At 30.6% G+C, this 57671-nt stretch carries 59 protein-coding genes (2 of these 59 only partly in view); 5 read left to right on the top strand and 54 right to left on the bottom strand.

Going from position 1 to position 57671, the window contains the following annotated elements:
* Together dnaG and BR66_RS0122285 are read right to left on the bottom strand one after the other, a co-directional pair.
* Positions 1–294: the start of a DNA primase gene (gene dnaG / locus BR66_RS0122290; protein ID WP_026884902.1), read on the bottom strand. 1479 nt of this gene lie to the left of the window's left edge; 294 of the gene's 1773 nt are visible here — the first part of the coding sequence; it begins with the start codon at positions 292–294; its stop codon lies beyond the left edge, outside the window.
* Positions 295–456: 162 nt separating this feature from the next.
* Positions 457–1485 carry a deoxyguanosinetriphosphate triphosphohydrolase gene (locus BR66_RS0122285; protein ID WP_026884901.1) on the bottom strand — a complete coding sequence of 343 codons (1029 nt, stop codon included), beginning with the start codon at positions 1483–1485 and terminating at the stop codon, positions 457–459.
* Between the two features lie 165 nt (positions 1486–1650).
* Between BR66_RS0122285 and BR66_RS0122280 the strand changes: the two genes are divergently transcribed.
* Positions 1651–2706 (top strand): CotS family spore coat protein, encoded by a 1056-nt coding sequence (locus BR66_RS0122280; RefSeq protein ID WP_026884900.1) that lies wholly within the window; start codon positions 1651–1653, stop codon positions 2704–2706.
* 300 nt (positions 2707–3006) lie between these two features.
* Entirely contained in the window at positions 3007–3255 is a 249-nt protein-coding gene (locus tag BR66_RS0122275) for a hypothetical protein (protein ID WP_026884899.1), read from the top strand.
* A 68-nt stretch (positions 3256–3323) separates the two neighbouring features.
* Here BR66_RS0122275 and BR66_RS0122270 read toward each other — a convergent pair whose 3' ends face one another.
* From BR66_RS0122270 to gpr, 27 genes are all read right to left on the bottom strand, one after another.
* The gene (locus BR66_RS0122270; RefSeq protein ID WP_026884898.1) at positions 3324–3851 is read right to left on the bottom strand and encodes a VanZ family protein; all 528 of its coding nucleotides are present in this window, start codon (positions 3849–3851) and stop codon (positions 3324–3326) included.
* A 332-nt stretch (positions 3852–4183) separates the two neighbouring features.
* On the bottom strand, positions 4184–6817 hold the full coding sequence (gene ppdK, locus BR66_RS0122265; protein WP_026884897.1) for a pyruvate, phosphate dikinase: 2634 nt from the start codon (positions 6815–6817) through the stop codon (positions 4184–4186).
* Between the two features lie 113 nt (positions 6818–6930).
* Complete coding sequence (ccpN, locus tag BR66_RS0122260) at positions 6931–7569, bottom strand: transcriptional regulator CcpN (RefSeq protein WP_035796874.1); 639 nt, start codon at positions 7567–7569, stop codon at positions 6931–6933.
* 194 nt (positions 7570–7763) lie between these two features.
* On the bottom strand, positions 7764–8378 hold the full coding sequence (locus BR66_RS0122255) for a DUF4342 domain-containing protein (protein WP_026884895.1): 615 nt from the start codon (positions 8376–8378) through the stop codon (positions 7764–7766).
* Position 8379: 1 nt separating this feature from the next.
* The gene (recO, locus tag BR66_RS0122250) at positions 8380–9126 is read right to left on the bottom strand and encodes a DNA repair protein RecO (RefSeq protein WP_026884894.1); all 747 of its coding nucleotides are present in this window, start codon (positions 9124–9126) and stop codon (positions 8380–8382) included.
* A gap of 54 nt (positions 9127–9180) precedes the next feature.
* The gene (gene era, locus BR66_RS0122245; RefSeq protein ID WP_026884893.1) at positions 9181–10065 is read right to left on the bottom strand and encodes a GTPase Era; all 885 of its coding nucleotides are present in this window, start codon (positions 10063–10065) and stop codon (positions 9181–9183) included.
* Between the two features lie 52 nt (positions 10066–10117).
* Positions 10118–10531: a cytidine deaminase gene (locus BR66_RS0122240; RefSeq protein WP_026884892.1), complete on the bottom strand. Its 414-nt coding sequence runs from the start codon at positions 10529–10531 to the stop codon at positions 10118–10120.
* 76 nt (positions 10532–10607) lie between these two features.
* Positions 10608–11315, bottom strand: coding sequence for a diacylglycerol kinase (locus BR66_RS0122235; protein ID WP_026884891.1), 708 nt, complete (start codon positions 11313–11315; stop codon positions 10608–10610).
* A 25-nt stretch (positions 11316–11340) separates the two neighbouring features.
* Positions 11341–11841 (bottom strand): rRNA maturation RNase YbeY, encoded by a 501-nt coding sequence (ybeY, locus tag BR66_RS0122230; protein WP_026884890.1) that lies wholly within the window; start codon positions 11839–11841, stop codon positions 11341–11343.
* Position 11842: 1 nt separating this feature from the next.
* Entirely contained in the window at positions 11843–13915 is a 2073-nt protein-coding gene (locus BR66_RS0122225; RefSeq protein WP_035796869.1) for an HD family phosphohydrolase, read from the bottom strand.
* Between the two features lie 26 nt (positions 13916–13941).
* Positions 13942–15087: a sporulation protein YqfD gene (yqfD, locus tag BR66_RS0122220; protein ID WP_026884888.1), complete on the bottom strand. Its 1146-nt coding sequence runs from the start codon at positions 15085–15087 to the stop codon at positions 13942–13944.
* Complete coding sequence (yqfC, locus tag BR66_RS0122215) at positions 15074–15367, bottom strand: sporulation protein YqfC (RefSeq protein ID WP_026884887.1); 294 nt, start codon at positions 15365–15367, stop codon at positions 15074–15076. The genes yqfD and yqfC overlap by 14 nt, the downstream gene beginning before the upstream one ends.
* Positions 15368–15487: 120 nt before the next feature.
* Positions 15488–15934 carry a GatB/YqeY domain-containing protein gene (locus BR66_RS0122210; RefSeq protein WP_026884886.1) on the bottom strand — a complete coding sequence of 149 codons (447 nt, stop codon included), beginning with the start codon at positions 15932–15934 and terminating at the stop codon, positions 15488–15490.
* A 23-nt stretch (positions 15935–15957) separates the two neighbouring features.
* Complete coding sequence (rpsU, locus tag BR66_RS0122205) at positions 15958–16134, bottom strand: 30S ribosomal protein S21 (protein ID WP_026884885.1); 177 nt, start codon at positions 16132–16134, stop codon at positions 15958–15960.
* A 165-nt stretch (positions 16135–16299) separates the two neighbouring features.
* Positions 16300–16644: a histidine triad nucleotide-binding protein gene (locus BR66_RS0122200; RefSeq protein WP_026884884.1), complete on the bottom strand. Its 345-nt coding sequence runs from the start codon at positions 16642–16644 to the stop codon at positions 16300–16302.
* 131 nt (positions 16645–16775) lie between these two features.
* Positions 16776–18077 (bottom strand): tRNA (N(6)-L-threonylcarbamoyladenosine(37)-C(2))-methylthiotransferase MtaB, encoded by a 1302-nt coding sequence (gene mtaB / locus BR66_RS0122195; protein ID WP_026884883.1) that lies wholly within the window; start codon positions 18075–18077, stop codon positions 16776–16778.
* Positions 18077–18829, bottom strand: a complete 753-nt coding sequence (locus BR66_RS0122190) for a 16S rRNA (uracil(1498)-N(3))-methyltransferase (protein WP_026884882.1) — start codon at positions 18827–18829, stop codon at positions 18077–18079. The genes mtaB and BR66_RS0122190 overlap by 1 nt, the downstream gene beginning before the upstream one ends.
* A 90-nt stretch (positions 18830–18919) precedes the next feature.
* The gene (gene prmA, locus BR66_RS0122185; protein WP_026884881.1) at positions 18920–19855 is read right to left on the bottom strand and encodes a 50S ribosomal protein L11 methyltransferase; all 936 of its coding nucleotides are present in this window, start codon (positions 19853–19855) and stop codon (positions 18920–18922) included.
* Between the two features lie 51 nt (positions 19856–19906).
* Complete coding sequence (locus BR66_RS26185) at positions 19907–20083, bottom strand: hypothetical protein (RefSeq protein ID WP_169738178.1); 177 nt, start codon at positions 20081–20083, stop codon at positions 19907–19909.
* A 92-nt stretch (positions 20084–20175) separates the two neighbouring features.
* Positions 20176–21312 (bottom strand): molecular chaperone DnaJ, encoded by a 1137-nt coding sequence (gene dnaJ / locus BR66_RS0122175; RefSeq protein ID WP_026884880.1) that lies wholly within the window; start codon positions 21310–21312, stop codon positions 20176–20178.
* 137 nt (positions 21313–21449) lie between these two features.
* Positions 21450–23315, bottom strand: a complete 1866-nt coding sequence (dnaK, locus tag BR66_RS0122170; RefSeq protein ID WP_026884879.1) for a molecular chaperone DnaK — start codon at positions 23313–23315, stop codon at positions 21450–21452.
* Between the two features lie 56 nt (positions 23316–23371).
* Positions 23372–24022 carry a nucleotide exchange factor GrpE gene (grpE, locus tag BR66_RS0122165; RefSeq protein ID WP_026884878.1) on the bottom strand — a complete coding sequence of 217 codons (651 nt, stop codon included), beginning with the start codon at positions 24020–24022 and terminating at the stop codon, positions 23372–23374.
* A 12-nt stretch (positions 24023–24034) separates the two neighbouring features.
* Complete coding sequence (gene hrcA / locus BR66_RS0122160; protein WP_026884877.1) at positions 24035–25072, bottom strand: heat-inducible transcriptional repressor HrcA; 1038 nt, start codon at positions 25070–25072, stop codon at positions 24035–24037.
* A gap of 178 nt (positions 25073–25250) precedes the next feature.
* Positions 25251–26375, bottom strand: coding sequence for a radical SAM family heme chaperone HemW (gene hemW, locus BR66_RS0122155; RefSeq protein WP_026884876.1), 1125 nt, complete (start codon positions 26373–26375; stop codon positions 25251–25253).
* An 89-nt stretch (positions 26376–26464) separates the two neighbouring features.
* Positions 26465–28270 carry a translation elongation factor 4 gene (lepA, locus tag BR66_RS0122150; RefSeq protein WP_026884875.1) on the bottom strand — a complete coding sequence of 602 codons (1806 nt, stop codon included), beginning with the start codon at positions 28268–28270 and terminating at the stop codon, positions 26465–26467.
* 91 nt (positions 28271–28361) lie between these two features.
* Positions 28362–28868 carry a hypothetical protein gene (locus BR66_RS0122145; RefSeq protein WP_035796866.1) on the bottom strand — a complete coding sequence of 169 codons (507 nt, stop codon included), beginning with the start codon at positions 28866–28868 and terminating at the stop codon, positions 28362–28364.
* Positions 28869–29006: 138 nt separating this feature from the next.
* Entirely contained in the window at positions 29007–29978 is a 972-nt protein-coding gene (gene gpr / locus BR66_RS0122140; protein ID WP_026884873.1) for a GPR endopeptidase, read from the bottom strand.
* A 183-nt stretch (positions 29979–30161) separates the two neighbouring features.
* Between gpr and rpsT the strand changes: the two genes are divergently transcribed.
* Positions 30162–30428 (top strand): 30S ribosomal protein S20, encoded by a 267-nt coding sequence (rpsT, locus tag BR66_RS0122135; RefSeq protein ID WP_026884872.1) that lies wholly within the window; start codon positions 30162–30164, stop codon positions 30426–30428.
* A gap of 56 nt (positions 30429–30484) precedes the next feature.
* Here rpsT and holA read toward each other — a convergent pair whose 3' ends face one another.
* The 3 genes from holA to BR66_RS0122120 form a co-directional block, all read right to left on the bottom strand.
* Positions 30485–31516, bottom strand: a complete 1032-nt coding sequence (gene holA / locus BR66_RS0122130; RefSeq protein WP_026884871.1) for a DNA polymerase III subunit delta — start codon at positions 31514–31516, stop codon at positions 30485–30487.
* 11 nt (positions 31517–31527) lie between these two features.
* Positions 31528–33303 (bottom strand): ComEC/Rec2 family competence protein, encoded by a 1776-nt coding sequence (locus tag BR66_RS0122125; RefSeq protein WP_026884870.1) that lies wholly within the window; start codon positions 33301–33303, stop codon positions 31528–31530.
* Positions 33304–33369: 66 nt separating this feature from the next.
* A complete protein-coding gene (locus BR66_RS0122120) occupies positions 33370–35955 on the bottom strand; it encodes a P-type ATPase actuator domain-containing protein (protein ID WP_026884869.1) in 2586 nt (861 codons plus the stop codon).
* A 368-nt stretch (positions 35956–36323) separates the two neighbouring features.
* Between BR66_RS0122120 and BR66_RS0122115 the strand changes: the two genes are divergently transcribed.
* Positions 36324–36833 (top strand): hypothetical protein, encoded by a 510-nt coding sequence (locus BR66_RS0122115; RefSeq protein WP_026884868.1) that lies wholly within the window; start codon positions 36324–36326, stop codon positions 36831–36833.
* 145 nt (positions 36834–36978) lie between these two features.
* Here BR66_RS0122115 and BR66_RS0122110 read toward each other — a convergent pair whose 3' ends face one another.
* A complete protein-coding gene (locus BR66_RS0122110) occupies positions 36979–37638 on the bottom strand; it encodes a ComEA family DNA-binding protein (protein ID WP_026884867.1) in 660 nt (219 codons plus the stop codon).
* Positions 37639–37800: 162 nt separating this feature from the next.
* Here BR66_RS0122110 and BR66_RS0122105 point away from each other — a divergent pair, with 162 nt between their 5' ends.
* Positions 37801–39078, top strand: coding sequence for a D-alanyl-D-alanine carboxypeptidase family protein (locus BR66_RS0122105; protein WP_026884866.1), 1278 nt, complete (start codon positions 37801–37803; stop codon positions 39076–39078).
* Positions 39079–39095: 17 nt separating this feature from the next.
* On the opposite strand, the gene BR66_RS0122100 is transcribed toward BR66_RS0122105, so the two are convergent.
* The 21 genes from BR66_RS0122100 to minD all read right to left on the bottom strand — a co-directional run.
* The gene (locus BR66_RS0122100; protein ID WP_026884865.1) at positions 39096–39995 is read right to left on the bottom strand and encodes an RluA family pseudouridine synthase; all 900 of its coding nucleotides are present in this window, start codon (positions 39993–39995) and stop codon (positions 39096–39098) included.
* Between the two features lie 17 nt (positions 39996–40012).
* The gene (locus BR66_RS0122095; protein ID WP_026884864.1) at positions 40013–40393 is read right to left on the bottom strand and encodes a RidA family protein; all 381 of its coding nucleotides are present in this window, start codon (positions 40391–40393) and stop codon (positions 40013–40015) included.
* Between the two features lie 17 nt (positions 40394–40410).
* The gene (locus BR66_RS0122090) at positions 40411–41673 is read right to left on the bottom strand and encodes an LCP family protein (protein WP_026884863.1); all 1263 of its coding nucleotides are present in this window, start codon (positions 41671–41673) and stop codon (positions 40411–40413) included.
* A 39-nt stretch (positions 41674–41712) separates the two neighbouring features.
* The gene (yqeK, locus tag BR66_RS0122085; protein WP_026884862.1) at positions 41713–42303 is read right to left on the bottom strand and encodes a bis(5'-nucleosyl)-tetraphosphatase (symmetrical) YqeK; all 591 of its coding nucleotides are present in this window, start codon (positions 42301–42303) and stop codon (positions 41713–41715) included.
* Positions 42304–42313: 10 nt separating this feature from the next.
* Positions 42314–42916, bottom strand: a complete 603-nt coding sequence (gene nadD / locus BR66_RS0122080) for a nicotinate-nucleotide adenylyltransferase (RefSeq protein ID WP_026884861.1) — start codon at positions 42914–42916, stop codon at positions 42314–42316.
* Positions 42917–43084: 168 nt separating this feature from the next.
* Positions 43085–43375 carry a YhbY family RNA-binding protein gene (locus tag BR66_RS0122075; RefSeq protein ID WP_026884860.1) on the bottom strand — a complete coding sequence of 97 codons (291 nt, stop codon included), beginning with the start codon at positions 43373–43375 and terminating at the stop codon, positions 43085–43087.
* A 10-nt stretch (positions 43376–43385) separates the two neighbouring features.
* Positions 43386–44660 (bottom strand): GTPase ObgE, encoded by a 1275-nt coding sequence (gene obgE / locus BR66_RS0122070; RefSeq protein ID WP_026884859.1) that lies wholly within the window; start codon positions 44658–44660, stop codon positions 43386–43388.
* Positions 44661–44729: 69 nt separating this feature from the next.
* Positions 44730–45032, bottom strand: coding sequence for a 50S ribosomal protein L27 (rpmA, locus tag BR66_RS0122065; RefSeq protein ID WP_026884858.1), 303 nt, complete (start codon positions 45030–45032; stop codon positions 44730–44732).
* Position 45033: 1 nt separating this feature from the next.
* Positions 45034–45363, bottom strand: coding sequence for a ribosomal-processing cysteine protease Prp (locus BR66_RS0122060; protein ID WP_026884857.1), 330 nt, complete (start codon positions 45361–45363; stop codon positions 45034–45036).
* A 2-nt stretch (positions 45364–45365) separates the two neighbouring features.
* Positions 45366–45677, bottom strand: coding sequence for a 50S ribosomal protein L21 (gene rplU, locus BR66_RS0122055; protein WP_026884856.1), 312 nt, complete (start codon positions 45675–45677; stop codon positions 45366–45368).
* A 131-nt stretch (positions 45678–45808) separates the two neighbouring features.
* Positions 45809–47260: a ribonuclease E/G gene (locus tag BR66_RS0122050; protein WP_341350088.1), complete on the bottom strand. Its 1452-nt coding sequence runs from the start codon at positions 47258–47260 to the stop codon at positions 45809–45811.
* Positions 47261–47282: 22 nt separating this feature from the next.
* Positions 47283–48005 carry a TIGR03936 family radical SAM-associated protein gene (locus tag BR66_RS0122045; protein ID WP_242841206.1) on the bottom strand — a complete coding sequence of 241 codons (723 nt, stop codon included), beginning with the start codon at positions 48003–48005 and terminating at the stop codon, positions 47283–47285.
* Entirely contained in the window at positions 47983–49836 is a 1854-nt protein-coding gene (locus BR66_RS0122040) for a TIGR03960 family B12-binding radical SAM protein (protein ID WP_026884853.1), read from the bottom strand. Before BR66_RS0122040 ends, BR66_RS0122045 begins: the two co-directional genes overlap by 23 nt.
* Positions 49837–49970: 134 nt before the next feature.
* On the bottom strand, positions 49971–51392 hold the full coding sequence (locus BR66_RS0122035) for a glycoside hydrolase family 28 protein (RefSeq protein WP_242841205.1): 1422 nt from the start codon (positions 51390–51392) through the stop codon (positions 49971–49973).
* A gap of 15 nt (positions 51393–51407) precedes the next feature.
* The gene (locus BR66_RS0122030; protein ID WP_026884851.1) at positions 51408–52049 is read right to left on the bottom strand and encodes a lactate utilization protein; all 642 of its coding nucleotides are present in this window, start codon (positions 52047–52049) and stop codon (positions 51408–51410) included.
* A gap of 4 nt (positions 52050–52053) precedes the next feature.
* Positions 52054–53592, bottom strand: coding sequence for an MFS transporter (locus tag BR66_RS0122025; RefSeq protein ID WP_026884850.1), 1539 nt, complete (start codon positions 53590–53592; stop codon positions 52054–52056).
* A 52-nt stretch (positions 53593–53644) separates the two neighbouring features.
* A complete protein-coding gene (locus BR66_RS0122020) occupies positions 53645–54733 on the bottom strand; it encodes a glycoside hydrolase family 88/105 protein (RefSeq protein ID WP_026884849.1) in 1089 nt (362 codons plus the stop codon).
* Positions 54734–55012: 279 nt separating this feature from the next.
* Positions 55013–55864 (bottom strand): site-2 protease family protein, encoded by an 852-nt coding sequence (locus BR66_RS0122015; RefSeq protein WP_026884848.1) that lies wholly within the window; start codon positions 55862–55864, stop codon positions 55013–55015.
* Between the two features lie 39 nt (positions 55865–55903).
* Positions 55904–56698, bottom strand: a complete 795-nt coding sequence (locus BR66_RS0122010) for a M23 family metallopeptidase (protein ID WP_026884847.1) — start codon at positions 56696–56698, stop codon at positions 55904–55906.
* A 163-nt stretch (positions 56699–56861) separates the two neighbouring features.
* Entirely contained in the window at positions 56862–57134 is a 273-nt protein-coding gene (minE, locus tag BR66_RS0122005; RefSeq protein ID WP_026884846.1) for a cell division topological specificity factor MinE, read from the bottom strand.
* Positions 57135–57145: 11 nt separating this feature from the next.
* Positions 57146–57671 carry the 3' portion of a septum site-determining protein MinD gene (gene minD, locus BR66_RS0122000; protein ID WP_026884845.1) on the bottom strand. The gene runs 275 nt beyond the window's last position, so the window shows 526 of its 801 coding nt (coding positions 276–801); the start codon falls outside the window, past its right edge; it ends in the stop codon at positions 57146–57148.

Genomic DNA, 57671 nt, shown 5'->3' with positions numbered 1-57671 from the left:
TTCTAAAAAGTCTAAATCCATATGCACTCTTTCAGCAAGTATCCTAACCGAATCTACAAAAGACAAGTTTCTAATTTTCATAACAAATGTTATTACGTTACCGGCTTCTCCACATCCAAAACATTTATAAATTTGTTTATCCCTAGACACACTAAAAGAAGGTGACTTTTCGTTATGAAATGGACAAAGCCCAGTATAATTTCTTCCACTTCTCTTTAGTCTTACCTTTTCAGATATTACATCCACAATATCATTTTCATATTTTATCTTCTCAATAACATCTTCAGGTATCACGAGGACACCCCCACCTAACCTATTATTTTATTCCGAACATTTATTATTTCGACAAAATAGTTTAAAATCCCTTTTTTTTTCAAAAATTAAATTCAATTTTTTCAAATATATTAACTGTTAGCTTTATTCTGCCCAAATTTAATAATGGTTTATTCCACATTTTTAATAAACCATTAATTTAGGCACATATTTTTCGTTAAATATAGCTAAGCAATAATCATCACTCATTCCTGAAATATAATCAGCAACCCCTTGATATAAACCTTCTTTTTCTATGATTTTCCTATATACCTCTGGTAATTCATTAGGTCTTTTTATAAAATAAAGAAAAACTTGTTCAATCACAAATTTTGCCTTTTCCCTCTCAATGCTGAGCTTACTGCCATTATAAATATTAGTAAACATAAATGATCTAAGTCCCATAAGCGCTTTTTCGATTTTTTCACTTAGGTCTACCTGAAAAATACCTTTTTTAAGATTATCTAGAGTTTTATAAATGCAATCTCTTACTAATGTATTTATTCTATCACTTGAGCTGAAACCTAAAACTTCTATATATTCTTTAGGTAGTTCTTCTTGCTTTAAAATTCCAGCTCTTATAGAATCATCTACATCATGATTTACATATGCTATTTTATCACTAAACTTAACAACTTGTCCTTCTAAAGTAAAAGCTTTTATCTTTTTATTTTGAAAACCACTATGATGAAGTATGCCATCAAGAACTTCTTTTGTAAGATTTAGTCCTTGCCCTTGGTTTTCAAGTCTTGTAAGAACCCTTATGCTATTCACATTATGCTTAAACCCATTAGGTAAAAGCTGATTTAAAATTTCCTCCCCATTATGAGCAAATGCAACATGACCAATATCGTGTCCAAGTGCTATTGCTTCAACCAAGTCTTCATTTAATCCTATACCCTTCCCAATAGTTCTGCTGATTTGTGATACTTCAAGTGTATGAGTGAGCCTAGTTCTATAATGATCGCCAAAAGTTTTAATAAAAACTTGTGTCTTATGTTTTAGTCTTCTAAAAGATTTGCAATGTATAATCCTATCCCTGTCAACCATAAAGCAAGTTCTATTTTCATCAGGGTTTTCATATTTGTCTCGACCAATTGATTTTGAAGATATGATTCCTTGAGTTACAATGATTTTTTCTTCCTTTTCTTCTATCATTTCTCTTATATTCATATCAAAATCACCTTTCCTATTATATTTTAATTCTATACAACTATTAAAAATCCTTCTTGTTTCTTTATATATTTTACATGTATAGTTAAAAATTTTTTTTATAATGTATATTATGTAATATTTACTAATATGCTTATAATGAAAGTTATAAGCAAGGGGTGGCTTATGCCTAAAACAACAGTGAATTATAAAACAGATTTATTATCTCAAGCAGAGATTAAAAAGAACATTTTAAGCGAATATAATTTAGAGAATTCTAATGTATATCAAATTAAATTTAAAGATACGGACAAGCAAAGAGCTGTATATAAAATAGAATCTAACTTTAAATATTATTGCCTAAAAAAAGTATATTATACTAAAGATGAACTACTTTTTGTATACTCCAGTATTGAATGGATTTATAGATTTAATTTAAATGTACCTAGAATTCTTCCTACACAAACTGGTAAAAGATTTGTCTCATTTAATGGAATGCTATTTATACTTACTCCATGGATTGATGGAGACAAATGCGATTATGATAATATGAAACATGTAATAGACTCATCTATTACTTTAGCGAATTTCCACAAGTTTTCACGGAACTTTTATCCAATCCCAGGTAGTAAATTACGTCTAGGCTATGAAGACATGTACTTATCAATGAATCGGCATTTTAATCAATTACTTGATTTTTCAAACCTTGCCTTCAAATATGGTGATAATTTTTCAAAAATATATATTGAAAATTTTGATGCGTGCATAACTTTAGCCAAAATTTCAATAGAAAATGCTTCACACATAAACTCAAATAATTTAAGCAAATCCCTATGCCATCTTGACTATGTAAATAAAAACATAATATTTGATAAGTTCAATAAACTTTGGATAATAGATTTTGATAAATGCAAAATGGATTATTCAGCTCACGATATCTCATATTTTCTTAGAAGAATTCTAAAAAGAGAAACCACTAACTGGGATTTTGAACTTTTAAAAAATTGTCTTACTGCCTACCATAACATTCTTCCATTAACCGCAGATGATTATTGGTATATATCATCCTATATTAGTTTCCCACAGAAACAATGGAGATTATTAAGGGATTACTACAATAACATAAATGTGTGTAATAAGCAAGCTTTTATTGTTTTACTAGAAAAGTCTATGACAACCATGGAAAAACATATTGAAACTTCGCTAAACTTTAGCAATAGTTTGAAAACCTTAATACCTTAATGTTGATGAGAGCAACATGGCAAGGCACGTTCATAGGCTACTCGCTACGCTTAAGAAAGTGTAGCACGAATAGCCTATTTCACATACCTTGCCATGCTGCTTATCAAGATTAATTAATATAAATAAAATTTATATTATATTTATTTATATTAATGTTGCTATATTGTAATATTTTATTATGTTACCGTTATAGGGACTCCACGTTTTCACATGCTTCTAAAATCATTATTATATAAAAATGATACCTAATTTTGTTCATAGAGTTGGTACAATCCTATAATAAATTTGGAGGTGCTTTAATTGGGGAAAAAAATAACCATTATAACTCTTTTTACAATAGTAATTACATCTCTTGCTTTATATTTTCAATGGGCAGAATTTTATGAAGGTTTCAGTTATAGTTCTGAAAATCTTGCATTTTCAATAATATTTTTATCATCATGGCTACTATTTAGTTTTTACTTTGGCACAATTGAAGACAAAAGATATCAAAAGTTTATCATTGTATATTGTGGTATTAATATCATCGCCGCCAGGCATGATATTTAGTTTTATAGGATATTTGCTTGGAGGTTTGGTATCAAAATTAAAAAAATCATAAAAATTATTTAACTCTTTTATTTTGATTTTAGATTTAGTTTTAACAATATAGCCCATATTTCATATCCAAGAAATGTTCCTGCAGTATTCATCAATATATCATTTAATTGCACAAATCTTCCAGTAAAAATCTGAAGGAATTCAATTGTTCCCGAAAAAATTAAACCAATTAAAATCCCATAAATCCATTTATTTTTGAGTTTCTTAAAAACAATTGAGGAGAAGAAACCAAAAGGAGTAAAGAGAGCAATATTCAACAATGTTGCCATGGATAACCCTTCTTGTCCAAATAAAGCAAAGCTATAATTCACACGACCATTAACTATTGCAGTTGTGCTGAAGTCTCCACCAATGATTCCTGTTATCTTTAATATAGTTATAACAACAAGAATCCATGCGAATTCACATAACATGCTCAACGGTTTAAATTCTATTGTGCTTTTAGTTAAAAACTTTCCACCAGTGAATATAATAAAAACAATAAATGCTATAGGTATTAAATAAATTAACGTTCCTATTCCTTCTCTCAAATAATTTATTAACATTTCTAGTTCTCCCTTCTTTTCGTGGCACATATAAATAAACTTTACTCCGCATTTTCTTACTATTGTTCTATCCTACTATTATGTAACTACATTCACTTTTTTTTTGCTAAAATTCTTCCTTAGCCAATAAGTAACCTTTTCCGATAACACAGTCATTCCAAAAATAAGGCTAATTAAATATGTATTATTCACTGAAAAACAAAAGGGACTGCATCTTAAAATGATTTTCAAACATTCTAATCCAGTCCCTAGAATTTTGTCCTTTAACTCTTAGCTCTTAGCTCTTATCTCTTATCTTAAAAAACTGATATTTGGTACCTGGAATCTGCCTCCTAGCCTCTTGGGTTCTTAACCTGGGCTTGTGCTGCTGCAAGTCTTGCAAGCGGTACTCTGAATGGAGAACATGACACATAATCAAGCCCTACATTATGGCAAAATTCAACGGAAGAAGGATCTCCACCATGCTCACCACATAATCCAAGATGAATATCTGGTCTTGTTTTTCTCCCTAATGTAACTGCTAGTTCAACTAATTTACCAACACCTATTTGATCTAGCTTTGCAAATGGATCGGATTCATAAATCTTATTGTCATAATAGTCACCTAAGAATTTACCTGCATCATCTCTTGAAAATCCAAAAGTAAGTTGAGTCAAATCATTAGTTCCAAAAGAGAAAAATTCTGCTTCTTTTGCTATTTCATCAGCAAGAAGTGCTGCTCTTGGAACTTCAATCATAGTACCAACCTTATATTTTAAATCTATTCCTTCTCTCTTTATAATTGCATCTGCTGTTTCTAGAACAATATTTTTTACAAATTTCAATTCTTTTAGTTCCCCTACAAGTGGAATCATTATTTCAGGTACTATGTTATAGCGCTTATTCCTTATAACCTCAATGGCAGACTCTATAACTGCTGTTGTTTGCATTTCTGCTATTTCTGGATAAGATACACAAAGTCTGCAACCCCGGTGCCCCATCATTGGATTAAATTCATGTAAATATGATATTGTCCCCTTTAATTCATCAAGACTGATATTCATCTCCACTGCCAAATTTTTTATATCTTCTTCAGCAGTTGGAAGGAATTCATGAAGTGGTGGATCTAAGAATCTTATAGTGACTTCCTTACCTTCCATAGCTTCATAAATTCCAATAAAATCTTTTTTCTGCATTGGTAGTATTTTTGCTAATGCTTTTTTCCTTTGTTCAGTAGTTTTTGCAACAATCATTTCCCTTACTGCCGCTATTCTATCCTCTTCAAAGAACATATGCTCAGTTCTACATAGCCCGATACCTTCAGCTCCAAATTCTATAGCCTGTCTTGCATCTTTTGGAGTATCAGCATTAGTCCTTACCTTTAACTTTCTGATGCTATCAGCCCAGCCCATGAATGTTTCAAAATAGCCACTTATTTCAGGCGATGATGTCTTAATTGCCCCACCATATACATTTCCTGTACTACCATCTAAAGATATAAAATCTCCTTCATGATAAGTCTTTCCTTTAACTGAAAAAATCTTTTCATCTTCATTTATATTTATTTCTCCGCAACCAGCAACGCAACAAGTACCCATACCTCTAGCTACAACAGCTGCATGAGATGTCATTCCCCCTCGGACTGTTAATATACCTTCTGCGGCAACCATACCTTCAATGTCTTCTGGAGATGTCTCAAGCCTTACTAAAATCACCTTTTCTCCTGATCCATGGTGATTTTTTGCTTCTTCAGCCGTGAAACAAATTTTCCCACTTGCGGCACCAGGTGAAGCTGGTAGACCATGAGCAATTACTTCTGTCTTTTTTAGTTCAGAAATATCAAAAACTGGGTGTAATAAAGAATCTAGCTGCTTTGGTTCAACTCTTAATATTGCCTCGTCTTTTGATAAAGAACCGTCATTTACCATATCAACGGCAATTTTAAGTGCAGCTTGAGCTGTCCTCTTTCCATTCCTTGTTTGAAGAAAATATAATTTGCTTTGTTCTATGGTAAACTCCATGTCTTGCATATCCTTATAATGCTTTTCTAATTTTTGTGCGATATTCATAAATTCATCAAAACACTGTGGAAGATCCTCTGCAAGTTTTGTTATTGGTTGTGGAGTTCTTATTCCTGCAACAACATCTTCACCCTGAGCATTTATTAAATACTCTCCAAATATTTTCTTTTCTCCTGTAGCAGGATCTCTAGTAAATGCAACACCAGTACCTGATGTATCACCCATATTTCCGAATACCATTGCTTGAACATTTACTGCTGTTCCCCAATCTCCTGGTATGTCATTAATTCTTCTATAAACTATTGCCCTTGGATTATCCCAAGATCTAAACACCGCTGTTATTGACTCTAATAGTTGTTCTTTGGGATCTTGTGGAAAATCTGTGCCTATTTCTTTTTTATATAATTGTTTGAATTTTAATACAAGTTTTTTTAAGTCTTCACTTTTAAGTTCTGTATCAAATTTAACATTATTTTCTTCTTTTGCTGAATCAATAAGATTCTCAAATTTTCTCTTCTCTATACCCATAACTACATCAGAAAACATCTGGATAAACCTTCTATATGAATCGTATGCAAATCTATCATTATTCATTAGTTTTGCTATGCCTTCAACAGTGTTATCATTTAACCCTAAGTTAAGAATTGTGTCCATCATTCCTGGCATAGATACCCTTGCTCCTGACCTTACAGATACGAGAAGCGGTTTTTCCGTGTCACCAAAACGTTTACTTGAAATATTTTCAAGTTGCTTTAAAGCCTCATTAATTTGGTCTTTGATATCATCAGAAATCTTTTTATCATCAGTATAATACTTAACACAAGCTTCAGTACTTACAGTAAATCCTTGTGGAACAGGAATACCTAAATTAGTCATTTCAGCCAGATTAGCGCCTTTTCCACCTAGCAAATTTCTCATTTTAGCATTTCCCTCTTTAAAAAGATACACATACTTTTTACTTTCCATAGTAACATACATCCCCTTTTGATTAATTTTTGTATCTATACTAAAGGATTAAATCCATTAGTTCAATTAACCTAAAACGTTACATTTATGAATAGAATAATAAATCCAACTATTCAATTCCCAAGTTTTACAAGCAGTTTAGTTATATTGGTTTTTGACACCTTGCCCACTATTTTATATAAATCCTTATTTTCCTCTGTAAATTTCTCTACTACTGGTAAACTATCTACTTCGTGTTCTATAATTTTTTTTGCTGACATATATGCTGAATCTTCTGGTTTTACACATATGATATTTGGCATTCTAGTCATGATAACACCTACTGGTATCTGTTTCATATCACCAGTACCTCCTATGGCAAGCTTCAAAAAATCTTTCCTTGAAACTGCACCTACTAGGCATCCTTTGTTTTCAATGAATAAAGTTCCAACATCATTTAAAAACAAATACACAATTGCATCATATACCTTTGTTTCCTCCCCTGTAACTACAGGCTTTGTCATTATATCTTTTACTTTTATTTTTCTTATGTAATCATATAAAACACTATTAGAGGGTTTTTGTGAATATATATATCCTACCTTTGGTCTCGCTTCCAGTATCCCCGTCATAGTAAGAATTGCTAAATCAGATCTCAAAGCAGCTCTTGTAACATTAAGTCTTCCAGCAATTTTCTCACTAGTTATAGGGGGGTTTTCCTTAACCAACCTTATTATTTCTTCTTGTCTCGGTGAGAATTTAATTGTGCACACCCTCTTTCTAAATTGTACAATCTAATTATAACATTTAATTGAAATTAATAGTATACACTTTACAATTTTTGTACAAATTTTAATTACTACATATATTTCATTGAAAACATAAAGGGACTGCAAATAAATTTTCACAAACAAATTTATTTGCAGTCCCTTTTAATCTCAATAAGCATGAATCTTTTTTTAACTTATTACTTGTCTTTGTCTTTGTCTTTGTCTTTGTCTGTTTCTTTGTCTGTTTCTGTTTCTGTTTCCTTTTTCTCTTCATCCTCAAATTTTACTGTATATTGAAAAGAATTGTCAGCTTCATTACTTTTTGTGAAATTATCTTTTACGTCTTGTGCCTTATTCTTTACATCCTGTGCCTTATCCTTCACAGAAGAAAAAGTGTCTTTAATAATCTTATTTACTACTTCTACAGACCCATCTTCTCTAGTTATCTCAATAGTTACTTTTGTAACAACTGCTGTTAAAAATATTATAGCAAGCAGTGAAGGTAAAACAACAATTAGTGCAGCACTTGCTACAACACCTGCACTTATAGGTATATCCACAAGCACTTTTTCATCTTTTTTAACCTTTATTCTAGTTACATTTCCTTTTCTTATAACTTCTTTTACCCAATCAATGAACTCTTCTTTAGAAGTGTACATTGCATCTTTAGTAGTGGTTTGGGTTTTTTCAATGTATACTAGCGCCTCTACTACATTTCCTTCAGTTGCTTCTAATGCTTCTTTTGCTTCTGTATAGCTAACTCCTGTTCTCTCTCTAATGATATCAATTTTTTCTAGTGTAATTTCTTCCATATCAATCATTCCTCCTTAAACTATCTAATATTTCCAAACTCTTGGGCTTTTTACCGTAACTTTGAAAAATCAAATCACTTAATATTCCATATATTTCATCTTTGATTTGATTGTTTAAATTGATTCTATAGATTTTATCCAATTGTAATTTAGATAAAAATTTTAACGTATTAAAAGCTGCATGACTTATTATCTTGCCATTACTCTTTCTACATTCTGGACAAATTCCTCCGTAATATTCGTAACTAAAGTAATTTGAAGAATTTATTTTTTTTCTGCACTTAGTGCAATAGTCCATGTTAAGTCCATATCCAGTAAGTGTTAGCAATTTTATTTCAAATGCTCTTATTAAAGTGTCTAAATCCCCCACCTTATTCCTCATAAGGTAAAAAGCAATAACAAGCTCCTTAAATAATAATCTATTGCTTTCGCCCTCTACCATGGAAAAATCGATTAATTCACAAAGATAGGAGGCATATGCTATAGTGTCTAAATCTGATAAAAATTCTTGGAAAGAATCTAATATTATACCTTCATTTAAGCTGAACATACCCTTACCTTTAAATAGAGTATAATTTCCAAAACAAAAATCCAAGGTACTTGCCATAAGCTTACTTCTACTCTTTTTTGCACCTTTTGCCATTACACTTAGCTTACCAAATTTTTCTGTAAATATCCATAAAAGCTTATCATTTTCACCTATATCTTTACTCTTTAGGATTACTCCTCTACTGTTAAATATAGACAGAATACCACCCCTCTACCTATATTCTTTCCGTTTTATCAAAATTAATTATTATTTTTATTTTTTGTATCCAAATTCATTTAGTAAAAATGGATTATCTCTCCACTCTTTTTTAACTTTAACCCAAATCTTTAATCTTATCTTTGCCTGCAAAAGTTTTGCAATATCTTCTGTAGCATGTTTATTTATTTTATTAAGCATGGTACCTTCCTTACCTATTATAATTCCCTTATGAGAATCTTTTTCGCAATATAAATTTGCTTCTATCTTGTATACAAGCTTTTCGTTTTGCTTCATTGTTAAAATTTCAACGGCTATGCCATGAGGTACTTCTTCTTTTAACAATCTCAATGCCTTTTCTCTTATTATTTCGCCAACTACAAATTTCTCCTGTACATCTGTAAGCATGTCATCAGGATAATATTTAGGTCCCTCTGGCATGTTTTTCTTCATCAAATCTAATAATACATCAACGTTTTTACCGTTAAAAGCGCATATTGGAATTATTTCTTTAAAGTCGAATTTGCTAGAATAATTTTTTAAGGTTTCAGCAATTCTTTCAGTGGTTGATTCATCTATTTTATTAATTACTAAAAACACAGGAATGTTTATATCCTTTAATTGCTCAAGTATATACTCATCGCCTCTGCCCATTTCTACATCTGCATTTGCTACAAACACAATCAAATCCACGTCTTTAAATGAGTCTGTGGCTAATTTTACCATGTACTCACCTAGCTTGTGTCTCGGTTTATGTATTCCTGGAGTATCTACAAATATTAATTGAGACTCTTCATCCGTTAATATTGTATGTATATTATTTCTTGTAGTTTGTGGCTTATTTGATACTATGGACAACTTTTCACCCATTATATAATTAAGTAAAGTTGATTTTCCTACATTTGGTCTTCCTACGATTGTTATATATCCTGATTTAAACATATGTCCTCCTTATTTATGTTTCTTTGAAAAAGTATACTAGGATAATCCCTAGTTATTGTTTTTTAGATGCCTTATCTAGATCATTACTTGTAAATGCACCGGGTAAAATTTCCTCTAACTTTTTAACTATATAATCATCTTCGTTTTTAGCAAGAATTACAATTGCACTTGCTTTAGCAAATTCTGCTATCACTTGTCTACATATACCGCATGGATATGTATAGTTTTTAACATCTCCCACAATGGCAATGGCTTTGATTTCTTTTGACCCTTCCGATATAGCCTTAAAAATCGCAGTTCTCTCTGCACAATTTGTGGCTCCATATGATGCATTCTCAATATTACATCCTGTAAAAATCTTACCATTTTCCATGAGCACAGCGGCTCCAACTTTAAATTTCGAATATGGCGCATATGCCATTTCTCTTGCTCCTAATGCCTCAATTATTATTTTTTTATAATCCATATTATCTCCTCAATCTTAATCACAAATTGTGTATAGATTATAACACTATCATAACATAAAAGTATATAGCCACGCTTTATTCAAATATTTTAAATAACAATATTGTAAGAAGTGTACCAAATGCTGCTCCAACTAATACTTCAAATATAGAGTGTACTTCAGAATCCACCCTGCTCTGTGCTACTATCAATGCTAAAAGATAACATAAAATGATTACTAGCGGTTGTGCTGATATTAATGCTATTAATGTAGCTAGAGAAAAAGAAATTGCACTGTGTCCACTGGGCATTCCGCCTCTAAGAGGTGTTCCTTCACCAAATATTGCCTTTACAATAAGTGTAGCTATACATACAATTACTAATATTACAAATATCATATATGGGTTTGAATTTTTAATCTTATTTATTACTACTAGTGATATTGGTCTTACTTTATCCCCGAATATAATATAACCAACTATAACAGAATTTATTGCAGTAACTAATACGGCTCCTGCTGCAACGTTCTTTGCTATTTTAGCCAATGGATGATAATAGTTAGCTAGCATATCTACAGTGCACTCTACTGCCGTATTAACCATCTCAGCCGATATTACTAGTGTAATTGAAATAGTTATAATAAGAAGTTCAACTTTACTTATATCAGTTAAAAAACAAGCTGTCAAAACAATTAATGTTGCCACCATATCTATTCGCATGTTTCTTTGTGTTCTAACCGCATAGAGTATTCCATCAATTGCATAATTAAAACTGTCCACTACTTTTCCTACTTTTCCTACTTTCATATACTAGTCACCCTTTTCACCCTAACTATCTGTTTAGTTTAAATTTGTTTAATATTTCTTCTTCTCGGTTTCTCATAATTTTTTTATCCTCAGTCTCCATATGGTCATATCCCAATAGATGCAGCACCGAATGAACTGAAAGGTATGCACACTCACGTATAAACGAATGTCCAAACTCTAACCTTTGCTGCTCTGCTCTCTCTAAAGAAATTGCTATATCTCCAAGTACAATTCTACCTTCATTTAGGTATATATCTCCAAATTTAATATCTTTATATATATCCTTATAAACTTTTTTTTGTGGATAATCAAGCATAGGAAAGGAAAGTACATCTGTAATTGAATCTATATTTCTATTCTCATTATTTATTTTTTTTATTGTCTCATTATCAATTAAAATAACCGAAACTTCATATTCACTATTAACCCCTTCTTCTTTAAGTGAATAGTCGATTATTTTTTTTAAAATATCTTGATTTTCCTCTGAAAATTTTATTTTATTTTGCCTATTATCAATTAAGATCATTTTATTTCCCCTTTTTCTGGCCTAATTGTGATTTATCAGTAGGATATTCAATTCTCTGATGATAAATTCCATTTAAAGCACTTAGAAATGCCTTCCTTATTTCATTTAACTCCCTAAACGTCAAATCGCAATCATCTAATTGCCCTTCATTTAATTTACTGGTTATTATATTATTAACCATTTCTTCTATTTTACCCTTTGTTGGTTCTTGTATTGACCTCACAGCAGCCTCAACACTATCCGCAATCATTATTATTGCACTTTCTTTGGTTCTAGGAATTGGCCCCGGGTATCTGAAATTTTCTTCCACAATTTCTTCCGGGTTATCAGCAGAATTTTTCATAGTGATGTAAAAATATTTAGCCAAAGTTGTCCCATGATGTTCTGCTATTACATCTTTAATGGCTTTAGGTAATTTGTATTCTTCTGCAAGTTCTAATCCGTCCTTTACATGTGAAATTACAACTAATGCACTTAGATTAGGTGTCATCTTATCATGAGGATTATCCGTGCCAAACTGGTTTTCCTTAAAAAAATATGGTCTTACTACTTTTCCAATGTCGTGATAATACGAAGCGACTCTTGCAAGTACTTGATTTCCTCCAACCTTTTCCGCAGCAACCTCCGCCAAATTTGCCACCATAATGCTGTGGTGATATGTTCCCGGTGCCTCAACTAGCAATCTTTTAAGGAGCTTTTGATTAGGATTAGAAAGTTCCAAAAGTTTCATTGCTGTAACAATATTAAAAACATTTTCCAAAATAGGAAGAAATCCTATAGTTAATATTGCTGAAATAAAAGCTCCCACAAAGGCAAAAGCCGTAGTCTCAAGTATATCAAAAAAATTATTTATAACTAAAAACCCTATAGAAAAAGTAAGTATTGAATTTGCTATTCCTATGTAAAGTGATGCATACAATATGTCATTTCGCATCTGCATCTTTTTTAGAAATAATGATGTTATAAGTGTACTCATTATTGCTATTAATATTATTTGCATATTAAATTCCACTACCGTAGACATCAATATACAATTAAATAGACTTATAAATAATGATACCCTCTCATCTAATAAAATAGTTAGTAGCATTGGTAAAAATGCAAGTGGAATTAAAAATGGTGATATTATATTTATAGTCCTTGCTAAAATCAAAAAAACTATATTGAGCAAAAATATAAGTATTAAATTATTATTGTTTTTAAACAATTCGTTGTGTTTTTTATACAAATAATAACCTTGAATAAATAAAATAATAAAATCAAGAGCCCCTAGACTTACGTATATGTACCAATTAGAATTTTTATTGTTATTAAGTAGTCCTAAATCTGACAATACATCTAATTGTTGTTTTGTAACTGGTTCTCCTTCTTTTACTACTAGCTGACCTTTTTTTATCATCACCGGGGCAACTTTTTTCTTAGCACTATTTTTAATATCACTTGTTTTATCTTGATTAATAAAAAGATTAGGTTTTATATAATATTCCGTTGCAATTATGCCAAGTTCAGCCACTTCTTTTTTAAATTTAGATTTGCTAAATTGACTATTTATATAATTTTCTGCATTTTTCTTATCATAATCATCGTCTTCTTTTATTCCATTTGAAAACATACCTTTAATGGTTTTTAAAATGAAGCTTTGCAAATTATTATTATCATCTACACTAATTGTCATCCATGTATTTATCTGTTCAGCTGTCAGCTTGTTATTATATAACATATAACTTCTAAACATATTTTGTTTTTGATTTATGTCTATATTTTGTGCTCTAAGCCCATTAATTTTATCGAAACCACTATTTAAATCCTGTTCTGACTCTGTTTCAACTTCTTCATTTTTGTCATATTGCTGTCCAACAGAATCCGCTGCTTCCTTTTCTCTTTCATCTGTTGCTGTTTTATCTTCAACATCTCTCTGGGCCTTTATATCAATATTTGCTATTTCACCCTCTTTTAAATTGTAAGTTTTGGGCACGATAGACGTTAGCATAATGGCGTAAATTATAATAAAAGCGATAAAAAATATAAAAGTTTTTTTTGATATTTCACCTCTTATTATCTTTGTAATCTTCATATGAATTCACCCTTTTGTTTTTCTTTCTATTTTTCAACTTCAGCTATGTTTTCCTCAGTGGTAACAAGGACTCTTACCTTGAGCATATTTCCTTCCACACTGCTTTCCACAATTTTATTTACAATATTAACACTCCTATTAAATTTTAAAATTATATTTTTATATATTGAGCTAGCGGTTTTCTCTGTAGCACTTTTAGCATCTAACTTAACATTCTGATCTTTTACCTCATAATAAGTTTCCTTTTTTATGAAATTATCATCTTCTTCTATTTTATCATATTTGACAAATTTATTTAAACTATTTTTGAAATAAAATTTCTTTCCAAATAAGTCTATAAAATAGTTTTTTATTGAATTACCTGTCCGAGTTTTTTTCAAATAACTTAACGGAACTTCCCTTGCTTCATCATAATAAGTTTTTGCTATTACATCTCCACTAGCATGTACATTGAATTTTGCTCCTTCTTTACCTTGCTCTCCAACAACCAGAAGTTGCCCTTTTTTAACCACATCTCCTGACTTTACAACTGTTGTTCCAGCTTTTGTATAAACTCTAGTTATTATACCATCTTTTTTTGCCACAATATTACATGGAGCTTTATCATTTACAACTTCAGGCAATGCTTGCCTTTCCACTAATGTAACTTTCAATTTAGATCCTTCCATTCTTACCCTAACCCACATTATATTATCATTGTTTTTCTTGAGTTCTTCCTCTATTACATAAACATTTAAATTTCTTTTATAAGTTCCTGGTACCACTCCTATGTTCTTCAGTTCCTCCCTTATCTCATAAGGTGAAACGTTTTTTTCTGTACTTATATCTATTCCCCAAATAAAATTAGACAAATATGTTATTAATCCAATAAAGACTAGTATTCCAAGCACCATTGCAATTCTTCTTTTGAGTTTTATTTTTAAAAATACAATACCTGTCCTCTTAATTATCTTGATTTTGCTCCTTGTTTTATATGCCAGCTTCCTAGTTATATTATAATCTCCATAATTTATATCAAAGCTCATACTATTTATGGTTTCTTTTTTTATATTCATTAGTACTACGTTATTTTTCCATAATAAATTGATAAATCTTTCCAATTCATTAGATTGAATAAGTACTCTGAGCACACTATCCTTGTTACTAAAAAAATTATATTTATTCCCCATCATTCCTACCCTCGTATTCTATGGATTTAAATTTACCACCTAGCACTACAGTTCTTCCTGAAATAAATAATATTTCAAGATTGTATCCATTTATATACATATTTCCATAACAACATTTTACTTTTATAAAATCATCGCAAAATTTTAGTATTCCTTGATGATTTTCAATAGTTATTTCTTCATTTCCAATAACTATTATTCTTGGCATACTTAACGCTATATCCTTAGGTATATCTAATTTATCAGCCAGCTTTTCTTTAACCTTTGAAATTTTATTTTCCAAAATAAAATACCCACAAAAATGCTTTCATATAAATTTATGAAAGCAGATGTGTATAAATTACTCATTTTTATAATAGTTCAAAAAAATAAGAAGCCCGGTTACCCGGACTTCATCTATTTACTATTTACTTAAATATTCCTTAACTAATGTACTGACTAAAGAACCATCGGCACGACCTTTAGTTTTAGGAACTATAGCAGCCATAATTTTTCCCATATCTTTCATGCTATTAGCTTCTATTTCGCTAGCTATATCAATTATTAATTTTTTTATCTCGTCTTCTGTTAACTGCTGAGGAAGGTAATTCATCAGAATTTCAATTTCAGCATTTGAAGCATCCACAAGATCCTTTCTCTTTCCTTTTTCAAATTCTATAAGAGAATCACGTCTTAACTTAACTTCTTTCGCCAAAACTTCAATAATCTGCTCATCATCCAATTTAATGGATTTTGTCTTTTCAATCTGTAACACAGCAGCTCTTGCCATACTTATAGTAGTGGCTTTGATTTTATCTTTACTCTTTAGAGCGTCTTTCCAATCCTGCTGTAGCTTTTCTTTAAGGGACATTTTGAGTGCCTTCTTTCAAAAATCTATTTAAATTTTCTTTTTCTAGCAGCTTCGGATTTCTTCTTTTTCTTAACACTAGGTTTTTCGTAATGCTCTCTTTTTCTTACTTCTGAAAGCACTCCTGCTCTGGCACATTTTTTCTTAAATCTTCTCAAAGCATTTTCGATTGTTTCATTTTCTCCAACTTTAATTTCTGACATCTGTATCCCTCCCTCCGCTAGTACAATTCAAATTAAAACTAGCTTCCATATGGGCTAAATAGCACTTTGCCTATTATACAACATTTATTACCTCAATGTCAATATCCTTCATCGTTTAGGCCGCTTCATTATATATTTTATGCAGCTATTTTAAATTTCAACTTCTTATACCACAGATATTCTTAATTTTTTCCCTCCAAGAACATGAAAATGTACATGAGGAACAGTTTGACCACCATCTTCATTACAATTTGATACAACTCTATATCCGCTATCTGCTATCCCTAGTTCTTTTGTTATCTTCCTAATAACCGTATAAATGTGTCCTATAACTTCTTCGTCATTAACTGTTAAGTCATTTAAACTTGAAATATGTTTTTTTGGTATAACAATAACATGCACAGGTGCTTCCGGATTTATATCCTTAAAGCATAATACTTTATCGTCCTCATACACCTTTGTACTTGGTATTTCTCCTTTAATAATCTTACAAAACAGACATTCTTCCATATTATCACCACCTAATATATATTATTCAACATAAATATATAACTTCCTTCAAGGCACCTTAAAAAATAGCAATCAAATATGCTAGCATATTTTGTGTTAAATGCCTAGAATATTCAGAATTATTCTGTTTTTTATTCTACCGTACCTAATATATGTTCCTCTGCCAATTTATCAAGTTTAGTTTCAGCTATTTCTCCCATAATTGGACTAGCTAGTTTTGCTACAACTTTTATATAATTTTTTGTATATCCTTCACACAAAAAATCATCACCTTTAAACTTGTTATCGTAGAGTACACTCATTTTTCTACCTAGAAATTTTCCCATGAATTTTTCTTCTAATCTTTTATTCAATTCCATTAGTTTTTTACTTCTTAGCTCTTTGATATTTCCATCAACTTGTTCTTTCATCTCTGCAGCTTTTGTACCATTTCTTGGGCTATATTTAAATATATGCATCTTTGAAAGCTGAATTTCACTTAAAAATTCAAAAGTTGCATTAAATTCATCCGCCGTTTCTCCAGGAAAACCTACGATTACATCCGTAGTTATAGAAACATCTTTTATATGTTTTCTCAGTTCATTTACAATTCTTTTATATTCTGCTGCAGTATACTTTCTATTCATCCTTTTAAGAGTTTCATCACAGCCACTTTGAAGTGACAGATGAAAATGAGGGCATAACTTTTTTAATTGAGTAATCTTTTCTATAACTCCATCTGTAAAGAATGTCGGATCAATAGAACCGATTCTAATTCTTTCGATGCCACCGATCTCATCTATCTTTTGAAGTAATTTTAAAAGATTCCAATCTCCTTCTAAATCTTTGCCATATGAAGCTGTATGTATACCTGATAAAATTATTTCTTTAAATCCATGGGCAGAAAGTCTGGCAACCTCTTCTAATACTTTTTCTGGCTCTTTACTACATACTCCTCCCCGTGCATAGGGAATAAGACAGTAAGAACAAAATTGATTACAACCATCCTGTATTTTTAGAAATGCTCTTGTTTTATCCTGATATTCTTCAATGTGAAGATCTTCAAATCCTTTACTCTTAAATACATCATTAACTGCTATCTGCTGTTTTTTTTCATCCATAGCTCTATTTACATAATAAACAATTTGTCCTTTGTTCTTTGTGCCTAATATTACATCTACACCATCTATTTGTGAGATTTCTTCAGGCGCAATTTGTGCATAACATCCAACTACAGCAATTATAGCATCGTTGTTTAATTTTCTTACTTTGCTTATCATCTGTCTTGATTTTTTATCACCAACATTAGTCACTGTACACGTATTAATTACATATACATCAGAAATTTCATTATGATTTACTACTTTATAATTCTCATTTATAAATTTTTCTGCCATAGCCTCAGTTTCGTATTGATTAACTCTGCAGCCAAGTGTAATAAACGCAACCTTCATTAAATTTTTCCTCCAATATCTCCTAGCTCATAAAGCAACAATGATGCACACACAAGTCCAGCGGTTTCAGTTCTAAGAATTCTTGGTCCAAGTGTTACAATTTGTGCACCCAGATTATCTAATTTTTCTATTTCTTCTTCCTCAAATCCACCTTCTGGTCCTATTAAAATGGCTATACTATTTATTTTTTTACCATTTAAATTTCGGATCATAGCTTTAATTCCAAAATCTTCTTTACTTTCGTAAGGTACTACAATTAGATCATAAGAATCTGCCTCACTTAAAAAACCTTCCAGTTCCATAGGCTGGTTAACCTTTGGTATTATTGTTCTTTTAGACTGTTTACATGCCTCAAGGGCAATTTTATTCCATCTGTCCACTTTTTTATATTCTTTTAATTCATTTTTTACTACAACCCTTTCAGTAATTACAGGTGTAATGGATGTAACTCCTAGTTCAGTTGATTTTTGAATAATAAAATCCATTTTAGCTGCTTTAGGTAGCCCTTGATATAAATAAATTTTTAATGCGCTTTCATTATTAATATCTGCTTTCTCTATAATTTCACACAATACATTGGTTTTATTTATATCCTTTATTTGTGCTAAAAATTCTTCACCCTTGCAATTATTTATATTTACTTGATCCCCAGATTTCAATCTAAGTACCCTATAAATATGTTTAACATCGTCACCTTGTATGTTAACTATATTACCATCAATAAAACTTTCATCGACAAAAAATTTGTGCATAAAAATAGACTCACTCCTCGCAGGAAATCTAAAAAAATATACCAATATTGCAACTAGTTATTTCTTTAGGATTCATAAACTAACATAAAATCAAAGTTTGGCAACTATGCAAATCCATTCACCTTGATTGTTTATTTCCAGTATTTCAAAACCATACTGTTTTAATTTATTTACAACATCACTTGCTCTATCCTTTATTATTCCTGAAGTTATAAAATATCCATCCTTCTCTAAAACCTTCACAACATCTGGCGTTAATGGAATAATCACATCAGCTATTATGTTTGCAACTACTACATTTGCCTTTCCTTGAATTACATCCAAAAGATCACCATGTCTAATTTCAATATTATCTAATTTGTTATAGCTTACATTTTGTTTAGCAGAGTCAACTGCTACTGGATCCAGATCAACACCAATTACCTTTTTAGCCTTTAACTGCGCTGAAGTAATGGCCAATATTCCCGAACCTGTACCTATATCAAATATAACGCTATCTTCATGAACATATCTTTCTAAAGCTTGAATACACATTCTTGTAGTTTCGTGAGTTCCTGTACCGAAAGCCATACCAGGATCAAGTTCTACAATTAATTCATGTTCTTTCTTTTCATATTCTTCCCAAATTGGTTTAACTACTATTCTTGCGCCTACTCTTGTTGCTTTGTAATATTCTTTCCAGTTATTTTCCCAATCCACTTCATTAACCTTATTAAACGTTACAATTCCTTCGCCCTTATCTATTCCAAATTCTTTCAAATTATCTATAGCTTCTTTTATATACTTAATATATCCGTCAAATTTATCACTTTGCTTATAATATGCCTTGATCACAGCTCCCTCTTTTACATTTAAAAGGGTTTCATCAAAATAATCCCAATCTCCTGCATGCTTCTTTTTAAACTCCAAATCGTTGTAATCTTCAACAGAAACTCCCTTAACTTCTGTGTTATACAAAATTCCATTTACTGCTTCTACGGCTTCACTACTAGTTATTATTTTAACTTCAATCCATTCTTTATCCATTTGAAAATTCCTCCATACTGCAATATTATGCCAATTTATTTTACAGATTAATCATTTACTTTGATCTAAAACCTTTTTAACCAATGACTTGTATCCTCTTATAATTTCTCTAAGCTCATCGTCACTGTCTTCCATTTCATCATTTATATCAGATCTAAGTTCCTCAATTCTATTACTAATTAAATCAACAATTTTTTTCACTTCTTCTTTTTCTAATTCAAGTTTCACACTAATCACCCCATAAATTATTCTCTACACTATAATTATAACAAAAAAAACGTACAGATTATGTACGATTTTTTTGATTTTCTAAAAACCTATTATTTAAAGCCATGTTTTAGCTTGTCATAAAATGATTTTTTTTCTTCTTCAGTTGTTTCCCCACTTGCTTCCATGAACAACTTCAGTGCATCCTTTTGCTTGTCATTTAATGTCTTTGGCACATCAACAATTACTCTGACATATTGATCGCCTCTACCACTTCCATTAACTCTAGGAACACCTTTTCCTTTAAGTCTAAATCTTGTTCCAGGTTGAGTTCCTGTTGGTATTGTATATTTTACATCTCCATCAACAGTAGGTACTTTTATCTCTATTCCAAGTGCAGCCTTTGCAAAAGACAAATGTGTATCTATATATATGTCAAAACCTTCTCTTTTGAAAATCTTGCTTGGTCCAACTCTTAAATTAATATATAAATCTCCTGAAGGTCCATTATTCTTTCCATGTTCTCCATGCCCTCTTAGTGGTATAACATTTCCTGTGTCAACTCCAGCTGGAATCTTCACTGTTATTTTTCTATTTTTACGTACTGTTCCTGTACCGTGACAACTAGTGCATGGATCTGTTATTATTTTTCCTTTACCTCCACATTTGTCACAAGTGGCCTGTGTTACAAAACTTCCAAGTGGCGTATTTCTCTGAACTCTTATTTCTCCAGTCCCATGACACTTATCACAAGTTTTTGGAGATGTTCCAGCCTTAGCACCTGTTCCACTACACTTTTCACAATTCTCACTTCTTGTAATGGATATTTCCTTTTCAACTCCAAAAACAGCTTCTTCAAATGATAGAGTAATTGTATACTCCATATCGTTTCCTCTTTCAGGACCATTTCTTCTTCTTCCTCCGCCTTGCTGAGAGAATCCACCCCCAAAGAAAGATCCAAAGATATCGCCTAAATCAGAAAAATCAAAATCCCCTGCTCCTTGGCCTGCGCCTGGACCTGCGCCATTAAAATCTGCTGTACCATATTGATCATAATTAGATTTTTTCTGTGGATCAGACAGAATCTGATACGCTTCATTTATTTCTTTGAATTTTTCCTCTGATTCCTTATCTCCCTTGTTTTTATCAGGATGATATTTTATTGCAAATTTTCTGAAAGCTTTCTTTATTTCGTCCTCACTAGCTCCTTTTTGCAGACCTAACACTTCGTAGTAATCTTTTTTTGCCATCCATTTTACACCACCTATATTTATATATAAATTCCAGTTTATAAGCACAGTTAAACTACCATATAACCTAAAGTAAGGGAAGGGGCTATACCCATTCCCTTATATATTATACTTTGAAACACATAATTTTTCTACAATTATTTATCTTTATCTTTTTCTTTATCTTCATCAACTTTAAAGTCAGCATCAACTACATTGTCATCTTTAGCATTCGTTCCTGCTGCTCCCTCTGCATTAGCATCAGCTCCTGCTGCGCCTTCTGCTCCTTGTGCTTCTGAATATGCCTTTGTAGATACAGCATAAAATGCTTGAGTTAATTCTTCAGTTGAAGCTTTAATAGCGTCTAAATCATCACTATCCTTAATTTTCTTTAGTGCTTCTGCTTTAGCTTCAATATCTGCTTTATCTTCAGCTGATACTTTATCTCCAAGATCTTTTAATGCTTTTTCTGTTTGATAAACCATTTGATCAGCACCATTTTTTATTTCAATTGATTCTTTTCTCTTCTTATCTTCATCTGCATATTTTTCAGCTTCTTTAACTGCCTTATCTATTTCACTATCACTAAGATTTGTTGATGCAGTTATTGTAATATTAGCTTCTTTACCAGTACCTTTGTCTTTAGCTGAAACATTTACTATTCCGTTAGCATCTATATCAAATGTAACTTCAATTTGTGGAATTCCTCTAGGAGCTGGTGCTATTCCTGATAATGTGAATGTACCAAGTGTCTTGTTATCATTAGCCATTGGTCTTTCACCTTGAACAACGTGTATTTCAACAGAAGTTTGACCATCAGCTGCAGTTGAGAACACTTGACTCTTTCTTGTTGGAACTGTTGTATTTCTTTCAATCAATGCTGTAGCAACATTACCATAAGTCTCAATTCCAAGTGTTAATGGAGTTACATCAAGAAGTAATACATCTTTAACATCACCAGTCAATACACCAGCTTGTATAGCTGCACCTACTGCAACACACTCATCAGGGTTAACTCCTTTTGAAGGATCTTTTCCTGTAAATTCTTTAACTGCATCTTGTACTGCAGGAATTCTTGTTGAACCTCCTACAAGTAATACTTTATCTATATCACTAATTGTTAGTGATGCATCTGCAAGTGCCTTTCTCATTGGTTCTATTGTAGCAGCAACTAAATCATGAGTTAATTCATTGAATTTTGCTCTTGATAGAGTAATATCTATGTGCTTTGGACCATTTGCATCTGCAGTTATAAATGGTAGATTTATATTTGTCTGCATTGAAGATGACAATTCAATTTTAGCTTTTTCAGCAGCTTCTTTTAATCTTTGAAGTGCAGTTTTATCATTTCTAAGATCAATACCATTTTCTGCTTTGAATGTGTCAGCAATATAATTCATTACATTGTTATCAAAGTCATCTCCACCAAGTTTTGTATTACCATTTGTAGATTTAACTTCAAAAACTCCATCTCCAAGTTCAAGTATAGATACATCAAATGTACCACCACCAAGATCATATACAAATATCTTTTGGTTTGTATCCATTTTATCCATACCATAAGCAAGAGCTGCTGCTGTAGGCTCATTTATAATTCTTAATACTTCAAGTCCTGCTATTTTACCAGCATCTTTAGTTGCTTGTCTTTGGCTATCATTAAAATAAGCTGGAACAGTAATTACTGCTTGAGTAACTGTTTCTCCAAGATATGATTCAGCATCTGTTTTTAATTTTTGAAGAATATAAGCTGAAATTTCTTGTGGAGTATGTTCTTTTCCATCTACATTTACTTTAAATCCAGTACCCATTTGTCTTTTAATTGATATTATTGTTTTGTCTGGATTAGTTATTGATTGTCTTTTTGCAACTTGGCCAACCAATCTTTCTCCACCTTTTTGAAATGATACAACAGATGGAGTTGTTCTAGCTCCTTCTGCATTTGCAATTACAATTGGGTCTCCACCTTCCATAACTGCTACACATGAATTAGTTGTTCCTAAATCGATACCTATTACTTTTGACATAATAAAAACCTCCTGATTTTTCAATTAAAATTTATTTCTAAATTTAGCATGATTTTCTAATTTGCTACTCTAACCATACTATATCTTATAACTTTATCTTGTTTCTTGTATCCCTTTTGTAATACCTCAACAATTGTATTTTCTCCATATGCCTCATCTTCTACATGTACTATTGCATCATGTAAATTAGGATCAAATTCACCACTAGCATCTATTTCCTCAACGCCTAATTTTCCCAAAGAATCTTTAAATTGTCTAAGTGTCATTTCGATTCCCTTTTTTATGTCCTCTACACTTCCATCAATGGCTACAGCTCTTTCCATATTGTCTAGAGCAGGCAATACATTTTTAAGCACATCAATACAAGCGTCTGAATAAATGCCTTCCTTTTCCTTAACAGTTCTGTTTCTATAGTTTTCATATTCTGCCGAAGTTCTAAGAAGTCTTTCTTTAATGGCATCCAATTCATTTTGTAATTTAAAATTCTCATCCTTTAGCTTAGCTCTCCCAAATTTCATTTCTTTAAGCTCCTTCTCCAAAGATGTACTCTTCTCTTCAATGTCTTCAACTTCTACATCTTCAAGTTTTTGTTCATCTTCAAGAATTTCAGATGATCCTTCATTGTCATCGCCTGTTACCTTTACTTCTTCGACTTCAATAATATTTTCGTCTTTACAATCATTTTCTTCTTTTTTAATTTCAGTCATTATATTTCACCTCTAATCATCATCAAGATACATCTTATTGATATTTTTATTTAATTCATTGGTTAAATTTGCCAATATGGCTACAACCTTAGAATATGGAATTCTTGTTGGCCCTATTACACCAATGGAACCAAGCGGTCGATCACCAATACCGTAAACGGCAGTTATAATACTACATTCTTTTGCCTTTTCCAGATTGTTCTCTTTACCAATTATTATAGACATTTTACCTTTATTACCTAAAATGTCCACCATATTACTTACATTGTCTACAAACGACAATATTTTCTTTGCCTTATCTATATCTTTAAATTCTGGATATTCCAGAATGTTTGTAGCTCCTTCAAAGTATACATCTTTGTCATCCTTGTCACTTAATCCATCATACAAGTCGGGGATAATTGAATCAAAAATATCTTCATATCCATTTAAGTCTTTTTTTAAATTATTGATAACTTCAAGATTAATCATATTGATTGATAAATTTTTGAGTCTCAAATTTAATAAGTTATTTATTTGATTCAAGCTTTCACTCGTTACAGGCTTTTTAATTCTTATCAGACTATTTTTGATAAGCCCGCCATCTGTTACAATTACAAATACAACATTATAGTTATCCACACTTATTAATTGAACTGATTTTATTCTACTTTCCATGACAGACGGTGCCTTGACCACGCCTATCAAATTTGTGAGTTCAGACAGAACTATTGTTGCTTGACGAACTATTTTATCTACTTCATGGAGTGCATCATTTAAAAATTCATTTTTAATTATATATTCTTCTTGAGGTGACAGTTTGTGTAAATGCATCATTTTGTCAACATAAAGTCTATAGCCTTTGTCAGAAGGTTTTCTTCCTGAAGAACTATGAAGTTGCTCTATATACCCCATATCCTCTAAATCCGCCATTTCATTTCTTATTGTTGCAGAGCTTACACCTAGATTATATTTTTTTGCTATTGTTCTTGAACCAACCGGCTCTGCTGTACTTATATAATCATGTACTATTGCGTGAAGAATTTTTAATTTCCTTTCATCCATATCCATAGTTATCACCTCTTTATTAGCACTCGGCACTGCTGAGTGCTAATTACCATAGCTTTAAATTATCACTGCACAATATTTTTGTCAACTTTTATCGTAATTGTCAATTGATGCTTACAGGCATATTGTCCGTGTTTATTTACTATATACTCTGTTTTTCTCCATATTATCACCAATTGCTCTAGCTTTTAATTATAAAGTCACTTAAAACATAGTTTGAAATTTCTATCCCCCTACCTGAAAGACGCATTCTGCCTAGGTTTTCAATTATTAATTTATCTTTTTTATATTTATTTATTACATCACCATATACATCATAAATATCTTTTTTAAATCTTTTATTAAACTCTTCTAAGGAAATACCTTGAATTTTCCTAAGACCTAAAAACATAAATTCCTCCATATCATCTTCAATAGTGTTATTATATTTTTCTACTATTACGCTTTCATTATTTTTTATATTTTCTATATATTTTTTCACATTGGCCTCATTTCTATACCTAACACCTTTATAATATGAATGTGCACTAGATCCCACGCCAATATAACTATTTAAATCCCAATATACAATATTGTGTTTACACTGAAATCCCATTTTAGAGAAATTAGATATTTCATATTGATAATATGAATTTTCTTTTAACATTTTTTTTGTATCTGCATACATCTTTAAAACATTATCTTCACTTGGCAAATCTTCTTCACTGTATAATTTATAAAAAGCTGTACCTTCTTCCAATATCAAACTATAACAAGACAGATGTTCAGGCTTTAACCTTATTACCGTTTCTAGAGTTTCACACCACATTTCCATTGTTTGTCCTGGAAGTCCAAACATTAAATCTATATTTATATTATCAAATCCCAGATTTCTTGCTAGATTATAACTTTTAGTAAAATCTTCATAACTGTGAATTCTTCCAAGTTTTTTTAACAATGTATCTTGAACTGCTTGAAGACCAATGCTAAGCCTGTTTACTCCCATGGACTTTAATACCTCTAGCTTTTCTTCTGTGAATGTCCCTGGATTCCCTTCTATGGTAAATTCAACATCTTTATCAATCCTTAGCTCACTTATAATCTTTTTTAAAGCAATTAATGATTTTAAATTCAAATAGGTGGGCGTTCCCCCACCTATAAATATAGTTTTTATAATATTTTTGGCTTTAAATGTTCTTAATTCATTCCCTAATGCTTCAATGTAATCATCCATTAAGGGTTCTAAGTTACAAAATGAAGGGAAATCGCAGTAAAGACACTTCTGTTTGCAGAAGGGTATGTGAATATATAAAGCTATTTCTTTCATAAAGGTTTAACCCCCCTCCTAAATTTAGGTATCTAAAAAAAATACTAGCGTAATTAGCTAGTTATTTTTTAGATACCTTATAATAATTACTAGTCTACCTTTAATATAGACATAAATGCTTCTTGAGGTATTTCCACATTTCCAACTTGTCTCATTCTCTTTTTTCCTTCTTTTTGCTTGGAAAGCAATTTCTTCTTTCTACTTATATCACCACCGTAACATTTAGCAAGTACATCTTTTCTAAGAGCTTTAACTGTTTCCCTAGCGATAACTTTAGCTCCTACAGCGGCTTGAATTGGAACTTCAAACATCTGTCTAGGTATGATTCCCTTTAATTTTTCTGCTATTGCTCTTCCTTTATGGTATGCACTTTCCTCTGGTACTATCATGGATAATGCATCTACAACATCCCCATTTAAAAGTATGTCTAGCTTAACAAGCTTTGCAACTGCATACCCATCCATTTCATAGTCAAATGAAGCATACCCTCTGCTCTTTGATTTTAATACATCAAAAAAATCATATATAATTTCATTTAAAGGAATTTTATAGTTTAATACAACTCTAGTTGTTTCAATATATTGCATATCAATAAATGTTCCTCTTCTATTTTGGCAAAGTTCCATTATCGTTCCAACATACTCTGATGGTGTAATTATAGAAGACTTAACCACAGGTTCCTCCATAAAATCAATTTCTGAAAAATCAGGTAAATTTGTTGGGTTTGTTATTTCTAAAAGAGTTCCATCAGTCTTAATTATTTTATATATAACAGATGGTGCCGTAGTTATAATATCCAGATTGAATTCTCTTTCAACTCTCTCTTGAATTATTTCCATGTGCAAAAGCCCTAAAAATCCACATCTGAATCCAAATCCCAACGCTAATGATGTTTCTGGTTCAAAACTAAGTGCAGCGTCATTTACTTGAAGTTTTTCAAGTGCATCTTTAAGTTCTCCATATTTAGCACCATCTATAGGATAAATACCGCAGAATACCATAGGTATTGCTGGTCTATAACCTTCAAGGGCCTCTGAAGTAGGTCTACTTACCTCAGTTATTGTATCTCCTACATGAGCATCTCGAACATCCCTCATTGATGCTGTTATATATCCAACGTCTCCTGCCCTCAATTCTTTTACTGGTAAATATGCTGGCGAAAAAATACCAACCTCTATGACCAAAAATTCCTTTTTAGTAGCCATAAGTTTTATCTTTGTTCCCGCTCTTACAACACCATCCATTACTCTTATATAACTTATGACCCCTTTATATCCATCATAATAAGAGTCAAATATAAGTGCCTTCAGTGGTGCCTCTTCGTCCCCAGTTGGTGCTGGTATTTTTTCTATAACTGCTTCTAAAACATCTTCAATATTAAGTCCAGTTTTTGCAGAAATAAGTGGTGCTTCTCCTGCTTCTATTCCAATTACATCCTCAATTTGTTTTTTGATTTCTTCCGGTCTTGCACTTGGTAAATCAATTTTATTTATTACCGGCAATACTTCAAGTCCATGATCTAAAGCAAGATAACAATTTGCTAAAGTTTGAGCTTGAATTCCTTGTGTAGCATCCACAATTAGTATTGCTCCCTCGCAAGCCGTAAGACTTCTTGAAACTTCATAGTTAAAATCCACATGTCCTGGCGTATCTATCAAATTAAATATGTATTCATGACCATCTTTCCCCTTATATACAAGCCTGGCTGCCTGAGACTTTATGGTTATACCTCTTTCTCTTTCTAGGTCCATGTTATCTAATACTTGCTCTTCCATTTCTCTTTTAGTAAGTGTACCTGTTTTTTCTAAAAGCCTATCTGCAAGTGTGGACTTGCCATGATCTATATGTGCAACTATACAAAAATTTCTTATATATTTTTCCCTAATACTCTGCATTTGTATCCTCCTGTATTCCTCTGTGTCTATAGCTAATTATAACATAGCCTATCCGCATTCTGTCAATATAAACCCATTTATATTATGTAAGTTACTTTAGGTAGTTGTTTACATTAAGTTTATATTTAGATACATCTGATCTTACGTTATATATTTTTTCATCCACACTTTCTAGATTTTTAATGATTTTTTCCTTATTGTCTCCAAGATAAATTTGTTCTTTATATATTTTTTTATGTAAATTATCTATTATTTTCCCATTTATACATAACCTATACTTTTCAGTTTCAAACCTTAAATCAAACGGCATAAAGTTAAACAGTACTCTATACTTAGGTATAGTGATTTTAAAAACTAAATCATTGTCATCGGTTTTATATTCTTGTGGATTATTTATTTTATTTTCAAGTGTATCAAGTTTTTTTTCCATATCATTAAGATCAAATTTATTAATCATATTCCTATAACTTTGTTCTGAAGTTTTCATATGAACTTCATTACAATAAATCATCCTATTTAATTCCATATTACTTATGCCTATACCAATAAAAACAGAAATAACTAGTATTATAAAAAAAAATTTACTTATTTTACTCATAATTTAAAAGTGCCCTCCCATATTACTCTAGCATACTACTCAGATATGAGTTATTACGCATGCTACTATTTAAAGGATGTACTTTTTTACGTTTTTTATTCACTTGTTGTAAGTTCCTTGTAACAATTGCGAGGCATCTTATTGTATATACTGATCTATCTCTTCCTTACTTAACGCCGGTTGAAGTGATATATTTATTCCATTTGCAATAACTTTTGATACAGAATCAATTACAACATCAACTTCTTTAGGTGTAACCATTAGATCTCCTACATAAGGATGCAAAATTCCCTCTATCATTTTTTGCTTTTCATTTTTATCAATTGATTTAAGCATATCATAAAATTGTTTTCCACTTTCAGCATTTTTTATCATTTCGTCAAGTACCATATCAATGGTATCATTAGCAATAGTTGCTGCATCCACCACTGTAGGTACCCCAATTGCGATTACAGGAACACCTAAGGTTTTTTCGCTTATCTCCATCCTTCTGTTACCAACTCCAGAACCTGGTGATATTCCTGTTGTACCGATTTGTATTGTTGAATTAACTCTATCAAGTTTTCTTGAAGCCAAAGCGTCAATGCATATAATAAGATTGGGCTTAATTTTGTCTACTATACCTTTTATTATTTCCCAGGTTTCCATGCCTGTTATTCCCAAAACTCCTGGGGCAATTGAACATACAGGTCTTATTCCTTCATCAAAACTATCAGGTATAAGCTGTTTTAAATGTCTTGTAATCATAAGTTTACTTACAACCTTAGGACCAAGTGCATCTGGAGTTACTTTCCAATTCCCAAGACCAACAACAAGTGCTGTAGTGCTGTCTTCAAGCTTAATAAGCTTTGAAAGTTCCGTAGCTAAAACTTTGCTTACATCTGTCATAGTCTCAGTATCATAGTGAGTGTACTTTGGCATATCGATAGTAATATATGTACCAATTGGCTTTTTCATTAGGTCTTCGCCTTGACTCGTTAGTATTTTAACATCTGTAATTTTAATTTCACCCACAATACTAGTGGAAACATCAACGCCTTGAATTTCTTTCTTACTTTCTTCTTCATATATTTCTTTGGCTTCAACTGCTAAATCAGTTCTTATGCTCATTAATTTCACCCCTTAAAATTATTCTATGGGTCTATTGTTTCTCTTAATGCAGATACTATTCTTTTAAAGTAATACTTGTGGAAAGATTTTTTTAATGATATAATACATATGTTATATATGAGAATGCTCGTAGGATATTCCCCAATTGTGAGTGTTTATAATATTATAAGGGAGTGAAACTAAATGGCTAACATTAAATCTGCAAAAAAAAGAATAAAAGTAACTGAAGTTAAGACTCTTAGAAATAGGATGATTAAATCTGCTTTAAAAACTACTCTAAAGAAGTTTGAAGTAGCAATTATTGCAAAAAACACTGAGGATGCTAAGGTTAACTATGTTGAAGTAGTAAAATCTTTAGATATGGCTGCTTCAAAGGGAGTTATACATAAAAACAAGGCAGCTCGATTTAAATCAAGATTTGCCGCAAAATTGCATGCTTTAGAAGCTTAATAAATTAACCGGTGTTTATCACCGGCTATTTATTTTTTTGTATTTTTTCAAAAATCTTAAACTACTGCACTTTTAATTATAAGTAACTCCATCTTTATTCTGTCATCGCTTCCTTGACTCTTTAGTTGCTTTTCGGTTTCTATACATATTTCTTCTGCTTTAATAATTTGTTTCACAGTATAACTTCTGCATTGAATCATCATTTTTTCACATACATATGGGTGCAGTCTAAATTCCCTTGCAAGTTCCTCTGCATTCTGGCCGTTTTCCATGCCTAGCTTTAAATTCAACATAATATTATATTGTCTTTCTATCATTGATAGTATTACTGTGGCTTTTTCACCTCTGAACATAAGATCATCAAGAATATTAATTGCAGATTCTGGTTTCCTTTGAGATAAAAAATCAACAAGGTTAAATATATCCTTATCGCTTTTTGCAATTGTTAAATCCAAAATATCTTTTTTTTCAATAGGTCTATCACCAGTATAATCGCATAATTTATCTATTTCATTTTTAATGATGTCCATATTATTTTCAACTTCACTACAAAAATAGCTTAATTGTGTCTTATCAATACTTTTACCTCTTTTATCAAACATTTCTTTAACTTTTTTTTGAAGCATAACTCCTTTTAATTTTGTAAATTCAACAACACATGCTTTTTTATCAAGCTTTTTTGCCTTGCTACTTAATTTTTCTCTATCATTATCATATACATAATACATTATTAAAATACAATGCTTAGGCACATGTGCCGCATAATCTTGAAGTTTCTTAATAATGTCGTTACTGTTTTTGTTTACATTTTTTGTTTTATCACTTAGAAAATCAGACCTGTAAACAACCACCACTTTTTTTTCACTCATAAAAGGTAATGTTTCACAAGCATTAAAGATTTGATCATATTGAACTATATTTCCATCATATTTAAAATAATTCAAATCTAAAAAGTCTCCATTTACGTTTTTATCAATAATATCTTTAATATTTTTCTTAATAATGTTTTCATTGAAACCACAAAGTATGTAATAACTATCAAACTTGTTTGCCTTAATTCTATTTTCTAGCTCTAAAAAATTAATCATTCCATCACCTACTATTTAAGTACTAATACTTTATTATTTATTATTTCTAAGTCAACATCGTCTTTAGGCAAATTTGACTTTTTTTCACTTGAATCTTCATTAATTATATCATAATTTTGCAAACAGTTTATGCCATAATACTTTATTCCATCATTGTAAAAATAAATAATGTTATTTTTATCTTTAACGTTAATTACTTTAAGTATTGTTTTATTTTTCCCTTGGCTTTTAGGTATTATTATCAAATATTTATTTCTAACTAAAATGTCATAACTATTTTGCGCATTGTTAACAAACTTATTTACAAAAAATTTTCCTTTGAGTTCCTGTCTTTCATTGCTATCTTTTATTTCATAATTTGATACTAATATTGTATTCCATTTATCCTTCACTAAAAAACCGTATCCGTTTTTTAATTGCAAGTATGACATACCAGGTAAAAAACTGTATTGATTTATTAATATAATTACAAAAAAAAGCATAGGTCCATACTTTACACTTTTATATCCCTTTCTCATAAGAATATAACATAAATATAAATACATTATAAAAATAGCATAAATTGGCGGTATATACACCATAGGAGGTGTCAGTTTTAGTAGTATGCTTATGCCTCCATTAAGCGCAGTTAATAACATGTATATTGGCATTGAAATAATACCAAATAACATCTTAACCGGAGATGCTACCAATGCCACATTGCCTAAAACAACCAAAATGGAGAATATAGGTACTAAAAATATATTCCCTAAAATAGACCCAAAACTAAAACTTTTCAATGTAAATAATGCATAGGGCAATGATAGACTTTGAACACTTAAACTTATACTGAGACTCTCATTAATCCTTTTAGGCAATTTGTATAAAGCTTTTGATATCTTTTTATAAAACATTGCTATTCCAAGTGTTGCAAGAAACGAGAGCATGAATCCAACGTCTAATATGTAATAAGGTTTCAGCAGTACGAGCAGCATACCAGCTAAACTTAAGGCTGAGTATACATCATAATTTTTACTAAGCTTTTTTGAATATTTCAATATTATAATCATTATTAATGCCCTAACTGTAGATGGTTGACACCCAGTAAATAGTGTGTATATTATACCCCCTATAATTGATAATTCTAAACTAAGACATAATCTCAATACTTTAAAAACAATTAACATATGTAGCCCTGATACACAAATAGCATATACGATACCCAAACCTTTAAAATCGTTTTTGCTATCCTGTGAAAGCTGGGCTGAATCACCAAATGCTATGGCCATTATTTCCGACCCAAGCTCTTCACCAATTTCACTATTAAATTTTTTATGAATTTTGTCTTTAAAAGTGTAGAGTATTGATATAAAATCATTGCTTTTACTTCCAATTTTAATAACCTTATAGTTACCGATTACTCCATAATCATAATCAGTGCTCTTATTAAAATATCCCTTTAGAAGAACTTTCTGTCCAATATCAACATTTTTAAGGTTGCCATTTATGCTTACTTTCCTACCTATATAACTTGCTGTTGTATAAAATTGGCTTTTATTTATAATTCTAACATTTAATTCTGATTCTACTGGTAATCCTACACCAAAATAGCTTAGCAAGCTGGAAAATCCAATAATAAAAAATAGCATCATAAAAGCAAAAAATTTTTTTTCACAAATTAAAAAAACACATATTAAAAAAGATGCAGCAATTGCCACATCTAAAAATAAAAAATCATTGAGTAATATGCCACAAAGATCTCCTATAATCATAGAAATAAAAAAGCAAACTAATGGTTTTTCCATCATTATTTCCCTCCATGTTATTATTTTATCCAATAACATGAATGTTAAACACAAATTTAAATCGTATGATTACTGTATAAAATTTTCTCGCTTTATAAAAATCTTTTTAATAAATAAAACCAAAATATATGCTACTATCATTAATAAAACAATCAGCATACCAGAAAAATCAATTACTTCTAAACCAATAAACATAGCTCCAAATTTAGTAATAATAATCATAATGTTACTAGCAATATACACTAATAATAATGAGTCGAAAATCCAGTTTTTAATAAACCTTATTTTAAACATCAATATAATTTGTCCAGCAGAAAAAAACGTAAAGATTTCTGTAATATTTCTATTACTTGAACTACTTATAGGTAGATTAAATGTCACAATACAAATCAAAGCAAGTATTACTGAATCAAATATAATACTAATACCCTTTTCATTCCAAATACTTTTGTCAGTATACCTTTTTACACTTAAATTATTCCACAATTTTTCTCTAGATGAGAATATTAACAAAGATATAATGAGTCCATTAAACATATTAAACCAAAGTATTTCATTAAATGACAGTGGCATCTTGTTATAAAATATCATTGATAATAAACAAAATAAAAATTGACTTAAACTTGATGTGCACAATAATTCAATTATATACCTAAGTGAATTAATTATGGTTTTACTATCGTATACAAAATCTATTATTAATTTAAAATCAATTTTTTTCACATACATATCGCTAAGCTTTTTTACAACATTACTACAATTTTCACCATACGCAATGGATAAATCAGCTATTTTTAGAGGCGGTAAATCCATTAACTTGTTTCCTGTCAATGCAACTTTATAGTCGATATCTTTATATGCTTTTACTATTTTTGTTTTATGTGTTGAAAGTATTCTTGAAAAAATACTCACCTTCTGTATATTTCTTTCTATTTCAACGTCTTCTGTATAGTCCATTTCAATTCCAGATATTACAGTTTCACCTATATTTAAAATACCCATATTCTTTCCAACCGCCATAGCTGTTAGTTTACTATCTTCTGTATATATAACTGGTTTAAGTCCCATTAACCTTGACTTTTTTATATATAAATCCGTATCTTCCATAATAGGATTTTCTAAGCCAATAAGCCCTGCAAATATAAGATTACTCTCAATGTTTTCATTAACAGATGGCTTGTATGTAAAGTTTCTATATGCCAGTCCAATAACATACAAGGATTCATTTGACATATCTATGTCAGCTAGCTTTATTTCCTCAATCTCCTCTTCTGTAAGTTCTTTTTCAATACCATTTTTCATTATGTGTGTGCATTCCTCTATTAAAACATCCACTGCACCTTTAACGTATGCTCTATAATTTTTGTCAATTTTATTTACGGTGGTCTTGATCCTTTTTTCTTTATCGTATGGCATTTTCAATATTCTTTTTTGATTTCTTTCAAGTTCAATTTTATTAATTCCATTTTGCTTTCCAAAATTCAGAAGCGCAATTTCAATTTGATCTTCACTACCATTAATATTACCAATCTCTGAATCATTACAAAGCAAAGCTATTTCTATAATTCTTTTGTTATTATCATTTCTTTGGAATTCATATCCAATACGCTGAATCATACTAGAATCATATATACTTGAGACCTTCACAATACCTTTTGTAAATATATTTTCTTTCTCTGAAATTAATACATCCATATTTGATGCCACTTCAATCTTAGATATACCTTTAACAAATATGCCTTGTCTTTTAAAATTAATCTTTATAAAAGCACTTATAACATATATTATTATTGAAATACTAAAAGGTATTGATGTTATGAGCAATGTAGCCACTGATAACCACAGTTGTGATATGTTACTTTTTTTTGTAATTTCAGTCACAAAAATAATAATAGATGCAAAAATGCCAAATAATGATACAGTATTAACTACACTACCTATTCCCTTATAAAATAAATTTTCCTGCTGTTCAATTTCCAAAAATGTTTCCATAAGTTTACCGATTTCAGTATTCATACCAACTGCTACAACAATACCTTCACCTTCCCCATGATGCACCACAGATGATTTGAAAAGTATATTTCTCATTTCCGACAAACTTAAATCATACTCTAAAAGCCTTGCGGAATATTTATCAATTATATTATTATCCCTTGTCACAGCAGTTTCAATTACACTAAGATTTTCACAATCCATTATTCTTATATCTGCTGGTATAACACTGCCCTTAGTGTAAACAACTATATCACCTACAACTACCTCTTCATTGCTAATGGTAGTTAACTTTCCATTCCTTATAACAGTACATTCTCCTGAATTAAATTTAACCAAAGCTTTTAGATCTTTTTTATCTTTATATTTTTCCATAAAAAGCATTGCTATACTTATTAATAATAATAGTACTAACACTGCTACCGGAAAATACATGTGTAAAATTGAATATAAAACTATACATACTAGCAAGGATGCTGTCCATGGCTGAACTGCCTGTTTTAATATAGATTTCACGATTTTTTTCTTTTGCATGTTTATTATTTTATTAGAACCATATTTTTCTCTATTTAATTTAACTTCTTCCTCAATAAGCCCATGAGTTGCGTTGCTTTGCATTAAGTTAACTACATCATTCCAAGCCAAATTATACCAATCAGTCATCAAAATTTCCCCCTGCATTACTCCTTTTGCTTTAAATAATCTTTTCTATCATTTAATATTTAAGTAGCAATTACTATTTATTGTTTTTAACTATTCTATATTATTATCGTACTATAGATGTTAAAAATATAGCACAATACCTATAAATCAATATATAAATTTAATTAATACTACTATATTAACACACTTTCAAATAGTTAAAAATTAAAAATTTACAATTGAAAGATATGAAAATTTTGCTTCTGATGCGAAAAAGCACTAAAATCAATATAAATGCTAAAAGTTATAGTCAAATATAATACACAATCTATATATTAGTAGTGAGTAATATATTATTATTCTACTGCATATTTATGGAGGTAAATTTTATGAATACTGCTGATAACCTAGACATTCCAGTAGATTTATTCGAAGAGTTGTATTTGACGGATCATCATAGTTTAAAAAATAAATATAAGTTTTTAGGTCAAGGAGCAAGTAGAATCGTATATGCTATAGATGAAACTTATGTTGTTAAGTTTTCCAAAAATAAAACAGGAAAATACCAATGTAAAACTGAAGATTATATATACAATAGTATAGATTCAAAATATAAAAAATTTTTTTGTCCTATAGTTTGGTATAAAGAAGGCATGATAGTAATGAGAAGAGCTTTACCATTCTCTGAAATACTTGGTTTTAAACATGGAAATATTTTTGATTATACAAGTATAAAACGAAATAGCGATTTTTTTATATCTGTTAAAAATATTGCAAAACATTATGATTTACTGTATCCAGACATAAAGGCTATCTCCTCCTGGGGAATACTAAATCAAAAGCCGTTGCTTATAGATTATGGATGCACTAATGCCTTATACGATAAATACTTTGACTAATTATGATGTTTAAAAACGTTTTAACAAAATTTCAACGTACATAGATTTGATTTAAACGAATCTATGTACGTTCAGTTTTCATATTATATATTTAACACTAAAATAGAAAAATCACCATTACGTATAACTTATTTATGTGTAGTTTTTAATTTATTTCAATATAATCCATAATTTTTTTTCCTCTGTTTGGCCCAATTGCAGTTTCCATATCCTTCTCAGAGTTAATTCTTCCACCATTACTCTGTCTAAATTTTATAATTTTTTCTGCAATTCCCTTACCAATACCCGGTATTTTCTTATTTATAATATCATCTTCAGTTGCTCTATTTATATCTAGTTTATCATTCCCTGTGTTTGTATTAGTTCCATCAGCATTAACATTTGTGCCTCCTATGGCAGCAGCACCTTGAGTAGTATTTTGAGTTTTTGATTTTACCTCAATATCATCTCCATCGGATATTTTTTTTGCGCCATTAATACTAAAACAATCTGCATTTTCAGTGAATCCACCAGCCTTGTCAATCAAATCTTTCACCATTTTACCATTTTCCAATGTATAGACTCCTGGCTTTTTTACTTCTCCATATATTTGTGCATTGATTACTTTTTTAACTCCGCCCCCACTTTCATCAACTGTATTATAAGATGCTTCACTTTTATTTTCAGTAAAATTGCTTCCTTTATATACAGATATATCATTGTAATCCATATTTTTCTTAGATTTTTGTATAGTATACCCAACTATAAGGAATACTATAAATATAACTGCAATTAGTGTTGCTCCTATTATTTTTTTATTATTCATAAACGTCCCTCCTTTTATACTAATTATTGACAAATATATTGGTAAATACTCATATTTCTTTTGCCAGTTATAGTTTTTTTTGTTATACTAAAAACATCAAACTTTTTTGGAATCACACAATCCCCTATGCTGTGTGCCCTAAAAAGAATAAAGGAGGGTACAATGAAAAAAGTAGTCACAGTTCTAGTTATAGTTTTTTTAGTACTAAGCAATATAAGCATAAAAACAAATGCGGAAACTTTAAGCCCACCTAATGTCTCAGGTGATGGCATAGTTTTAATGGATGCTACCACAGGAGAAATATTATATGGGAAAAATATAGATGAACAATTTCACCCTGCTTCTACAACAAAAATAATGACAGCGCTTTTGACAATTGAAAATACTAAATCTGATGATATTGTAACTTTAAGCAATGATTTCACTACTAAAAACCATACTCTTTTAGATGGAAATACTCTTTGTCTACAAAATGGAGAGCAACTACCAGTAAAGGATTTATTGTATGGTTTGCTTTTGCGTTCAGCTAACGATTCAGCTGTTGCACTGGCTGATCACATTAGTGGTTCAGTACCTGCTTTCGCAAAGTTAATGAATGAGAGAGCAAAAGAACTTGGATGCACTAATACAAATTTTCAAAATCCAAACGGTCTTTATGACAAAGATCACTTAACATCAGCCAAAGATTTGGCTCTTATATTAAAAAAGCTTTCTACCTATCCTGAATTCAAGGAGATTGCCACTACGACCTCTTATAAAATTTCTCCCACCAACAAAACTGACCAAGCTGCATCAACCATAAACAGGACTTTGAGAAATGAAAATAAACTAGTATATAAGGGCACGGGGGACTATTGTGATGGAATTGATGGTGGTAAAACAGGTTATACAACTCAATCACTCCATTCTTACGTAGCTGCTGCAACAAGAAACGGTCATAGACTGATAGTTACAATTATGCATAGTGACGATCAAAAATATTTTGTAGATGCAAAAGCGCTTTTTGACTATGGTTTTACTAATTTTAATTTGACCAAAGAGTATTCAACGGGAGATATAGTAACCTACTACAAAGAATCTAATGGTAAAAAGATTCCTCTTATTGCTGCAGAAGACTTTTATTATACATCAGCTAAAGATTCTACTTCAAAACCTAGCTTTAAATTTATTAATAATTCAATAAAAACAACTAAATTTCATAAAGGACAAAAGGTAACTAATATTGATTTAAATCTAGATGGTAAATTGTTAGGAAACCTAAACCTGCTGAGTGGTATTACATATTCTCCTAGTATTTTTTCATCTAATTCTAATCCCTTAAATTTAAATAAGACTAAAGCAATTTATTTAATTATAGGAATATTTGTGTTACTTTATGCCCTCGTAATCTATAGAAAGAAAAAATTAAAAGGAAAAAAGTTTAGAGACTATTATAAATAGCATCTAAACTTTTTTTCCTAATATTTTTTTTTCAATTCTAAAATCAAATCTTTAATATCCTTTGGAATATCTATTTCAAGTTCAACTAGTTTTCCTGTTTTAGGATGTGGAAAACTTAATTTATATGCATGAAGTGCCTGCCTTGTAATAATATCATTATCCCCACCATATAGAGTGTCACCAAAAATCGGATGTCCAATACTGCTCAGATGTACCCTTATTTGATGAGTTCTCCCTGTTTCAAGCTCCAGTTTTAATATGTCACCTGCATTTAAGCTTTCAACTACTTCATAGTGTGTTACACTACTTTGCCCTCTTTCATCTATAACCCTGTTTATACTGTCTCCACCAGTTCTGTATATTGGCAAATCAATTATCCCAGTATTTTTTTCTAGACTTCCCATAACCACCGCTATATATCCTTTTTTAAATGATTCTAATTTCATATCTCTAGCAAGTGCCATATGAGCAAATTGATTTTTTGCAATTAGAATAAGACCTGATGTATCCATATCTAATCTATTGACAAGCCTAACTATACAATCTTCCCCTTTTTCTTTAAAGTAGTATAATAATCCATTTGCAAGGGTTCCTTCTTGATATCGCTTAGTTGGATGAACTACTATTCCTGGTGGTTTATTAACAACAACTACATCCTCGTCTTCATATATAATAGACAAATCCATTTTCTGAGGAACAATATCCTGACTTTCCTCCCTGTGTAAGTCTATTTGAATCTTATCCTCATTCCTTAAAATATAATTCATTTTCACAGGGAATCCATTAACAAAAATTCTTCTTTCAATGGCGGCTTTTTTTATAAACCTTGAGGATATATTTAATTTATTTTTTAGATATTCTCTTATTTTAGTACCAATAGCTTCATCCTTAATACAATACTCTAGTTTGTTATCCATTTTTTCATTCACACATCCTAATCTACTATTGCTATTACCTCTATTTCAACTAATGCATCCTTAGGAAGCTTAACCTCAACACAAGATCTTGCGGGTTGATTATCCTTAAAATACTTACCATACACCTCATTCACATCTGGAAAATCGCCCATATTCTTAATAAATACGGTAGTCTTCACAACCTTATCAAAAGAAGAATTAGCTTCATCTAATATTTTTCCTATATTCTTTAAGCACTGATCAGTTGCATTCTTTACATTGTCATCAACTAATTTGCCTGTTATAGGATCTAATGGTATTTGACCTGACGTATAGAGTAAGTTTCCTACTTTTATTGCCTGAGAATATGGACCAATAGCTTTAGGTGCATTTTTTGTGTTAATAATAATTTTTTCCATTGTTATCGCTCCTTATATCATTTGTTTATGTCATCTCCAAGTACTACAATTATATCATATTTGTTGCTTTTTTCTTCCACTAATTCATAGTCACTAGCCTTTATTACATTTCCCATATCATCATTTATTTTAGTAAGATTATTTTCATCCGTACCATAAAAAGTGAGCTTTGTTACAGCCACTGGTTTTTGAGGTGCATTTCCAGTAGTAATATTGGTAAACCCTTTGCTGTTAAGTTGTGTCTTAAAACCTTTTGCAAAACCATTTTTAGTAGTACCATTTAATATTTCAATTTTAACATCAGCCTTTTTAACATCAGCCTTTGCTTTAACACTGCTACCTAATAATTTGCTATTTGCAGCATCATCCATTAAATAATATTTGTTACTATCAATCCCAACAGTTAATCCATTTGCCACAGACATTGTAACTTTTGATTTATCCAAATGACTAAAAGCACGTGCATATTTAAGAACATCATAGGTGCTCATGTTACTTTCAATATTTTTTGATACGGAAGATATTATAGCTGGATACTTTATTATTGTTGAAAATCTACTGAATTTATTCATAGTAGTTTCCAAAAAAGTTTGTTCGTTTTTTATTCTTCCAATTTCTCCTGACAAAATAGCGGTATCATTATTATTTTTAACCCATCTATAATATTCTTCTGCCTTTTGCCCATCAAGATTTTGAGTACTTCCATTATCGAAATGAATATGTAAGTTCTGCACATTATCGTCATAGTCCATTTTTTTGTTTACATTCATTGTTATTCCACCAATTGAATTTATTATATTTCTAAACGATGTATAATCTAGCTGAACATAATAATTCACTTTGATATTCATTAAATTCTCAACACTGCTTTGCAAAAATTTAGCACCGTCTACTGAAGTAGCATAATTTAGCTTAGCTGCTTTTTTATCAACTTTTATAAGTGAATCTCTAGGTATTGATACTATGTTTAGTTTTTTATTTTCAGGTTCGTAATGAAATAGTACTATTGAATTTGCTTGATTTGAATTACTAACTTTACTTGAATCCCCTGTATCATTGGAACCTACATCAACCCCTGCAAGCAAAATATTAACAGGTTGATTTTTCTCTGGAACCACAGCTTTTACATTCACCAAATTAGATTTGCTATTTGTTCCAGATAGATAAAATACTGAAAAACATGTAATCCCCACTGCAAGACAAATAAAAATAGCTAAAATAGGAATTCCAACTCTCTTTAATATCTTTTTTACATTGAAGTCTTTTTTATTATTTTCCATTTTCATAACTCCCCCTTATAAGCTTCCTAAATTAAATAATCATTTATTATAATCTTTTTCTTTTGCTACTTTACATATAATAAAGTTCCTTGCCTCAACAGTATCTTTATGTATCAAATTACCCCTGCTTATAACTACTTCTATTGTTTTATCAAAAGAGAGTATTAGTGCCTCATCTAAACTCCTAAAAGCCGCATTACGAAGTTCCTCTATACCCGGAAATTTTCTAGATGTTTCAATGTAGTCAGCTAGGTATATTACCTTTTCTAAAAGGCTCATATCACTTTTACCTATAGTATGATTTTTAATTGCACTAAGTATATCTTCATCTTCAACGCCCATCACTTTTTGTGCCATAATAGCACCTGCTGCTCCGTGGAGTAATGATGGATTTGCCTCCAATACATAATCAATATCCACTCCATTTTTCCTGCATATATCTAATATCTCTTTTTTATCAATTTCTTTAGCACAATCATGTATTAATCCTGCTATTTTGGCTTTTTTTATATTAGCGCCATATTGTTTAGCCAATTTTTCTGCTGCATCTTCAACTCCTAGGCTATGATTATACCTACCTTGGCTTAGATTTTCTTTTAAGTAATTTCTCATTTGTTCTTCATTCCACATAAAAATCACCTCACTTTGTATATAATTTTAATTTTTTTATATCTTCATTCACAGAGTAAGGCACAAGATAAGATATATTTTTACCATTTTCAATTCTTTTTCTAATATAGGAAGATGATATATCCATTTGAGGTAAATTAATTAAAATTATATTCTTGTTATATATTTTCTCAATTTTATTCTTTTGATTACATATTTGTTCTTCCTTGTAACCTGGCCTAATAAAAACCGCTAGCTTACAAAGTTCTAAAATAACGCTAACGTTCTTCCATCCCTCAATTTCCATTAAACAGTCCACTCCGCATATAAAATACCACTGTGTATCAGGTTCTTTTTCACTTAAATATTCAAGAGTTTCATATGTAAAACTATATCCCTCTTTTAAAATTTCGTAATTATTTATTTCAAAAAAACTTTCATATTTTATTGCTTTCTCCACTACCTTATATCTAATATTGGCCTCAGTTATTTCATTGTTTTTTTTATGTGGTGGATTACCTGTTGGTATAAAAACTATCTTATCCAGTTCCAGTTTTTCTAAAGCCTCATATGCAATATGCATATGACCATTATGAAATGGATCAAAAGTTCCACCAATTATCCCTTTTTTCATCTTAATACCTCTTTAGTTGATTTGTTTATAAAGTTTGATATAAATGTTAAAACTATATCTAAATATATTATTTATTATACCACATTTTTCTTTTAGTATATGTAAAAAATTGTATTGCATAAAAATAATCAGGCGAAATCTAACATCACCTGATTGAAACACTACTTTCTATATTAATTCTATTTTAGAATTTTTATTTGATTTTTTGTAAAGTACAAATTTTTTTCCGATTGCCTGTACTCCGTCACAACCTATCTTATCGCATATATAGTCACTTGCTTCTCTTGACGTATATTCACTGTTATCTAAAACAGCTATCTTAATAAGTTCCCTTGCTTCAAGCGCGTCCCTTACTTGCTTTAAAAACGCACCCTCTATTCCATTTTTTCCAACATGAAATATTGGCTCAAGTTTCATAGCCAGTGATCTTAGGTAACTTCTTTGTTTGCTGGTTATCATTTTATCACTCCTATACTAAAAATTCGAATTCAAAATTATTTAATCTTACAAAGTCATTGTCTTGTATTCCCATAGAAATAAGCTCCGCAATAACGCCTTTGTTTTTAAGCACCTTGTGAAAATACATTAGTGATTCAGGATTATTTACATTAACACTGTCAAGTAATCTATCAACAAAAGTCCCCTCCACAATATAAACATTACCTTCTTTTATTATATTGTAAGTAAATCTTCTTTCTTCTTCAACAAACTTATCATCTTGACTAATTTCAAGATCTGCTATTGGAATATTGGAAAGCTGTCTTGCTGCTTCCTTAAGTAAATCATCTACGCCCTGTCTTGTAGCTGCAGATATTTTGAATACATGTTTGTATCCCATTTCATTTAGCTTAGCTTTGAAACTTTCAAAGACATCATCTCCATAGCATATATCACTTTTGTTAGCAGCTATAATTTGAGGTCTATCCCATAGTTTAACGCTATACTTCTTAAGTTCCTCATTGATTTTCTCAAAATCATCTAATGGATCTCTTCCCTCACTACCTGAAATGTCAATAACATGAATTAGAAGTCTTGTTCTCTCAATATGTCTTAAAAACTGTATTCCAAGACCTACGCCTTCAGCAGCACCCTCAATTATTCCAGGAATATCTGCCATTACAAATCCTGGTATTCCAGGTAAACTTACTACTCCTAGGTTTGGTTTAATAGTAGTAAAATGATAATTTGCAATCTTTGGAGTGGCTTTCGAAACAACTGATAGAAGTGTAGATTTACCAACGTTAGGGAATCCTACAAGTCCTACATCTGCAAGAAGTTTTAATTCAAGACTAATCCATCTTTCTTCTCCAGGCATACCTGGCTCTGCAAAATTTGGTGCCTGTCTTGTAGATGTACAGAACTTAACATTCCCTTTTCCGCCTTTTCCACCTCTAGCTATTACAATCTTGTCATCTTTGTGAGATAAATCTGCCATTATTTTATTACTCTCAGCATCTCTTATAATAGTACCAACAGGCACTTTTATAAATAAATTCTCTCCTTCTTTTCCGTAACACTTTGAACCAGAACCTCCTGTACCATTTTCTGCAACAAATTTTCTATTGTAGGTAAAATCTAGCAGGGTGGTCATATTAACATCTGTTATAATTGTTACACTACCACCATTACCACCGTCACCACCATCAGGGCCACCTAATGGTACATACTTTTCTCTTCTGAACGAAACCGAACCATTTCCGCCTTTTCCAGACTTAATAAATACTTTGGCCGTATCAATAAACATATTAATCTCCTTTTAAAGAACAAATTTTATGATTTAAAAAAGCACCCCCGGTAAAAGGGTGCTCCAAAATTATTCAGCTATACTATCCTCAATAACTACAGGATAAACACTTGCTTTCTTTTTGTCTTTTCCTACTCTTTCAAATTTAACTACTCCATCAATTTTAGCATAAAGTGTATCATCTGATCCTTTTCCTACGTTAGTGCCTGGGTGAATCTTTGTTCCTCTTTGTCTAACAAGTATGTTTCCGCCGAGTACGAATTCTCCATCTGCACTTTTAACTCCAAGTCTCTTTGATTCACTGTCTCTTCCATTTCTTGAGCTACCTACTCCTTTTTTATGAGCAAATAACTGAAGGTTCATTTTTAGCATTCTACTGCACCTCCTTTACTTCTAGTTTAATATAATCTTTGTAATTATCTTCTATGTTCTTAATTCCTAAAAGCATGGTTTCCATCAATACTTGACATTTTTTAATTTGTGCTTCACATTGATCATTTAAATCTAAATTCAAATAACCATCATGTTCACCAATTTTAGCTTTTACCTTTACTATATCCGTTATACCATTACAAATGGATATGGATACAGCAGATACAGCACTACATACTATGTCATATCCTTCATAACCATAATCGGCATGACCATTTATATCAAATGAAACTAAGTAATTACATTTTCTTTCAAAAACAACTTTTATCATAATTAAGCTTCTATCTTTTCAATTACAAGCTTAGTATAAGGTTGTCTGTGTCCTTGTTTTCTTCTATAGTCTTTTTTACGCTTAAATTTGAACACTATAATTTTTTTAGCTTTTCCTTGCGCTGTTACTTTTGCAATGACTTTAGCTCCTTCAACTACAGGCTTACCTAAAACTAATCCATCTTCCTTGCTAACTGCAAGAACATTAGATAGTTCAACACTTGAATCAATTTCAGCTTCTAGTTTTTCAACGAATATTACGTCTCCTTCTGAAACTTTGTATTGTTTTCCACCAGTTACTACAACTGCGTACATAAAAACACCTCCTCATTCCAGTCTCGCCAACTCAGGTACACAAGATTCTAAAATCCTATGTTTCGATAAAACCCTCTGCGTGCGGTCTACATATGACAGTTTATCATATGTCACCATATTTGTAAAGTAAATCACCCATATATTTTATAAGCTTTCATTTCTTGTATTTGACTTTGAAATACTAGCATTTCAACCTTTATTCTATCAACATTTTTCACATAATTAACATAGATATTTTTATTCAGTCCCTGAATATCCTCTACAAAACTCTCCAGAGATTTAGTTATTTCTGCCTTGTATACTTCACCTATTTCAATATATATATGTTTATTTTCATTTTTTAATGAAATCCTAAGTATATCATTTCTAATTAAATGCTTTAAATAAGAAAATTTCAGTATTTTGCCCTTACCAAAACAATGGCTACAATCCTCTTCTATATAATCTAATATAGATTTTCCCCTTCTACGCCTTGCGATCTGTACAAGATTAAGTTCTGTAAAAGGATATATTATGGTCTTATTTTTATCATCTTTAAATCCATGTTCTAAAATACTCAGTATTTTTTTCTTTGCTTTTTTATCTTGAATATCAATAAAATCTATAACAATTATTCCACTTAAATTTCTAAGTTTTATTTGTCTTGTTATTTCCTTTGCTGCTTCAAAATTTGTTATTTCCACTGTTTTTTCTATATTTATACCTTTTATATTTTTCCCCGAGTTTACATCTACAACATACATTGCCTCTGTTTTATCAATAACTATTGATCCACCACAAGGCAAAATCACATTTTTATTTCTGAGGGCCAAGATCTCACTTTCGACTCTATAAAATTCCATTATAGGAATATTATCCTTATAGAGTTGAACGCTTGTTTTTATATCCGTTTTATCTTTAAAATAGTCCTTCAAAAACTCATAATCAGTTTCACTATTCACTACCACTTTTCTCGTGGATTCACCAACAGCATCTCGTAAAATCTTTCCTAAAACTCCCCCAGGACTATATAAAAGTTTGGGTTTATTTGTGAACGTTGCCTTCTTTACAATATCACTGTATACTCCATATAGCTTATTTATTTCTTGGTTTATTTCTTCAATAGGCACTTTTTCTGCATTGGTTCTTATCATAACGCCTACATCCAAAGGTTTATATATTTCTTCAAGAAATTTTTCTTGCAAATCTGAATCCACAATTTTTTTTGAGATGTTTATTTCACTAGTTAGTGTTTCTATCACAGAATACCTTCCTGGTATACTTATATTATTGTTTACCTTAGGGCCTTTACTTCCCATACTTTCTTTAACAATTTCAACTAACAGCTCTTCACCCTTTTTAACATTCAGATTTCCAAACCTAGAATCTAAATACATATAAGCATTTTTTCCTACTCCAATATCTACAAAGGCACACTTTATACCCAGGACAATATTTTTAACTATACCCTTATAAATTTGTCCTGGATAAACTGTCTCTTCATCTTCCTCAATATAACATTCACGAAGTTTTTCATCCTCTGTTATACATATTTTAAGTATGTCCTTTTGTCTTTCAATATATACATCTTTCAAATTTTGCACCTCGATACTTTAGATTAATAATCTAATCTGTATATTTTTCAAAATATTCCCATAGGGGTATGATATTTGTGCCCCTAGCTCCATATATCTCTTTTCTAATGATTTCAGTAAAAGCTATAGGCTCAACGTTATTTGTATGCGTTTTAATATATTCAGAAACTAATTCTGATGAAAGATTTTCCCTGCTTCCACAAGAAATAGTCGCATTAATAATCAAAACATTATTTTTTATTTCAAATTTAAATTCCCTTACCATTGGCCTTATATTTGTATCTTTTTCGCCACTTTTTGTCTTTTTAATTATATTCCACTGGTCTTCTTTTGATAATTGTAAAAGTTTTTCTTCTAAACCATTAGTATCTTCATATTTAATCCTTATTTCATAACTTGCGCTGTCAACAGCTGACATAGACTGTGGAATCTTTTTTCCATCTTTATCACAGGATTCTTTTATTCCAACCACTTTCAAAAGTTTTAAACTATCTGTTGACTTTTTGTTAAATCTTTCTTTAATTTCTTCACAATCTACTTCTTCACCGAACTCTATATCCAAATACTCTCCTGTGGAATGCATTCCAACTGATAGAGGTTGTGCAATGGAAAGTCTCATATGTGGGTTAAATCCATTGGAATATTCCACTGGAAGTGCTGCTCTTTTAAAGGTTCTCTGCAACGCCCTCATAAGATCAAGATGAGCGACGAATTTTATATCAGGACCTTTTTTAAATTTTATTGAATAACGCACCTTCAAAACACTCTCCCTCTTTAAACTTTAGATTAACGCCACAGCTAGTACATCCAAGCCTGCAATCTGGAGTAATTGCTGCCTCTTTTGCCTTTTCATTTTCACCAATAAGGAACTCTTTATTAACTCCAATTTCAATGAAATCCCAAGGAAAAACTTCATTATAACTTCTATCTCTATAAGCATAAAAATCTCCATCAACATTGCAATCTTTCAAAGCCCTCATCCAAGCATCATTACTAAAATACTCTGTCCATGCGTCAAATTTAGCACCATTTTCAAACGCCTTTACCAATACATCGCACATTTTTCTATCACCTCTTGCAAATATAGCTTCAAGGTAACTCACCGGAGTTTCATGCCAATTATAAGTTATTTTTCCATTCATAGTCTTCCTAAGTTCACTGATTTTTCCTCTTACGGAAGTCATTTTATCCATAGGTGCCCATTGGAATGGTGTGAATGGTTTTGGAATAAAGATAGATGTACTAACAGTAACCTTTAGCCCTTTTTTCCTCTCTGGCTTTGGAATTTTATAATATTCATCTAGTACTTTTGCAGATAAGGATGCTATTTCCTTCACATCATCTATTGTTTCATATGGAAGTCCTATCATGTAATAAAGTTTAATTGTAGACCACCCTGCGACAAACGCATCAGAGACGGAATCAATTAGATTTTTCTCAGTTACTCCCTTGTTTATAACATCTCTCATCCTTTGAGACCCTGCTTCTGGAGCAAATGTAAGTCCGGTCTTTCTTACCTTTTCTATCTCCTTTATAAGGTCAACTGAGAAAGAATCTATTCTAAGCGATGGAAGTGACACTCCAACATTTTCATTTTTATATTTTTCAACTAGTGAAAACACCAAATTTTGAATATCAGAATAATCACATATACTTAACGAAGTAAGTGAAAGATTTTCATATCCAGTATTTTCAATAAGTTTATCTGCAAGTTCAACTAATTTATCCGTCTTTTTCTCTCTTACAGGTCTATATACCATTCCAGCCTGACAAAATCTACATCCTCTTGTACATCCCCTAAAGGTTTCAAGCATTATTCTGTCATGGATTATTTCATTGTAAGGAACTATTATTTTATCAGGATAGTCCACTTCATTAAAATTAGTAATTATACGTTTTTTTACTCGCTTTGGTACATCAACAAACTTAGGATTAAATTCTTTTATAGTTCCATCTTCATTATAAATCACATCATATAAGCTAGGTACATAAGTTCCTTCAATCTTAGATGCTGCTCTTAGAAATTCACTTTTACTTTTACCCTTGAATTTTTTGTATAAATCTAATATGTCATTTAAGTGTTCTTCTCCTTCTCCTAAAGAAAATATATCAGCTATATCATGTAGTGGCTCAGGATTGTACGCACATGGTCCTCCGCATAATATTATTGGATCTTCTTCCCTTCTTTTAGAAGCTCTGACTTCCATTCCTGACATATTAAGCATATTTAAAATATTCGTATAACTCATCTCATATTGAAGGGTGAATGCAACAAAATCAAATTCACTTAACGGATCCTTTGTCTCAAGAGTATAAAGAGGGATATCATTCTCCCTCATTAATTTTTCCATATCAGGCCAAGGCGCAAATGCTCTTTCACAATATGTGTCCTCTCTTTTATTCAAAACATGATATAGTATTTTCATTCCAAGATGAGACATACCTATCTCATATACGTCTGGAAAACAAAATGCAAATCTAATATCCACTTCATTTTTATCTTTGATACAACTGTTAAGTTCTCCGCCCACATAACGTGCCGGCTTTTCTACTCTATATAAAATATCATCAGTTATTTTTTTCAACTTTTCTTCCCCCTACTAGGCTATTCATTTTTATATTTTAACATATTAAGCTGTAAAATGAAATTGTTTTAGAAGCATACAAAAAATGCCTTAGAATAAAAACTTATTTTTACACTAAGACATTTTATAGTTTTTCATAAATTAATGGAACATATTTCTCCATTGATCTTTACATTTTCAAATTTAATATTCTCTATATTTTTAACATGAATTGTGTTTTTCACTCCATTTAATTCTGAATCTTTTATATACACATTTTTTATGGGGCTTCGGTTATAAGCTTCTAAGAAAATACCATTTTCAGCATTTATATTATTTTCAATTGAAGTTTTTATATTTGAAAGAAATATATTTTTTATAATTGGAGTAAATTCTCCAATATCATTTTCCTCATAATTCATGGTAGCATGAATTACAGCAATCTTTGCTTTGCTAATAATACTATCCCTAACATATATATTTTCAATGGTGCCCCCACGAACAGAATTTGTTTTAATTCTAAGCGGATAATCTAAATCTTTACTATGAAAAATATTTTTCTCTGCAAATATATTTTTAACTCCGCCAGCCACCTCACTTCCGATGGTTATTCCTCCGTGCCCTGCTTTAAACATATTATTTCTTATTATTATATTTTCTGATGGTACATTTATTCTCCTTCCATCGTTGTTTCTTCCAGACTTAATTGCAATACAATCATCACCTGTGTCAATTTCACAGTCTTCTATAATAACATTTTTGCAAAACTCCGGGTCAATACCATCATTGTTATAATAAAGAGTTTTGATTTTTACTCCTTTTATCAATATATTTTCACTAAGACATGGATGTATCTCCCACATTGGTGAATTAATTATACTTATACCTTCAATTAATATATTTTTACAATTAACAGTCTCTAAAAAACTAGGTCTAAGAGTGGACACCTCATCACTTAATATTCTTTTTTTCACCGAAAAACCGTTTTCTGCCCACTTAAACAACTTTTCTCTAATAATTTGTTGGTTTTCCTGTCCAAAATGCCCATACTTCCATGGCATCCAATTATAGTAATCAGCTTGACCATCTATAATTCCGCTACCAGTTATAGCTATATTTTGCTCATTAATAGCATATATAAATGGTGAAAAATTATAGCACTCTATTCCTTCCCAAAATGTGTTTACAATTGGATAAAATGCATTAGTTTTATTTCTAATAAACTTTATTACAGAATTATCTCCAAGTTCTAGATTAACCCCACTTTTAAGTGTTATAGCGCCTGTATAATAAATCCCTGAGGATACCTTTACCGTTCCTCCCCCTTTCTCATAACACTCTTCAATAGCAGCTTTAAAAACATGGGTATAATCTTTTACTAACTGCTCTTTGCAAGTAGGTTCTATGTCTCCTCTTTCAGATGTTACAAAATATTGTTCTTTTGTATCTAAAATATATTTACTATACTTATCATCATTAATGAAATATATTTTATTATCAAAATTTGGACGATTTAACATTACTGATTTTTCTATAGATTTATATAAATCTTCATTCCAATATATTCCATTTTTCACAATAGTTCCCCCCAATCAATATCCTAATTTATCTGCTACAATTATTATTTTAATTCTACCTTCAAATTTAATTCCGTTATGAATAATGGTAGTAAAATTACAAATTCTTTTTTTACAATCACAATCCATACAATATCCAGTTTCTGTGCAAGGCGTCTCATGTTTTATTCTTTTTGAATTCATTGGAGCTATATCCTTTATCCTTTTAAATGCATCATCAATGCTATCCACAATTTTATTAATGCCAGCTACAATTATTACATTTTTAGGTCCAAAAATCATTGCAGCAACCCTATTTCCAGTACAATCCGTATTGACTAATTCACCATTCTTAGTAATAGCATTTGTGCCTGTTATCAAATAATCTGCTGTGAGTGATTTTCTGTGTATCTCCACTATGTCTGGATAAAAAGGAAGTTTTTGATATCTATCAAAAAATTTATAGTTTCCATTCCTAAGTATATCTACTATTCCCATTTCATTGAGTGTGGTAGATCCACCCATTGCAACGCTTGCACCTTCTTCAATCATGTCTAATAATTTTATTTTTGCCTCTTCAGGTGTCTCCACATATAATGCTTTAAAATGTTTTTGGTTTAAAACTTTTACTATTTTTTCTGCCTTACAAATATACTGCCACTTCTTTATTTCATCCATCTATCTAGACTCCTCTTGTTTCACCTGGTACAAATTTTTGTTTTTTATATCCTACATTATTATTTCCAAAACACTGTTCATATCTCCACCCTGTTAATTCTTCAATTGCTCCCTTTGCTTCTGGAGTTACGTCATCTTTAGAACCTCCAGCCTGAACCCTATTTACTTCATCTACCAATAATTTGTGGCTTTCTTTTGTAAGTTTGAATCTTGCTGCCGCAACCCAAGTTATAAGAAGTAATACAAATGGAACTGCGATGGCAATTATGCAGATTCCCACTATAGCACTATGTGGTTGCATACTAACCTTTATATTTTTTCCACTTTTAAAACCACAGGCTGCCAATGCGAATCCAAGCACTGCTGATTCTACTGCTTGTGCTATCTTTCCAAAAAAACTGTTTACACCGTTATATACTCCTTCTCTTCTCTTACCTGTTATTGCTTCATCTATATCTGCAATAAATCCCATCTGATAAGTTGGCACAAAATCTATAGAAGTTTTGCCTGCAATATTAACTATTGCAAATACTACTAATAAAGTTACTATTAATGATGATCTTCCCATAATAACCATACCTAGGTAACCTGCAAGAGATACAAAAACTATTGCTGATCCCACCATGAATGCCTTTGGACCTCCGAACCTATATGCTAGAATAATATATCCAAATAAAGCGATACATGAAACTATTGCTGAAACACCATTTATATTTGCTACTGTAACAGATGATACCAATAAAACATCTATTGCAAAGAAGGTAAATACTCCCCCAGTTATTTGTTTAAAAATACTTCCCAAAAACCACATAACACTGTGAAGTCTAAATGATCTATTCCTCATACTTGAAGATATATCCAATCCAAGTTTTTTAAATATTTCTATTATTGAACCTGCCGAATCCTCATAAACGATTGTCTTTGGATCCCTCTCATAAACATTGCAATAAAAAAAGATTAGTGCTAAAGCCATTATTATTCCATAGGTGACTCCAGTATATAAAAATGCCTTTGGTGCGTTTTTACCAAACATTATGAAAAATTGTGCAGGGATAAATGCTGCTATAATGCTTGATATATTACCACAGTATGATTTACCTCCAATAAGTTTTGCTTTTTCAGCTGCATTTTGGGTCATCTCAGCTGGAAGTGTAGTTCCTGGTACAAATATTAATGTATAGCATGTTTCATAAAGGAAGTTAATAATAAAGTAGAAAACAAATGTGTGTCCATTTGTCCATAATAATGGAAATAAAATAACTATTCCAATTATACCTATAAGCATAAAAAATTTTCTTCTTCCAAATTTTATACCCAGTTTTGTTTTACCAAAATTATCACTTATAAATCCTAGAATAGGATTACCAACAGCATCAATAAGCCTTGCAACTGTAAATATAAGCCCTGCTTGTATTGCACCAATTCCACATACAGTTACATAAAAATACATAAGCCAAGCAGATATCATTCCAGCTGCTCCACTTCCAAGGAAATTAATGCTTGAGTATCCAAGAATATTTCTTATTTTTAATTTTTCATTCATGATTTTCCCCCTAACGATATCGTTTACATGGTGCAAATTTTAAATAACTTGACTATTCAATAAGTTCATATTCCGCTGCTGCCAAAACAAATGGTCCTAGTCCCTTAGGTTCATTACTAACTATTGGTTCACTTATATAGTAACTAAATGTTCCATCCCTATTGTCATTACCACCTAGTCCTGCCACATAACATATCTTGTTTAAATTTAAGTATCCATCTCTGGTTTCTAATGTAAATTCACTAATCAGCCCTTTATATGCTTCTTTAGCTATACTTTTTAATTCTTTAGGTAATAGCCCTTTCCTCACGCCTTTTAGTAATGCATATACAATCATGGACGATCCTGACGCTTCTAGATAATTTCCCTTTCTACCTCCTTCATCTAATACTTGATACCAAACATGACTTTCCACATCCTGAATTTTCAGCAAAGAAGAAATGCAATTATTTAAAATTTCAATTAGCCTGCTTCTATCTTTATTATCTTCACTAATAACTTCTAAAGTATCTACCAGGGCCATCACGTACCATCCCATTGACCTACTCCAAAAGTGTTTAGATAAACCAGTTTCCTTATTAGCCCATAGTTGCTGTCTAGCTTCATCATATGCATGATACAAAAGTCCTGTTTTTTCATCTTTTAGGTTTTTTTCACTTATTATAAACTGCTTTGTTACATCATAAAATTCTGATGATTCCCCAAATTGTTTTATATATTTAGCATAAAAAGTGGCTCCCATATACAAGCCATCAAGCCATATCTGATTAGGATATATATTTTTATGCCAAAATACTCCTTCCTTTGTTCGTGGGTGATCATCTAGCTGCGTTCTTAAAGAATCTACTGCTTTTTTATATTTTAAATTTTTAGTTTCCGAGTACAGACTCAACAATATTTTTCCATTATTTAAATGATCTATATTGTATTCATCTTTTCTGTAACCGTTTATACTTCCATCCTCATTAATAAAATGATCCATAGTTTTCATTATAAATTCCAAATACTTTTTGTCCTTTGTTTGTTTATATATCTGGTATATTCCATCTAAAGTTAATCCATATTCGTAGCCCCAGTGATCTGTTAATTCAATGTTTTTTTCAATTATTGAATCTGACATCCATTTTCCATAATTATTCACATCTTTAACCTCCAATAAAATAAGTTTATCCTATTCATTTGTTAACGTTAACATTGTTATGTAAAAATGAAATCTAACTAACAATAGCTTTACATAAATATTCCCCCTTATATGTTATTTTGTGTATATGTTAACGTTAACGTGTATGATATAATCAAATAATATCACCATTATTTGCCACTGTCAATAATTATTTTTTTTACATATATATGTTTGCTAATGCATAATATATTTTACCTTTTATTAATCTGAAAGAAAATAAAATATAAATTGTGTGTTTTATTTTCTTTCAGATGCCTTAACATAATCATTTAATGATATATTCCCATAATTCTTAATTCCTTCTATAATTTCACTTTCATAAATTATTTTTAACATCTGCATATCCTCATCAAGAACAATTAGTATAATATATCTATTTTTTTCAACAAGACTAAGAGCTTTTAATAAACTTTCTTTACAATATATTGATAATATTTTATTATTCATATATCCTTTTTTCATAAATCTAAATTTCTTTTTTATAATATCGCTCATAATTATATATGCAATCCTTTCTTTCTCTTTTATTGAATAATAAATTATATAAATAGCAATAATACCAAAGGTAAAATTTATCTGTCCCCTAAAAAAACAAAATATATAATACAGCATAAATATGCAACCAATTGTTATGCTTGTAATTATAGTAATTATATTAGCTACCCGATAAGTCTTAAATGCTGACAATAATGCTCTTAATATTCTACCTCCATCTAATGGCAATGTAGGTACTAAATTAAATATTCCTAAACAGACATTTGTAAAAACTAAAGATTTTAAAATTCCATAATTTAGGTATAAACTTAATATATAAAAAATAACCGCCAGTACTAAATTAAAAATTGGTCCTGACAGTAATATTGTTACTTCTTCTATTACCGACGCCTGGTCAATATTATTAAGCCTTAGCACAGCGCCAAAAGGAAGTATTTTTACACTTCCATCCTTATAGCCGAAATGTCTTGCAGTGAAATAGTGAATATATTCATGTAAAATTACCATAATAAATGCCATAAGATAATTTCCATTAAAACTATAAGCTAAAATCAAAAGAACATATGGTATTACTTGCTTACAAAGGTTTATCAAAACATCACTCCATGCCTATTTCTTTGGAAATCATTAAAACTATATCTTTATATAGTCCAAAGGATTTAGTTTTTCTCCCATATATGTTAATTCGAAATATAAATTATAGGATTTATCTTCACCAGTATTCCCGGATTTAGCAATTGTTTGATTTTTATTAACTTTGATTCCTTTTTTAACCTCTATTATATTTAAATGAGCATATTTTGTTTCAATGCCACTTCCATGGTCAATAATTATATATTTGCCATCCTCTTTATTCTCCCCCGCTTCCTCAACAACCCCATTATAGACTGTATTAATATTTGTATTCAGTGGTATATAAAATTCAATGCCATTGTGTAGTATTTTTTTACCACTACCTTTGCTGTCATTAAATATGGCTACTTTGTTAGATACAGGTGCTGCGAATTCTTGATTTATCTGCTGTTGTATGGTTTTTCCACCCGTGAATTTTGCCCTTTCACTATCAATAAAATTTTCAACCTTATTCTCTATATCATTAAAATTTTCAGCTTTAATATACTTTTCAATATTACTAACATTAATACTATTAGAATAATTCACAATTGAATTTACATTATAATTTTTATCAATGCTGTTTTTACAAAAGGCGTATATAATCTTAGTTTGTGGATTAACAAATGTTTTACACGTGAATACTACTATAAAAAGCACCAAAGTTCCTAAAAGTTGAACTTTTATTGTTTGAATTATTTTTGCTCTATTAAAATATTTTTTTTGACGTTGACCTAACTTTAAACCTCTAGAAACATTTGTTCTATTTGATATAGAATTGTAATAATTCTCATATTGACTATTATAACTACCCATTTATTCCTCCCACTATAATTCATACAATATCATGTATATTAAAATCAAATGATTTTATTACAAAATTGTATGATAAAAGGGTTTGAATATTATTTATAAATTTTCTAAATAATAAAAAAAAGTTTTCTCAAAATAGAAATTAATTTCCATTTTGAGAAAACTCTTATTGAGTTCTACTTTTCATTCTTTTAATAGGAATATTAGCTACCAAAGCCGGTGATGAACCTTCCCCATCCTGTACTTTAGTCAACTTAACCTCAACATCAGAATTGTCTATTTCCACATATTTCGCTATTACATTCATTATTTCTTCTTTTATGAGGTCTAAAAGCTCTGGGGATAGGTCTGCCCTATCGTGAATCAAAATTAATTTTAATCTTTCATTCGCCACATCCTTGGATGCAGGCTTCCTTGAAAAAAGACTAAATAAATCCATCATACTCCCCCCTATCTCTTTCTAAATAAATTTTTAATTGCAGTAACAATGCTTGTAGATTCTTTATCATCTAGTGATACAAAGGGAACCTCTTCGCCAGTTATTCGCTTTGCAATATCCCTAAAGGCACTGCCTGCTTTTGAATTTTGATTTAATACTATTGGCTCGCCTCTATTAGTTGATATTGTAACGTCTTTATCATTTGGTACAACACCAATTAATTTGATTGCAAGATTATCAATTATATCATCTATTCCTAGCATATCACCTTTTTTTATCATTTCAATATCAATTCTGTTTACTACAAGTTTATGATCATCTAAGCCTTTTGCATCAAGTTTCCCAATTACTCTATCTGCATCTCTTATTGATGTTACTTCAGGATTTACAACAACGATAGCTCTATCTGCACCTATTACAGCATTTTCAAAACCTTGCTCAATTCCTGCTGGACAATCTATAAGTACATAATCATAAACACTTTTTAATTCATTTACAACCTTCAGCATTTGTTCAGCGCTTATATCATTTTTATCC

It is taken from the genome of Clostridium akagii DSM 12554 (genome assembly GCF_000686725.1).
GTDB lineage: Bacteria > Bacillota > Clostridia > Clostridiales > Clostridiaceae > Clostridium_I > Clostridium_I akagii.
The sequence above is the reverse complement of the archived record's forward strand: the minus strand, read 5'-3'. Positions and strand labels throughout refer to the sequence as shown.

Bases quoted from the DNA above. Each gene is read 5' to 3' on its own strand.
- BR66_RS0122285 (WP_026884901.1), bottom strand. From the start codon at position 1,485: ATGAATATAAGAGAAATGATAGAAGAAAAGGAAGAAAAAATCATTGTA.
- BR66_RS0122280 (WP_026884900.1), top strand. From the start codon at position 1,651: ATGCCTAAAACAACAGTGAATTATAAAACAGATTTATTATCTCAAGCA.
- BR66_RS0122270 (WP_026884898.1), bottom strand. From the start codon at position 3,851: ATGTTAATAAATTATTTGAGAGAAGGAATAGGAACGTTAATTTATTTA.
- ppdK (WP_026884897.1), bottom strand. From the start codon at position 6,817: ATGGAAAGTAAAAAGTATGTGTATCTTTTTAAAGAGGGAAATGCTAAA.
- BR66_RS0122255 (WP_026884895.1), bottom strand. From the start codon at position 8,378: ATGGAAGAAATTACACTAGAAAAAATTGATATCATTAGAGAGAGAACA.
- era (WP_026884893.1), bottom strand. From the start codon at position 10,065: ATGTTTAAATCAGGATATATAACAATCGTAGGAAGACCAAATGTAGGA.
- BR66_RS0122240 (WP_026884892.1), bottom strand. From the start codon at position 10,531: ATGGATTATAAAAAAATAATAATTGAGGCATTAGGAGCAAGAGAAATG.
- BR66_RS0122235 (WP_026884891.1), bottom strand. From the start codon at position 11,315: ATGAAAGTAGGAAAAGTAGGAAAAGTAGTGGACAGTTTTAATTATGCA.
- ybeY (WP_026884890.1), bottom strand. From the start codon at position 11,841: ATGATCTTAATTGATAATAGGCAAAATAAAATAAAATTTTCAGAGGAA.
- BR66_RS0122225 (WP_035796869.1), bottom strand. From the start codon at position 13,915: ATGAAGATTACAAAGATAATAAGAGGTGAAATATCAAAAAAAACTTTT.
- yqfD (WP_026884888.1), bottom strand. From the start codon at position 15,087: ATGATGGGGAATAAATATAATTTTTTTAGTAACAAGGATAGTGTGCTC.
- BR66_RS0122210 (WP_026884886.1), bottom strand. From the start codon at position 15,934: ATGTCCCTTAAAGAAAAGCTACAGCAGGATTGGAAAGACGCTCTAAAG.
- rpsU (WP_026884885.1), bottom strand. From the start codon at position 16,134: ATGTCAGAAATTAAAGTTGGAGAAAATGAAACAATCGAAAATGCTTTG.
- BR66_RS0122200 (WP_026884884.1), bottom strand. From the start codon at position 16,644: ATGGAAGAATGTCTGTTTTGTAAGATTATTAAAGGAGAAATACCAAGT.
- mtaB (WP_026884883.1), bottom strand. From the start codon at position 18,077: ATGAAGGTTGCGTTTATTACACTTGGCTGCAGAGTTAATCAATACGAA.
- BR66_RS0122190 (WP_026884882.1), bottom strand. From the start codon at position 18,829: ATGCACAAATTTTTTGTCGATGAAAGTTTTATTGATGGTAATATAGTT.
- prmA (WP_026884881.1), bottom strand. From the start codon at position 19,855: ATGGATAAAGAATGGATTGAAGTTAAAATAATAACTAGTAGTGAAGCC.
- dnaJ (WP_026884880.1), bottom strand. From the start codon at position 21,312: ATGGCAAAAAAAGATTACTACGAAGTGTTAGGTCTGCAAAAAGGAGCT.
- dnaK (WP_026884879.1), bottom strand. From the start codon at position 23,315: ATGTCAAAAGTAATAGGTATCGATTTAGGAACAACTAATTCATGTGTA.
- grpE (WP_026884878.1), bottom strand. From the start codon at position 24,022: ATGACTGAAATTAAAAAAGAAGAAAATGATTGTAAAGACGAAAATATT.
- hrcA (WP_026884877.1), bottom strand. From the start codon at position 25,072: ATGGATATGGATGAAAGGAAATTAAAAATTCTTCACGCAATAGTACAT.
- hemW (WP_026884876.1), bottom strand. From the start codon at position 26,375: ATGAAAGAAATAGCTTTATATATTCACATACCCTTCTGCAAACAGAAG.
- lepA (WP_026884875.1), bottom strand. From the start codon at position 28,270: ATGCAGAGTATTAGGGAAAAATATATAAGAAATTTTTGTATAGTTGCA.
- BR66_RS0122145 (WP_035796866.1), bottom strand. From the start codon at position 28,868: ATGAGTAAAATAAGTAAATTTTTTTTTATAATACTAGTTATTTCTGTT.
- gpr (WP_026884873.1), bottom strand. From the start codon at position 29,978: ATGAGCATAAGAACTGATTTAGCAGTTGAAGCCAAAGAAATATATGAA.
- rpsT (WP_026884872.1), top strand. From the start codon at position 30,162: ATGGCTAACATTAAATCTGCAAAAAAAAGAATAAAAGTAACTGAAGTT.
- holA (WP_026884871.1), bottom strand. From the start codon at position 31,516: ATGATTAATTTTTTAGAGCTAGAAAATAGAATTAAGGCAAACAAGTTT.
- BR66_RS0122125 (WP_026884870.1), bottom strand. From the start codon at position 33,303: ATGATGGAAAAACCATTAGTTTGCTTTTTTATTTCTATGATTATAGGA.
- BR66_RS0122120 (WP_026884869.1), bottom strand. From the start codon at position 35,955: ATGACTGATTGGTATAATTTGGCTTGGAATGATGTAGTTAACTTAATG.
- BR66_RS0122115 (WP_026884868.1), top strand. From the start codon at position 36,324: ATGAATACTGCTGATAACCTAGACATTCCAGTAGATTTATTCGAAGAG.
- BR66_RS0122110 (WP_026884867.1), bottom strand. From the start codon at position 37,638: ATGAATAATAAAAAAATAATAGGAGCAACACTAATTGCAGTTATATTT.
- BR66_RS0122105 (WP_026884866.1), top strand. From the start codon at position 37,801: ATGAAAAAAGTAGTCACAGTTCTAGTTATAGTTTTTTTAGTACTAAGC.
- BR66_RS0122100 (WP_026884865.1), bottom strand. From the start codon at position 39,995: ATGGATAACAAACTAGAGTATTGTATTAAGGATGAAGCTATTGGTACT.
- BR66_RS0122095 (WP_026884864.1), bottom strand. From the start codon at position 40,393: ATGGAAAAAATTATTATTAACACAAAAAATGCACCTAAAGCTATTGGT.
- BR66_RS0122090 (WP_026884863.1), bottom strand. From the start codon at position 41,673: ATGGAAAATAATAAAAAAGACTTCAATGTAAAAAAGATATTAAAGAGA.
- yqeK (WP_026884862.1), bottom strand. From the start codon at position 42,303: ATGTGGAATGAAGAACAAATGAGAAATTACTTAAAAGAAAATCTAAGC.
- nadD (WP_026884861.1), bottom strand. From the start codon at position 42,916: ATGAAAAAAGGGATAATTGGTGGAACTTTTGATCCATTTCATAATGGT.
- BR66_RS0122075 (WP_026884860.1), bottom strand. From the start codon at position 43,375: ATGATAACCAGCAAACAAAGAAGTTACCTAAGATCACTGGCTATGAAA.
- obgE (WP_026884859.1), bottom strand. From the start codon at position 44,660: ATGTTTATTGATACGGCCAAAGTATTTATTAAGTCTGGAAAAGGCGGA.
- rpmA (WP_026884858.1), bottom strand. From the start codon at position 45,032: ATGCTAAAAATGAACCTTCAGTTATTTGCTCATAAAAAAGGAGTAGGT.
- BR66_RS0122060 (WP_026884857.1), bottom strand. From the start codon at position 45,363: ATGATAAAAGTTGTTTTTGAAAGAAAATGTAATTACTTAGTTTCATTT.
- rplU (WP_026884856.1), bottom strand. From the start codon at position 45,677: ATGTACGCAGTTGTAGTAACTGGTGGAAAACAATACAAAGTTTCAGAA.
- BR66_RS0122030 (WP_026884851.1), bottom strand. From the start codon at position 52,049: ATGGATGAAATAAAGAAGTGGCAGTATATTTGTAAGGCAGAAAAAATA.
- BR66_RS0122025 (WP_026884850.1), bottom strand. From the start codon at position 53,592: ATGAATGAAAAATTAAAAATAAGAAATATTCTTGGATACTCAAGCATT.
- BR66_RS0122010 (WP_026884847.1), bottom strand. From the start codon at position 56,698: ATGGGTAGTTATAATAGTCAATATGAGAATTATTACAATTCTATATCA.
- minE (WP_026884846.1), bottom strand. From the start codon at position 57,134: ATGGATTTATTTAGTCTTTTTTCAAGGAAGCCTGCATCCAAGGATGTG.